The organism is Sphingobacterium sp. KH_072, from assembly GCF_057837975.1.
This window is the reverse complement of record NZ_CM174457.1, coordinates 346030-403700: the sequence shown is the minus strand read 5'-3', so window position 1 is coordinate 403700 and position 57671 is coordinate 346030. Positions and strand designations below refer to the sequence as shown.

56 protein-coding genes (2 of these 56 only partly in view) are annotated in these 57671 nt (G+C 43.7%); 23 read left to right on the top strand and 33 right to left on the bottom strand.

Going from position 1 to position 57671, the window contains the following annotated elements; translation table 11 throughout:
* The 8 genes from AC3IRT_RS01855 to AC3IRT_RS01820 all read right to left on the bottom strand — a co-directional run.
* On the bottom strand, positions 1-885 hold the 5' portion of the coding sequence (locus AC3IRT_RS01855; RefSeq protein WP_489394847.1) for a RagB/SusD family nutrient uptake outer membrane protein. 633 nt of this gene lie to the left of the window's left edge; the window shows 885 of its 1518 coding nt (coding positions 1-885); the start codon lies at positions 883-885; its stop codon lies beyond the left edge, outside the window.
* A 21-nt stretch (positions 886-906) separates the two neighbouring features.
* Positions 907-3879, bottom strand: coding sequence for a SusC/RagA family TonB-linked outer membrane protein (locus AC3IRT_RS01850; RefSeq protein WP_489394846.1), 2973 nt, complete (start codon positions 3877-3879; stop codon positions 907-909).
* A gap of 215 nt (positions 3880-4094) precedes the next feature.
* Positions 4095-5699 carry a SusR family glycan utilization regulator gene (susR, locus tag AC3IRT_RS01845; RefSeq protein WP_489394845.1) on the bottom strand — a complete coding sequence of 535 codons (1605 nt, stop codon included), beginning with the start codon at positions 5697-5699 and terminating at the stop codon, positions 4095-4097.
* A gap of 26 nt (positions 5700-5725) precedes the next feature.
* Positions 5726-7105, bottom strand: coding sequence for an MBL fold metallo-hydrolase (locus AC3IRT_RS01840; protein ID WP_489394844.1), 1380 nt, complete (start codon positions 7103-7105; stop codon positions 5726-5728).
* 15 nt (positions 7106-7120) lie between these two features.
* Positions 7121-7918, bottom strand: coding sequence for a sulfite exporter TauE/SafE family protein (locus AC3IRT_RS01835; protein ID WP_489394843.1), 798 nt, complete (start codon positions 7916-7918; stop codon positions 7121-7123).
* Between the two features lie 91 nt (positions 7919-8009).
* Positions 8010-8867, bottom strand: a complete 858-nt coding sequence (locus AC3IRT_RS01830) for an alpha/beta hydrolase family protein (protein WP_489394842.1) — start codon at positions 8865-8867, stop codon at positions 8010-8012.
* A gap of 180 nt (positions 8868-9047) precedes the next feature.
* On the bottom strand, positions 9048-9806 hold the full coding sequence (locus tag AC3IRT_RS01825; RefSeq protein WP_489394841.1) for a GLPGLI family protein: 759 nt from the start codon (positions 9804-9806) through the stop codon (positions 9048-9050).
* Between the two features lie 36 nt (positions 9807-9842).
* Positions 9843-10991 carry a hypothetical protein gene (locus tag AC3IRT_RS01820; RefSeq protein WP_489394840.1) on the bottom strand — a complete coding sequence of 383 codons (1149 nt, stop codon included), beginning with the start codon at positions 10989-10991 and terminating at the stop codon, positions 9843-9845.
* An 89-nt stretch (positions 10992-11080) separates the two neighbouring features.
* Between AC3IRT_RS01820 and AC3IRT_RS01815 the strand changes: the two genes are divergently transcribed.
* Complete coding sequence (locus tag AC3IRT_RS01815; protein ID WP_489393147.1) at positions 11081-11359, top strand: transposase; 279 nt, start codon at positions 11081-11083, stop codon at positions 11357-11359.
* Positions 11356-12207 carry an IS3 family transposase gene (locus AC3IRT_RS01810; RefSeq protein ID WP_489393126.1) on the top strand — a complete coding sequence of 284 codons (852 nt, stop codon included), beginning with the start codon at positions 11356-11358 and terminating at the stop codon, positions 12205-12207. The genes AC3IRT_RS01815 and AC3IRT_RS01810 overlap by 4 nt, the downstream gene beginning before the upstream one ends.
* A 44-nt stretch (positions 12208-12251) precedes the next feature.
* Here the strand turns inward: AC3IRT_RS01810 and AC3IRT_RS01805 are convergent, their stop codons facing one another.
* Both AC3IRT_RS01805 and AC3IRT_RS01800 read right to left on the bottom strand, forming a co-directional pair.
* Positions 12252-13661, bottom strand: a complete 1410-nt coding sequence (locus AC3IRT_RS01805; RefSeq protein ID WP_489394839.1) for a carboxypeptidase-like regulatory domain-containing protein — start codon at positions 13659-13661, stop codon at positions 12252-12254.
* A 390-nt stretch (positions 13662-14051) separates the two neighbouring features.
* Entirely contained in the window at positions 14052-14462 is a 411-nt protein-coding gene (locus AC3IRT_RS01800) for an RNA-binding S4 domain-containing protein (RefSeq protein ID WP_489394838.1), read from the bottom strand.
* 186 nt (positions 14463-14648) lie between these two features.
* On the opposite strand from AC3IRT_RS01800, the gene AC3IRT_RS01795 reads away from it, so the two are divergent.
* The 4 genes from AC3IRT_RS01795 to folP are packed head-to-tail and all read left to right on the top strand — an operon-like array spanning position 14649 to position 17412.
* Positions 14649-15467 (top strand): 2,3,4,5-tetrahydropyridine-2,6-dicarboxylate N-succinyltransferase, encoded by an 819-nt coding sequence (locus tag AC3IRT_RS01795; protein WP_489394837.1) that lies wholly within the window; start codon positions 14649-14651, stop codon positions 15465-15467.
* 7 nt (positions 15468-15474) lie between these two features.
* Positions 15475-16062, top strand: coding sequence for an L-threonylcarbamoyladenylate synthase (locus tag AC3IRT_RS01790; RefSeq protein ID WP_489394836.1), 588 nt, complete (start codon positions 15475-15477; stop codon positions 16060-16062).
* Between the two features lie 21 nt (positions 16063-16083).
* Entirely contained in the window at positions 16084-16566 is a 483-nt protein-coding gene (locus AC3IRT_RS01785; protein WP_489394835.1) for a DUF4920 domain-containing protein, read from the top strand.
* Between the two features lie 3 nt (positions 16567-16569).
* Positions 16570-17412 (top strand): dihydropteroate synthase, encoded by an 843-nt coding sequence (gene folP / locus AC3IRT_RS01780; RefSeq protein ID WP_489394834.1) that lies wholly within the window; start codon positions 16570-16572, stop codon positions 17410-17412.
* 202 nt (positions 17413-17614) lie between these two features.
* Here folP and AC3IRT_RS01775 read toward each other — a convergent pair whose 3' ends face one another.
* The 3 genes from AC3IRT_RS01775 to AC3IRT_RS01765 all read right to left on the bottom strand — a co-directional run bounded on the left by AC3IRT_RS01775 (position 17615) and on the right by AC3IRT_RS01765 (position 20088).
* Positions 17615-18727: a toxic anion resistance protein gene (locus tag AC3IRT_RS01775; protein ID WP_489394833.1), complete on the bottom strand. Its 1113-nt coding sequence runs from the start codon at positions 18725-18727 to the stop codon at positions 17615-17617.
* A 12-nt stretch (positions 18728-18739) separates the two neighbouring features.
* Positions 18740-19522 carry a hypothetical protein gene (locus AC3IRT_RS01770; protein ID WP_489394832.1) on the bottom strand — a complete coding sequence of 261 codons (783 nt, stop codon included), beginning with the start codon at positions 19520-19522 and terminating at the stop codon, positions 18740-18742.
* Between the two features lie 191 nt (positions 19523-19713).
* Positions 19714-20088, bottom strand: a complete 375-nt coding sequence (locus AC3IRT_RS01765; RefSeq protein ID WP_489394831.1) for a DUF3127 domain-containing protein — start codon at positions 20086-20088, stop codon at positions 19714-19716.
* A gap of 70 nt (positions 20089-20158) precedes the next feature.
* Here AC3IRT_RS01765 and AC3IRT_RS01760 point away from each other — a divergent pair, with 70 nt between their 5' ends.
* From AC3IRT_RS01760 to AC3IRT_RS01725, 8 genes are all read left to right on the top strand, one after another.
* Positions 20159-21316: a THUMP domain-containing class I SAM-dependent RNA methyltransferase gene (locus AC3IRT_RS01760; protein ID WP_489396091.1), complete on the top strand. Its 1158-nt coding sequence runs from the start codon at positions 20159-20161 to the stop codon at positions 21314-21316.
* An 18-nt stretch (positions 21317-21334) separates the two neighbouring features.
* Positions 21335-21979 carry an HD domain-containing protein gene (locus AC3IRT_RS01755; RefSeq protein WP_489394830.1) on the top strand — a complete coding sequence of 215 codons (645 nt, stop codon included), beginning with the start codon at positions 21335-21337 and terminating at the stop codon, positions 21977-21979.
* A gap of 89 nt (positions 21980-22068) precedes the next feature.
* Entirely contained in the window at positions 22069-22827 is a 759-nt protein-coding gene (locus AC3IRT_RS01750) for a glycerophosphodiester phosphodiesterase (RefSeq protein ID WP_489394829.1), read from the top strand.
* Positions 22828-23035: 208 nt separating this feature from the next.
* Entirely contained in the window at positions 23036-24289 is a 1254-nt protein-coding gene (gene pepT / locus AC3IRT_RS01745; RefSeq protein WP_489394828.1) for a peptidase T, read from the top strand.
* 40 nt (positions 24290-24329) lie between these two features.
* The gene (locus AC3IRT_RS01740) at positions 24330-24902 is read left to right on the top strand and encodes a nitroreductase family protein (RefSeq protein WP_489394827.1); all 573 of its coding nucleotides are present in this window, start codon (positions 24330-24332) and stop codon (positions 24900-24902) included.
* Between the two features lie 204 nt (positions 24903-25106).
* The gene (locus AC3IRT_RS01735) at positions 25107-25448 is read left to right on the top strand and encodes a type II toxin-antitoxin system HigB family toxin (RefSeq protein WP_489394826.1); all 342 of its coding nucleotides are present in this window, start codon (positions 25107-25109) and stop codon (positions 25446-25448) included.
* Complete coding sequence (locus AC3IRT_RS01730; protein ID WP_489394825.1) at positions 25448-26008, top strand: hypothetical protein; 561 nt, start codon at positions 25448-25450, stop codon at positions 26006-26008. Before AC3IRT_RS01735 ends, AC3IRT_RS01730 begins: the two co-directional genes overlap by 1 nt.
* A gap of 148 nt (positions 26009-26156) precedes the next feature.
* On the top strand, positions 26157-27053 hold the full coding sequence (locus AC3IRT_RS01725) for a YDG/SRA domain-containing protein (protein WP_489394824.1): 897 nt from the start codon (positions 26157-26159) through the stop codon (positions 27051-27053).
* A 39-nt stretch (positions 27054-27092) separates the two neighbouring features.
* On the opposite strand, the gene AC3IRT_RS01720 is transcribed toward AC3IRT_RS01725, so the two are convergent.
* A complete protein-coding gene (locus tag AC3IRT_RS01720) occupies positions 27093-27341 on the bottom strand; it encodes a helix-turn-helix domain-containing protein (RefSeq protein ID WP_489394823.1) in 249 nt (82 codons plus the stop codon).
* 30 nt (positions 27342-27371) lie between these two features.
* On the opposite strand from AC3IRT_RS01720, the gene AC3IRT_RS01715 reads away from it, so the two are divergent.
* The 6 genes from AC3IRT_RS01715 to AC3IRT_RS01690 all read left to right on the top strand — a co-directional run bounded on the left by AC3IRT_RS01715 (position 27372) and on the right by AC3IRT_RS01690 (position 35928).
* On the top strand, positions 27372-27554 hold the full coding sequence (locus AC3IRT_RS01715; RefSeq protein ID WP_489394822.1) for a SymE family type I addiction module toxin: 183 nt from the start codon (positions 27372-27374) through the stop codon (positions 27552-27554).
* Between the two features lie 159 nt (positions 27555-27713).
* Positions 27714-28910: a FecR family protein gene (locus AC3IRT_RS01710; protein WP_489394821.1), complete on the top strand. Its 1197-nt coding sequence runs from the start codon at positions 27714-27716 to the stop codon at positions 28908-28910.
* Between the two features lie 184 nt (positions 28911-29094).
* Complete coding sequence (locus tag AC3IRT_RS01705) at positions 29095-32580, top strand: TonB-dependent receptor (RefSeq protein ID WP_489394820.1); 3486 nt, start codon at positions 29095-29097, stop codon at positions 32578-32580.
* Positions 32581-32588: 8 nt separating this feature from the next.
* The gene (locus AC3IRT_RS01700; RefSeq protein ID WP_489394819.1) at positions 32589-34280 is read left to right on the top strand and encodes a RagB/SusD family nutrient uptake outer membrane protein; all 1692 of its coding nucleotides are present in this window, start codon (positions 32589-32591) and stop codon (positions 34278-34280) included.
* Between the two features lie 19 nt (positions 34281-34299).
* On the top strand, positions 34300-35130 hold the full coding sequence (locus tag AC3IRT_RS01695) for a hypothetical protein (RefSeq protein WP_489394818.1): 831 nt from the start codon (positions 34300-34302) through the stop codon (positions 35128-35130).
* Between the two features lie 108 nt (positions 35131-35238).
* A complete protein-coding gene (locus tag AC3IRT_RS01690) occupies positions 35239-35928 on the top strand; it encodes an RNA polymerase sigma factor (protein WP_489394817.1) in 690 nt (229 codons plus the stop codon).
* Between the two features lie 81 nt (positions 35929-36009).
* On the opposite strand, the gene AC3IRT_RS01685 is transcribed toward AC3IRT_RS01690, so the two are convergent.
* From AC3IRT_RS01685 to metG, 7 genes are all read right to left on the bottom strand, one after another.
* Positions 36010-36996, bottom strand: a complete 987-nt coding sequence (locus AC3IRT_RS01685) for a hypothetical protein (RefSeq protein WP_489394816.1) — start codon at positions 36994-36996, stop codon at positions 36010-36012.
* Positions 36997-37093: 97 nt separating this feature from the next.
* A complete protein-coding gene (locus AC3IRT_RS01680) occupies positions 37094-38224 on the bottom strand; it encodes an NAD(P)-binding domain-containing protein (RefSeq protein WP_489394815.1) in 1131 nt (376 codons plus the stop codon).
* A gap of 17 nt (positions 38225-38241) precedes the next feature.
* On the bottom strand, positions 38242-39204 hold the full coding sequence (locus AC3IRT_RS01675; protein ID WP_489394814.1) for a hypothetical protein: 963 nt from the start codon (positions 39202-39204) through the stop codon (positions 38242-38244).
* A gap of 11 nt (positions 39205-39215) precedes the next feature.
* Positions 39216-39860 carry a hypothetical protein gene (locus AC3IRT_RS01670; RefSeq protein WP_489394813.1) on the bottom strand — a complete coding sequence of 215 codons (645 nt, stop codon included), beginning with the start codon at positions 39858-39860 and terminating at the stop codon, positions 39216-39218.
* Complete coding sequence (locus AC3IRT_RS01665) at positions 39860-40396, bottom strand: RNA polymerase sigma factor (protein ID WP_489394812.1); 537 nt, start codon at positions 40394-40396, stop codon at positions 39860-39862. The genes AC3IRT_RS01670 and AC3IRT_RS01665 overlap by 1 nt, the downstream gene beginning before the upstream one ends.
* Before the next feature lie 140 nt (positions 40397-40536).
* Positions 40537-43095 (bottom strand): TonB-dependent receptor, encoded by a 2559-nt coding sequence (locus tag AC3IRT_RS01660; protein ID WP_489394811.1) that lies wholly within the window; start codon positions 43093-43095, stop codon positions 40537-40539.
* 358 nt (positions 43096-43453) lie between these two features.
* Positions 43454-45523 carry a methionine--tRNA ligase gene (gene metG / locus AC3IRT_RS01655; RefSeq protein ID WP_489396090.1) on the bottom strand — a complete coding sequence of 690 codons (2070 nt, stop codon included), beginning with the start codon at positions 45521-45523 and terminating at the stop codon, positions 43454-43456.
* Between the two features lie 128 nt (positions 45524-45651).
* On the opposite strand from metG, the gene AC3IRT_RS01650 reads away from it, so the two are divergent.
* Genes AC3IRT_RS01650 through AC3IRT_RS01640 form a run of 3 tightly spaced genes read left to right on the top strand, consistent with a single transcriptional unit; the run spans position 45652 to position 46954 of the window.
* Complete coding sequence (locus tag AC3IRT_RS01650; RefSeq protein WP_489394810.1) at positions 45652-46554, top strand: S66 peptidase family protein; 903 nt, start codon at positions 45652-45654, stop codon at positions 46552-46554.
* 1 nt (position 46555) lies between these two features.
* A complete protein-coding gene (locus AC3IRT_RS01645; RefSeq protein ID WP_489394809.1) occupies positions 46556-46750 on the top strand; it encodes a DoxX family membrane protein in 195 nt (64 codons plus the stop codon).
* A 21-nt stretch (positions 46751-46771) separates the two neighbouring features.
* Complete coding sequence (locus tag AC3IRT_RS01640) at positions 46772-46954, top strand: DoxX family protein (RefSeq protein ID WP_489394808.1); 183 nt, start codon at positions 46772-46774, stop codon at positions 46952-46954.
* Between the two features lie 19 nt (positions 46955-46973).
* Here the strand turns inward: AC3IRT_RS01640 and AC3IRT_RS01635 are convergent, their stop codons facing one another.
* From AC3IRT_RS01635 to AC3IRT_RS01580, 12 genes are all read right to left on the bottom strand, one after another.
* Positions 46974-48296 carry a gluconate:H+ symporter gene (locus tag AC3IRT_RS01635; protein ID WP_489394807.1) on the bottom strand — a complete coding sequence of 441 codons (1323 nt, stop codon included), beginning with the start codon at positions 48294-48296 and terminating at the stop codon, positions 46974-46976.
* Between the two features lie 20 nt (positions 48297-48316).
* Positions 48317-49810 carry a gluconokinase gene (locus tag AC3IRT_RS01630; protein WP_489394806.1) on the bottom strand — a complete coding sequence of 498 codons (1494 nt, stop codon included), beginning with the start codon at positions 49808-49810 and terminating at the stop codon, positions 48317-48319.
* Between the two features lie 131 nt (positions 49811-49941).
* Positions 49942-51417 (bottom strand): S10 family peptidase, encoded by a 1476-nt coding sequence (locus AC3IRT_RS01625; protein ID WP_489394805.1) that lies wholly within the window; start codon positions 51415-51417, stop codon positions 49942-49944.
* Between the two features lie 75 nt (positions 51418-51492).
* The gene (locus tag AC3IRT_RS01620; RefSeq protein WP_489394804.1) at positions 51493-51954 is read right to left on the bottom strand and encodes an ABC transporter ATPase; all 462 of its coding nucleotides are present in this window, start codon (positions 51952-51954) and stop codon (positions 51493-51495) included.
* A gap of 78 nt (positions 51955-52032) precedes the next feature.
* Complete coding sequence (locus AC3IRT_RS01615) at positions 52033-52575, bottom strand: DUF420 domain-containing protein (protein WP_489394803.1); 543 nt, start codon at positions 52573-52575, stop codon at positions 52033-52035.
* Between the two features lie 6 nt (positions 52576-52581).
* Complete coding sequence (locus tag AC3IRT_RS01610) at positions 52582-53304, bottom strand: SCO family protein (RefSeq protein WP_489394802.1); 723 nt, start codon at positions 53302-53304, stop codon at positions 52582-52584.
* A 17-nt stretch (positions 53305-53321) separates the two neighbouring features.
* Positions 53322-53696: a cytochrome C oxidase subunit IV family protein gene (locus tag AC3IRT_RS01605; protein WP_489394801.1), complete on the bottom strand. Its 375-nt coding sequence runs from the start codon at positions 53694-53696 to the stop codon at positions 53322-53324.
* Positions 53697-53732: 36 nt separating this feature from the next.
* On the bottom strand, positions 53733-54473 hold the full coding sequence (locus AC3IRT_RS01600; protein ID WP_489394800.1) for a cytochrome c oxidase subunit 3: 741 nt from the start codon (positions 54471-54473) through the stop codon (positions 53733-53735).
* A gap of 9 nt (positions 54474-54482) precedes the next feature.
* Positions 54483-55058: a cytochrome c oxidase subunit 3 gene (locus AC3IRT_RS01595; protein ID WP_489394799.1), complete on the bottom strand. Its 576-nt coding sequence runs from the start codon at positions 55056-55058 to the stop codon at positions 54483-54485.
* Between the two features lie 15 nt (positions 55059-55073).
* Positions 55074-55982 (bottom strand): heme o synthase, encoded by a 909-nt coding sequence (cyoE, locus tag AC3IRT_RS01590; RefSeq protein ID WP_489394798.1) that lies wholly within the window; start codon positions 55980-55982, stop codon positions 55074-55076.
* Between the two features lie 56 nt (positions 55983-56038).
* On the bottom strand, positions 56039-57082 hold the full coding sequence (locus tag AC3IRT_RS01585) for a COX15/CtaA family protein (protein ID WP_489394797.1): 1044 nt from the start codon (positions 57080-57082) through the stop codon (positions 56039-56041).
* Positions 57083-57147: 65 nt separating this feature from the next.
* Positions 57148-57671 carry the 3' end of a cytochrome c oxidase subunit I gene (locus AC3IRT_RS01580; RefSeq protein ID WP_489394796.1) on the bottom strand. The gene runs 1363 nt beyond the window's last position, so the window shows 524 of its 1887 coding nt (coding positions 1364-1887); its start codon lies off the right edge, out of view; it ends in the stop codon at positions 57148-57150.

Here is a 57671-nt window from a genome sequence, read left to right as displayed (position 1 = left end):
GAATTGTGCTTCTAAGATCGATTCGCGCGTGTTGCGCATCTTGGCATCGGTGTTATTGCCATTCATGCCAAATAGGTTTGTAAAATCTTCTTCTAAACCAAATCCATCTGCGGCAAGCTGATCGGCATATTGCACTACTTTGGCATAATCGCGCAATGGTTTTTCGGCGTATACCTTTGCTAATAATGCTTTGGCAACGGATTTGGTAAACAGCGTTTTGTTAGCTGGATTATTTGCGGGAGCATACTCCAAAGCTTCCAATAGGTCTTTTTCAATTTGCTGATAGACTTCTTCGGTCGTATTCTGATCAGGAAAGTAATCATTGTACACATCCGTGACATTTTCGGAGGTAATGTCGCGACCTTCGATTGTGACTACCGGTACATTGCCCCAAATACGCACCATATCAAAATACACCATCGCACGGAAGATCTGTGCTTCGGCTTTGTATCTTCTGCGCTCCGCGCTAGTTAGTGACGCGTCGGTTACCGAGTCGATATTCACGATCAATCGGTTGGCTCTCGCCACATCGACCATGTAGCGATCCCAATCTCTTCCCAATACCGAGTTGGCGCCATCAATGGCATTGTTCTCAAATGGCAATACCTCGGCGCCTGTCGTACCGGCATACGCATTATCCGAATGACCTTCGGCGATTAGCAATAGATCCAAATACCAATGCTCTTGTCGGTCGCGCATTTGTTGGTAGATGGTTTGCAAATGACTCACCACCGCCGCTTTGTCTCTAAAAACGACCTCGTTTCCTTTTTCGTCGACACCTTCGGTCACATCGGAATAACTATCCAATGGATCAAGCCCTAAAGAGCAGCTGCTGGTTACCAACACACCTGCCAAAAGGATTATCGTATATATTTTCTGTATCATCAGATTTATGTTTTGTAGCAATTAAAAATCAATGTTTACACCAAGCACGTAGGATTTTGTCTGCGGATACGTTCCCCAGTCAATGCCTTGTACGGCACCACTATTTCCCCACTGATTTACTTCCGGATCCATACCGGTATAGTTGGTCCAAGTCAGCAAGTTGGTCGCTGAAATAAAAGGCTGTAAGCGTGTGATCCCCATTCGTTTCAATTTATCTGCTTGAATATTATAAGAGAAGGACAGATTTTTCAGACGAAGGAAACTACCGTTTTCGATAAAGTAGGTCGAGTTGCGCATGGTGTAATTAGCGCGTGGCACATCCGTAATTTGGCCTGGCACCTGCCATCTGTCTAAGACACGTGTCGACTGGTTCTTCCCATCGTACATACCTTCCATCTCCATACGTGAGGCGTTGAAAATATCATTGCCATACGATCCTTGTAAGAATACCGATAGGTTGAAACCTTTGTAGCTGAAGTTGTTGGTTAAGCCAAAGGTAAACTTCGGATTCGGATCGCCAATAAACGTACGGTCACTCGGTGAGATTCTGCCATCTCCGTTTAGATCACGGTAGATCATATCGCCCGTTTCGGGATCTACACCATCTGCGATGTAACCAAAAAAGCTCCCAAGTGGACGTCCCGGTGTATTACGTACAACAGGTTCATTCACTACATCGGAGGTATTTGCCGTATTGTAGATCTGCTGCAACTCCAGTTTCTCTAAGCGATTTCTGTTGAACGAGATATTGAAATCCGTCGTCCACATAAAATTTTGCACGAGGTTGCGGCTGCTCACATTGAACTCCATACCACGGTTCAGCATCTCGCCTTCGTTTCTCACTAAGGAGTTCGCTACCGAAGCTCCGGCAGGCAAGGTTACGTACATCAACATATCACGCGTGTACTTGTGGTACAAGTCAAAGTTCACCGTCAATCGGTTATTAAATCCGGTAAAATCAATACCTAGGTTAGTTTGTGTCGTCGTTTCCCAAGTCAAATCTCTTGTTCTAAGATTCGCCTGATTGATAAGCGGCAGTGCATTCTGTTGCCCCGTCTCAAACCACGGCTGGCGCTGAATATTGTAGAGTTGCAAGTACGCATAATCTCCTACGCCCGATTGGTTACCGGTTTGTCCCCAGCCACCACGGATTTTCAAATCATTCAACCAAGACACATCCGCTAGAAAATCTTCTGCAGATAACCTCCAAGCAGCCGACATGGATGGGAATACGCCCCAACGATAATCTGGGTGTAGCTTAGAAGAACCATCCGCACGGATATTTCCGGTCACGATATATTTACCATCGTAATTATAGGTAGCCCGAGCAAAGTAAGACATAATGCCCCATTGCGAAGCGCCAGTACCGGTATTGTCCCAGGCGATTCTGTTCGCTGCATTCAATGTCTGGATGTAATCGTTGATATAATGAGAACCATTGATCCAGCTATTTTGGTATTGCGAGCTTGTCCATGAACTTCCGGCCATCGCTTCGATCTGGTGTTTGTCGAAACGCTTGTTGTAGTTCAACACATTGTCGAACGTAAGCACGGTGTTCATATTACGTGCATCAGAAGCCGTACCAAATTGGCTACGCCCCCAATCGGTCATGATCGGATCCAAGAATGTCGTTGTCAATCCATTTCTGCGGTCGATCGCAAAGAGTGATTTAAACGTCAGATCCGGCGTAAACAAAATAGTGGCACTACCCGATCCTACTAAGCGATTTTCGCGACTCTTGTTGTTGCGTGTGCGCTCCATATTCTCCAGCGGATGCGTAATATTGCCTACACCGTAAAAGTTATTGTAGTATTGGTTTGGAAAATCTGGATTCCAGATTGGCGCATACGTCGGCGTATTGATGACCGATAAAATAACACCGCCCCGATTAGCTCCTGTACCGCTGACAATACCATTGTCGGTATTGTCTGAATAACTCACATTGGCATTAATCTTTAACCAGTCGCGTACATTGTTTTCAATGTTTGCGCGGAAATTATAGCGTTTGAAGAAAGCGTTGTTCAGCACGCCATCTTCGCCCAAGTAACCTCCAGAAAGGTGGTAACGCAGCTTTTCCGTACCATCGGAGATGGAAACTTGATAGTTTTGTGTCAAGCCATTTTTGTAGGTTTCGTTGAACCAATCGGTCTGATCTGTGAGGCCAGATGGCACATTGACCACGCCGATCTCTTGTTGCAAATCGCGGTATTGCGCCGTGTTGAGCACATCGATTCGGCTCGTGACTTGATTGATCGTACCTAGCGTATTGAACGCGATCTTCGCTTGACCGGCACGGCCTTGTTTGGTCGTAATTAAGATTACACCATTCGCTGCGCGAGAACCATAGATAGCGGCCGAAGAAGCGTCTTTCAGCACTTGCATATCGACAATATCGGTGGGCGCCAGAAAACTGATATTATCTACCGGCACATTATCTACAACGTACAATGGATCATTGCTTCCGTTGAAAGAAGTAGCTCCACGAATACGAATAGATGTTTGACCACCGGGCGCACCGCTAGTTTGTACGACCGATACACCGGCTGCTCTGCCTTGAAGAGCTTGTGTCGCAGATACGATCGGGCGCTCTTCCACATCTTCTAGCGATACGGAAGAAATCGCAGTGGTCACGTCTTTACGTTTGACGGAGCCATAGCCGATCACGACGATATCTTCTAATGCCGTCTCGCCGACCGCCAGCGTGATCGTCATCATATTGCCGGAAATTGGCAATTCTACTGATTGGAATCCCATGGCCGTGACGGATACGCGTGCAGAACTTCCGGGACTGGTAAAACGGAAATTACCCGTTTCGTCTGTGCTAGTTGCTCTCCCGCCAGGCAACAGAGAAACGGTGGCACCAGAAATGCCACTGCCATCTGCCGCGGAAACGACCCGCCCTTCCAATGCCGGACGATCCTGCGCCTGCACGGATAGGAAGATCCATATCCCAATAAAGGTAAGAATAAGTCGTGTTACTTTGAACGATAACATAAGTATGAATTAAATGGTATTGTAGTTTATAATGTGAAAAGCTCGTGTTGCCACTTCCCTTTTCTGGTTATGACAAAGGTATCCACAAAAGGAGGCAGATATTACGTCTTGGGAAAGGCTGCAACACAAAAAGTAACCAAAAGTGAATTTAAAACAGCTGTATATCAGTTATTTACCGAATTATGATTAGACAAAAAAGTAACGTGATTTTGGTATTATGAACCGATATTCGAGTCTTCATTACCGATATTCATCAGTAGTTTTTCGAAATTATCTTTGTCGCCAGCCACCTTGTTTCTGGTCTTCACCCGGTAGTTGTATACGGTGCGCAGCGAGTACCGAAGGAAGCCCGCAATCTTCGCATTATCGGTAATGCCGAGGCGGATCAGCGCGTAGATGCGCAATTCCGAGTTGAGATGTTCGTTGTCTTTCAGCACAATCTGCTCTTGCGGCAATAGCAATTTGTTGAATTCGGCCACGAAAGTGGGATATAAATTGATGAATATAATGTCAAAGTTGGTGTACAGATCTTCCAACTCGGCCTTGAGATAATCGCTGGATTGCAATTCTTTTTTCAGATCTCGCGTATCTTGTTGCACAACCTTTTTCAAAATCTCTTTGCGCATTACATCCATCTTGTGGATGTAGGTGGAGCAGATATCGAAAAACTGCGCAATGTAAGCTTCCTTAATGTGATCGGACTCCTGCAATCGGGTGTTGGACGATAGGAGTTGGAGATTGAGCTCCCGCAATTGGTCATTGGTTTGATCCAATGCTTTTCGAACTCGCCGCAGGCGAATCATTTGTCGGTAAATAAATAGCACACCGCCCAGCAGCACGACAGACAGTAAACTGATGGCGATCAATAGATGGAGCAGCTGCTGTTGTTGCTCTTTCTCTTTGTCGATAAATGCAGCGTGGATAATGGGATAAAATGTGGAACTTTCTATGGTGCGGAATCGCACATTGCTGAATACCGCATCATTGATAGCGCGTTCGATATACAAGCGCGCCCGATCTACATCGCCTTGCTCATAATAGCTCAGCGCAAGACTTTGCATAGAGGCATTATCTCGGATCACATTTTTGATATCGGCAATGCCCGACATGGCAAAATAAGCCGTTTGCGCTTTCATATCACCGGTTTCGCGGTAAATTAGTCCTAACAAATAGGTAATCAAAGCGCGATCTTGATGCGCATCATCCAAGCTGTCGCACAAGCGACGTAATACCGGCTTGGCCGCAGCATAATCTTTAGCATACACCGTTTTGGTGACCCAAGCGACCTGATACGGAAGTGATTGCGAATCCATAACAGAAAGCATAGAATCGCGGTAACGCTCACTTTCCTGAAAGTATGCGCGATTGTTGCTGCTCAATCCATAGTTGCTGTAAAAAGTAAGCATAGCGTGATAATAGCGCTCGGCTAAATTTTCGGGAACACCGCGCAGGGATAATTCGTCTAGCAGCTTTTTGGCTTCGACAAACTTACCACCGGCAGATAACAGCGTAGACATGGCAATTTGCGATTCCTGCTGTTTAAATTCGTCGCCTAATTTTTCGGCGATGGCTACATTCTGCTTCATGTACAGCGCCGCAGAATCGATCTGATATTTTCGATACGCTTCGTACAGTCGTGTATGGTAATCGTAACGTTTGGACAAATCATTGCCCGCACGCGATAGATCTTGCTGAATAGCTTGAATATGTTTCTTCTTGATGCCTTCATAATGATCGGCACGCAGCATCACCTCATCTAAAGCCGCCTGTACAGAGTCGAGGTTTTGACTTTTTGCCTGTCCGGCAAAAAGCATTATCATAAAAATAATCCCCCACCCTTTCATGGCTATTCCGCTGTTTTTGTCCAGTCGTTCATTCCTCCAAAATACACTTTCAGGTTCGTAAATCCCTTTGCTTGCAAGAAGGAAGAAGCAATCGCTGCCCGATCGCCACTTTGGCAATATAGCGCAATAGGCCGTTCTTTTGAGATCTGTATCAATTGCTTAGACATCGTGCCCACAAATACATGTTGTGCACCGTCAATATGCCCTTTTTTAAATTCATCGGCATTGCGCACATCCAGCAATTGTAAATTCGGTTCGGAATCAATCAACTGCTTCAGCTGCACTTTATCGACTACTTCTGTCGTTGCCGTGGCTAATGATGCTACCTCAGATGGTTCGATAAATCCTACGACATAATCCATACCGATACGCATCAATTTACGAAGCGCATCTTGAAGCTGGCTTTCTGTGATGATTAACACAATTGGTTGCTCATAATTCAGCATCCAGCCACACCAAGTAGCAAAGGAATTATTAAGCTGTATGTTCCACGTCTTCGGCACATGAGCTTCTGCAAATTCATGCTTATTGCGCACATCCACTATTTGCGCATCTTGCTTTTGATACGTTTCGAATTCTTCTAGAGAAAGTTTGGATATTGCCGGCACTTGTAACAGCAAAGGGCGTTCGCCTTTGTTGCGCATCTTCATTTCTTTGAAATAAGTCGGCGCTGCAGGTTGTCCGTCCAATAATTTTTTGACGAAATCTTCTTCATTGGATTCTTCCAAAGCCCAATTTCGCAATTTCTCATAACCGACGGTGCTGTTAGGAACGGCGCCTAACGCTTTCCCGCAAGACGAACCAGCACCGTGGCCTGGCCATACCTGCACAAAATCTGGCAGGTTGACAAAACGTTGTAAGGAAGCATACATCTGGGCTGCGCCCCGTTCTTTCGTTCCGGCGATTCCAGCGGCCACCTCCAATAAATCTGGGCGTCCCACATCACCCACAAACACAAAATCTCCGGTGAAGATCATCACTGGATGATCAGTAGCCGGATGATCAGTAAGCAATAAGCTGATGCTTTCTGGTGTATGACCGGGCGTATGAAGTATTTCAAACGTCAGGTTGCCCAACGTGATAACATCACCATGCTTCAAGCCGTGATGTGGAAATTGGTATTGCCAATCGGCTCCGCCTTCATCAGAAAGAAACATCGTAGCGCCAGTAATAGCAGCCAACTCCCGCGTTCCGCTCAGGAAATCAGCATGAATATGTGTCTCTACTAATTTGGTAATTCGGAGGTTATTTTGCTTCGCAATCTCCACATAGGTGTCCACATCGCGCTTAGCATCGATCACAATCGCCTCGCCATTGACTTGACAACCTATTATATAACTGGCCTGCGCCAGACTCTTATCATAAACCTGCTGAAAAAACATACCAGATCCCCCTAATTATAAAACCATTTCTCTAACAAAGATATAGATGCCCATGCATAGTACAAACCATCCAAAGCCGACTTTTAACTTTTGACCGTCAATTTCCTTCGCGATCCGTGCCCCGATAAAAATACCCAAGATAGATAGGAAAGAAAACAGCAGTAACAATGGCCAATTGATCGGATGATCGTCGATCTCCCAATAACCCAAAAATCCTATTAAGGAATTAAAAGCAACAATAAACAACGAAGTGCCAATCGCACGTTTCATCTCCATCCGAGCGGATACCACTAACGTAGGAATGATTAAAAATCCGCCACCAGCGCCAACCATTCCGGTCACCAAGCCTAAGACAATGCCTTTGAAGAATACCGTAACGTAATTGAATTGTTGATGTTGTACGAAATCCTCTTGCGGCCGATTGCGAATCATGGAAAACGATGCCAGCAGCATCACCAATGAAAACAACACCATCACAAAAGTTTCTTTGGGTAACGCGCAAAGCGTATCTGCAAATAAGACGTCTGGAATATTGGGCATGATGAATGTGCGCGTCGCTAACACCATGAAGATGGAGGGAATACCAAAGTACACGACGGTCTTATAATCGACCATGCCTTCGATTGCTTTACGTAATCCACCCACCAAAGCACTTGCACCTACAATAAATAGGGAATACGCCGTGGCTGTAAGCGGATCAATTCCAAGGAAATAGACTAAAATCGGTATAGTTAATATTGATCCTCCGCTACCAATAAGTCCCAACGAGACCCCGATTAAAATAGCTAGAGCATAGGCAAAAAACTCCATCATCGAAGGCGAAGTTATTTCTTTTTTACACAATCAACTAATTAACTATCAAATATTTAAAATGATAAACTATATAGATTTTGTGGGGTAAAATTTAGACGTCTGAAATAGCTTCCTCTATTTCACTTAAAAATAAATCCCAAATAGGCGTTTTGTATTTGCTCCTAAAAAAACCGAAATGACCGATGCTTTTTAATCCTAATTCTGCTGGAATCAGGTGTTTTCTTTGAATTGTAGCGTTCGAATATTTATCGGTAAGCCAATCCACAGTTGTTTTGGGTGCAAAATCATCATCCTCAGCACTAAAAGAAATTATTGGACAATGGATAGACTCATACTTTTGTTTAGCATGAGGATAGTGGTCAAATAAATAGTTCTTACTACGGCACCATTTTCTCCATTCTAATGCCATATTCTTAGGCAAGTCTTCTGACAAACCTAATCTTTTCCCTGGAAAATATCCAAATAATGCGGTGAGTGTCGGAATAAGAAAATGCCAAATGGCATACATTTTAATCATATTAAAACCTTTCCAAAATTTCCAGTATCCAGTTTGCGCAGCTAGTAATATGATGGCATCAGCAAGTTGACTAGATGGAGCTAGACCAATTAATTGTCCGCCGATGCTATGCCCTATTAGAATCAACTTGGTATCACTATGAATTCCTTTAACATACTTAATTGTAGCTTCTAAATCATTCATTGCCCATGAGGAAGCAGAAGTGTAGATTTTCTTAATTGATCCTTGTCTGGAACCACCGATACCTGCATAGTCAAACGTGTATACGTTAAAGTTTTCTACTCTTAAAAACTCAGCAAATTTCTGGTAATACTCTTTCTTCACACCGGTAGCAGAAGCTATCAAAATTGAGGCTTTTGCAGGCGCTGAACAAACAAATTCCGAAACTGATATTGGGTGATCTTCTGCCGTATTTATTGATATTTTATTCATGAATTGTATTCTATAGCCTTAAGAATAGCACTAGTGATTGCCTCAGTGTTTAAAGGTTCAAAAACAGCAGAAATAACAACTTATTATTACTGCTTAAACCAAACTCAGATTAATAAAGTATGGGATTTACTTGAAAAGTATGGACTTATTTACTATTGACGAATCGTGTTAATCCAAAAATTACTTCGCAGATTTAACTTGATTTATTAACATTGTCGCCATATTGTTTTTAGACTCGAATACTTTACTGAGCGCTAGTTTCTTATTTTTTTCTGCTTCCGATTTGGCATTTTCAAAGGCCGATTCAAATTCTGAATGGCTATCCACAAATTTCAAGCTTCGTAGAGCCGTTTGATCGAAGACGCTTTCTACTTGAAGGACAAGCCCTGGTAATCCGCTAAATATCTCTGGTCCCGACATGACAGGTATTTCTGTCGTAAACCAGACAGCATACTCTCTCAAGTTTTTAAAAATGGCTTTGGTGCATTCATAGTTTCCAATTTTACGCGTCTCGCTCGTTATCTCCCAATTTAGCTCTTTGGCGTTTCCTTCAAAATAATGCACATTCTGAACAAAGTTTTCCTTACCAAGTATAGAACCATCTGATTCACGGATAACAAACTCAATATTCCCTGCCGCATTAACATCCTTAACCTTATTCAGAGAATCTAATTTATATATAGATTGGTTGGTCTTGGTATCATGTATCAACTGGAAATAATAACTATGATTACTTAGCTGGTTCATTATTTCATTGTATTGATCCTTGTCCGGCACTTTTTTTTTCAGCGTTTCCACAATTATTGGCGAAATTGGGTTAGTCACATACTCTGCTATTAGATACCGTTTTTCTTGAGCACTAACGTATTGAGTAAATAGGCTAATAATAAATAATACAACAACAACTAGTGTACAATGGTATTTTGCTTTGTTTTTCATCTCTTAAGTTTTTAGATTTTTTTATTATTAATGGAGTTAATTGATCCGATATTTTAAAAACAGCAACATATATCTGATGGCTTGATTATTCGTGACCACCGTATTGATACCTTGGTTAATGGTGATGTAATTGTTAAAAGCGGCATTGTTGAAAACAGGCACTAAAGCGTCGATATTCCTACCCTTTATACCAAAACTGTATTTCTGTTTGCGATACTCCAGATGTACTCCAACATTCTTGCGGTCAAATCGATTACCGTATAGATTGTCTATCCAATACAAAAAATCGACTCTCCCTTCAAAGCTTCCTTTTCTGGTGATTAATTCCAGGGAAGATTTAACAGATTGCGCATCAAAAACTTGATCCAATGAGGAAACGGAGAACAGGTTACCATTGCTCCGAAGAGCAAAGTTAAGCCAGCCAGGACTTAAAGATTCCAATTTCACACCCAGTTTAGGACCACGTTGCGTCATAGTAAACTCTTGCTCTCCATTAAAGGCTGTATTGCGAGTGTGTTGATAACCCAAATCTCCAGACAAAGTCGTCGGATAGGTACTGGACAAAACTCGTCGCCCTAAATTAACACTAGCTGTTGCCGATTGCACGCGCGGAATGATCCGAGTTTCAAAATATCGGATACCAGCTTCATCCACTTCCGAGAAATTCTGTCCTACATTGTTTTGAAAATTATCGTAACTCATGACAGCCCCCCAACTACGTCCGGCAAATAAGTTAGTCCGAGAATACCCTAGTCTATAATTGTCTTGAAAGTTAACACCATTCATTAAGGCACTATTTCCCAGCGTAACGTCCATATAATTTTCGATGCGATCTACGGCGAATGCTATATCATTGACTTGATATTGTCTCTTGGCACTAGTGTACCATCTATCCAGTCTCTTATCATAGCTAATAATAACGTTATATGGAACCACCAATTGAGATTCATTTTTGATGGAATAGGTATTTAATCCTAATGATGCTTCATACTTCACATACTTATATATCTCTTGACCAGAAACCCCCACATTAAACTGTTGTGTGATCAAATCCCGTTGGTATATGAAATCATCTTGTCTCTGAGTAGCCTTTTGATCCGAAATCTTTAAATTATAATCGACCCAAGGCATTATGGTGATCCGTCGTTTGTGCTGTAATTTAGAAGAAACTGTAAAATCAGACATTGCGAATTTTGGTTGCCTGCGCAATAGCGGTTTATAATACTCCCCAAATATTGGACAGCTGATTAAATTCGATAATTTAACAGTTGAAAATGAAAAAAGAGCGTAGAAAATTCAGTCCGGTTTTCAAGACCAAAGTAGTCTTAGAAGCCCTTAAAGAAGTTAGTACCATGCAGGAACTTGCTTCCAAATACAGCCTTCATCCCACACAGATCACCGCTTGGAAACGGGAATTTCTGGAGAAAGCTGACACGGTGTTCGGTTCAGAGAAACCTACACAGAAAGAAGAGTCTAAAGAGAAAGAACTTTATTCCAAGATTGGTGAACTTCAGATCCAAGTTGATTTCTTAAAAAAGGTATTGGGGAAATGAGCATGATTGAAAGGCGCGGACTTGTTTCCCCAGGATATAAACCGCTAAGTATTGTGGGGCAGTGTAAGCTGCTGAATCTTCAGCGTAGCTTCTATTATTTCAAGCCTAAAGGTGAATCCTTGTTGAATCAGTCCATCATGAAGCTAATTGACCGCAAGTTTCTGGACTGTCCATTTTACGGTGTGGAACGGATGACTGCGTATCTCAACAAAGATCTAGGGTATCGTATAAATGCCAAGCGCGTACGGCGTTTATATCGGCTAATGAGCCTTCGGACCATTTACCCAAAGAAGAACCTAAGTAAAGCAAATGCAACACATTACAAATACCCGTACTTACTCAAAGGCTTAAAGATAGAGCGGCCAAGCCAAGTTTGGCAGGCCGACATCACTTATATTCCTATGTTTAGAGGCTTCATGTATATGTTCGCCATTATAGATGTGTATAGTCGAAAGATTGTGGGGTGGAGTATCTCTAATACCATGACGGTGGAATGGTGCAGGGATGTGCTGTTGGAAACAATAGCAGAGCACGGCACTCCTGAAGTATTCAATACCGATCAGGGTTCACAATTTACCAGTCCGATCTTTACCAAAGTCCTCAAGGATAATCGTGTGAGTATATCAATGGATGGAAAAGGAAGAGCGCTGGACAACGTGTTTATCGAAAGGTTCTGGAGGTCATTGAAGCAGGAATACATTTATTTGAACCCACCTAACGGTGGCATGGAGTTATTCCAAGGTGTGAAACGGTATGTCGAATTTTACAATACGGAAAGAAGACATCAGTCTATGGACCATTTTACCCCAAATCAGGTATTCTATCAAAATAATAAAAAAGTGTCGTAAATAAACTTAAGTTTGAACTATTGCTGTCCAGCAAAAAGGGAGTACTATAGTTCGCTTGCCTGCAAAACTTCTCGATCGTCACTGGTACGTACATACTCAAACCCCACCTTATTCTCCTGGAGTAAGCTTTTCCCATATCTTTGCTTGTGATACATTTCTTGAAAAACCCGCACATTATCTGTGCTTCCGATCGAGTTAATCGGATTAGAAATGACTGCTCCGTTGTCATACAAATTCGTCAAACTACTACGGTTATCCCGCTTCCAGATCGCATTCACATTGATATTAAATCCAAGTATTAGATTTTGATTAACCCGCCAATCTATTGCACTTTTATTTAAGATAGCGTTGAAATTATCTCTATTTCTATTTTCCTGCGACAACAGAAGATTGCCGTCTGGAGTAATATTATCAACATTTTGTGTCGCCCCTCGATTGTTAGACAAATAGTAAGTGACTGAATGAACACGATAGTTTTCTTTCTGATGTCTTATGGTCGCAGTGGATGTAGATCTAAAATCGGTAAACCGTGCTATATTGCCATCAAAAAGACTGCTCACTAGATTCTTCTCGACTGTAGAAAAAGAACCATTGCTATTAAACATCTGATTAATTTCGTTGAGTTCAAGATTTTGACTACCGAAATTGTTTGTGCTATGCGTAAAAAACGTATTAACAGGTCTAGAAAAATACAATAAGCGTCCTCTCGCCTCGTATTTATCCGACAGACCGTACGCTCCCTCGCCTTCTCCCAGCACTATATTCTTCATATTTTCCTTCGTATTAATGTTCAATAAGGTTTCCCTTCTATCCTCGAAACTAAGCGTAAATTGATCTTGAAAATTATTGCGCACACTGACATCTTCAATCATTCGTTTCTCGAGTGATTCTAGGGCAATTTTATTCTGATTTATGAAGGCCGGCGTATTATTAATATTGATCTTATCTATATTCTTCCCTTTGTATAAGATAGCTCCATCTTCACCAACCGAGAACGCTGGATGTTTGGATAATATTTCTTGCAATGTACTGTTTTCGTGTAAGCCAAGGTTCTCTATTTCAATAGCTACAGAATCGGGCTCTACATCGGATCGTTGAACTATCACTTCTTCCATAACTCTAACATCTGTTTCAAGAACAAAGTATTTTACCATCTCTTTATCATCAGGTTTAGTAAAAACATACTCCTGATTTAAGTATCCAATCGAGCGCACTGAAAGCGTAAATTTGCCCTTTTCTTTAAATGGGATAGCATAAGCGCCATTTGAATCACTGGATGCGAAGGCTACTATTTTCTTATTTTCGTCTGAAAGAATAATAGTTGCACCACTAATGTACTTTCCATTGACGTCACTAATTTTACCCTGAATATTTTCGATGCTTTGTGCGCCTGCAAATTTCAGAATGAATAGAAAGATGAGCAGCAACAAAAACTTATTAACTAGCCAAGGCATTATCATTAACCATAATAGCAATTACAAACAACACTCTTATTTAACTAAAAATATAAATACAATAAAAATAAGTTAAACAAAATTCATTTCAAGACTATTGTTTTAAGTATTAACTATAACCTTAAGCAGCTCCATCTTACTAAACCCCTAATCGGCGAATCCATTAGTAACCTGTATAGTTATTTTAGGACAAGACATACAACTATCATTCAGATCTAGTAAAAACTAACGATTTAGTGCTGTTTAGAAACCTAACAAGAGAAGATGAATTATTAACGATTTAGCATTTGAGAAGCTCTGGCATGAGGCACATGCTAAAGTACCGTTGGAACATGGCAAAATGAGATTCAGGTAAAAAATTATAAAATAGCAGATTTGAAACAGCAATTTTTACTCCGCTGAATCGCCTTCTTTCCAATCATCCTGCAAATCATCGATTTCCCGACGATCTTTCTTGGTTGGGCGGCCAGTTCCACGATCTCGTTTCAACACCGGCGCGTGGAAAGCCGATTTGTACGCGAACGTTTGTTCCTCTGGCGTCTGATCTTCGTAATTTTGCTGTGCGGTAGTGGCATCGGCGCGTCGCTCCAGTAATCCGGTCACGAGGATGACCTTACGTTCGATTCCTTTTTGGACAGAAAACGTTTCTCCTACTTTCACTACATACGAAGGTTTCACATTCTGTCCTTTCAGCTTCACGCGCCCAGCCTTACAAGCCTCTGTCGCCAAACTTCTGGTTTTGAAAATGCGAATCGCCCACAGGTATTTATCAATACGTAATTTTTCGGATGCTTCTGCCATATGCAAACTTACTTATCCTATGATTTAAATGCAAGCCAGCCATTATATGATCCCCAGCATGACTAAACAGTCTTACAATGAGAGGATCGTTTAACCTATTTTGACAGATAGCTTAGTACAATTTTTCGGTAAAATTTGACATCTTTGTAGTACAAGTAAATAGATAGTTTTAGAATACGACAATCCATGTTAGAGAATTACAAAAAATTAGTTGAGGAGGCTTGGGAAAACAGACAGCTTCTGGAGTATAAAGAATATTTTGAGGCCATTCACAGCGTGATTCAGCGTTTGGATTTGGGTGAATTGCGCGTGGCAGAACCAATCGGTACACGTTGGCACGTGAATGACTGGATCAAGAAAGCCGTGATCTTGTACTTCCCGATTCGCGAAATGAGTGTGATCGAAAATACCCCATTTATCTACCACGATAAAATGGCGTTGAAAACGAATTATAAAGAACTAGGCGTTCGCGTCGTACCTGGAGCTTCAGCACGTTATGGTGCTTACTTGGCAAAAGGTGTGATCATGATGCCTTCTTACGTAAACATTGGTGCTTATGTAGATGAAGGTACAATGGTTGATACTTGGGCAACCGTAGGTTCTTGTGCTCAAATTGGTAAAAACGTGCATTTATCGGGTGGTGTTGGTATTGGTGGCGTATTAGAGCCGGTACAAGCTGCTCCAGTTGTGATTGAAGACAACGTATTTGTTGGATCTCGCGCCATCGTAGTAGAAGGTATTCGCGTAGAAACGGAAGCCGTATTAGGCGCTAATGTGGTATTGACCGCATCGACCAAAATCATTGATGTATCTGGCGATGAGCCGGTAGAATACAAAGGATTCGTTCCGGCGCGTTCAGTTGTGATTCCAGGATCTTACACCAAGAAATTCCCAGCAGGAGAATATCAAGTACCTTGTGCGTTGATTATCGGTCAGCGTAAGGAATCTACAGACAAGAAAACTTCGTTGAACGATGCTTTGCGCGATCACAACGTAGCGGTATAAGCATAGCATGCGACAAAATAATACATATGTAGATCGGGATGATGTCTCCAAAGCATTGGAAACTTTGCAGGCTGGCGGCATCATCTTGTATCCTACAGACACCATTTGGGGAATCGGTTGCGATGCGACCAATCCAGAAGCGGTAGAAAAGGTTTTTGCGCTGAAAGGACGCGATCAGGCCAAAAGCATGATCCTATTATTGCACAATGACAACCAACTGGCTAGTTATGTCAATGATATTCCGGATGTGGCGTATCAACTGATCGAAGTGACGGATCGTCCGCTCACGATCATCTATTCCTTGGCCAAAAACTTACCCGCTAATGTGTTGGCAACAGACGGCTCGGTCGGTATTCGCGTGGTAGATCATCCATTTTGCCAACAATTATTACAGCGCTTTCGCAAACCCATTATTTCCACCTCAGCCAACTTGAGCGGACAGCCTTCTCCCCGTAATTTCATGGATATATCTCCCGAAATTACCGAAGGAGCAGATTATGTGGTGCAGTTTGGCCAGCAGGATATGGAGGTGCGTGAGCCTTCCATGATTATTAAACTGGATCCAAGTGGTAAAATTGAGTTTATTCGTAAATAGTACTTCTTAACATCACGAAATATGAAAAAGTTATTCACCTTATTATTCAGCGTTGTGGCATTCGCCACGATCGGATCTGCGCAACAAGCCGATATTCCGGCTGCACATGCAGGAGTACAGTATGGCAAGAAAGTAGAAGCGCAAGGTGCGATCTCGGTAAAAGCCTTAGAAACGGCGCTGGCGAAATCCAACGATTTCAGCGGAAAAGTACAAGGCGAAGTAGTACAGGTGTGCAAGAAAAAAGGTTGTTTTATCACGTTGAAGCGTGAAGGAACTGCTGAACCAATCATGGTGCGTTTCACGGATTACGGATACTTTATGCCGCAGGATATCGTCGGCAAGACCGTCGTATTGGAAGGCAAAGGCAAAGTAAAAGAAACTACCGTAGCGAAGCTACAGCACGATGCGAAAGATTTAGGAAAAAGTGACAAAGAAATCGCTGCCATCAAAAAACCAAAACGCGACATCACATTTATCGCAGATGGCGTTGTGGTGGTCAAATAAACGATGAAGCATTTCTCCACGCATCCCGCACCGAGCATTCGTTTGGGAGGTAAACTGATGAGTTTTGAACTTCCCAAAATTATGGGGATTCTCAATCTCACGGCTGATTCCTTCTACGATGGCGGACAAAACACGACCATAGACGCGGCATTGCGCCACGCGGAAAAGCTGTTAAAAGATGGTGCTGATATCCTCGATATTGGTGGACAATCCACGCGCCCCGGCGCAGCGCTCTCACTCGAAGAGGAAGAAGTGAATCGCGTCGTCCCAGTGGTTTCCGCGATTCGCCAAGCATTTCCAGAAGCAATTATGTCGGTAGATACTTATCGTGCGCGCTTGGCCGAAGAAGCGATCGACGCAGGTGCGCATATTATCAATGACGTATCCGGCGGACAATTGGATTCGCAGATGTTTGCTACGGTAGCCAAATTGCAAGTGCCTTATATATTAATGCATATGCGTGGCACGCCAGATACCATGCAGCAGCACACCGATTATACAGATATCGTGAATGATGTGGCTGTCGAGTTGGGACATGCTATCGCATCCTTGCGCGCTTTGGGCGTGCGCGACATTATTCTTGATCCGGGTTTTGGCTTCGCCAAAACATCTGCTCAGAACTATGAATTGCTATTGCGCGTGGCCGAATTACATTATCATGGATTACCGATCTTGGGTGGTATTTCTCGAAAATCGATGATCTATCGCAAATTAGATCTTTCACCGGCAGAAGCACTCACGGGCACCATTGCACTCAACACCTTACTACTGGAGCGTGGCGTACAATTGCTACGCGTACACGATGTGCAGGAAGCCAAACAATTAGTCGACCTGCTGTATTCTTAAAAAGAATAGATTATCTAAATACTGAAGTCGGCACGTCCTTGCGAACCTGAGGAACGAGGGTGCGGCAATCTTTATAACCATCTCATTATTTTTCGTACCATATCTAGTATCTAAGTACGGTAGATTGGTTTTTTGTGGAGCACCAATCCATAACAAAACAAGAAAGCTCCCGATCAGGGAGCTTTCTTGTTTTGTTATGAGCTTAATTAATCAACCGATTCTCGTCGGATGATTTTAAGATATGTGATTTCAAGTCGTTTTCGGCCTGTACCAATTCGCCTTCGGCGACTTTTCGTTTCTCGCGGCCTTCGCGCTGAATGCGCAATACCTCGTCGATCGTAGCGATAATATCCTGATTTGCTTTCTTAATCGTATCGATATCTACGATGCCACGCTCCGTTTCGCGCGCGATCTGAATCGTCGATTCTTTCAACATCTCACTATTGCGGCGCAGCAAGTCATTGGTCGCATCGGTCACGGCCTTTTGCGCCTCCAAAGCGCGCTGCGAATGCGCAATACCTAGCGTTAACACCATTTGATTCTTCCACAGTGGCAAAGTATTGACCAAACTAGACTGAATTTTTTCCATCAAAGCGCTACTATTGCTCTGAATCATGCGGATCTGCGGTGCATTTTGCAACACCACCATGCGCGTCAGTTTCAGATCGTGCACTTTGCGTTCGAAGCGCACGATATGCTGCTCCATATCCTTATATTCTTGGATCTTGTGCTGATCGTTGCTGCTTTCTGCTTCTTGGCGCAACTTCGGCAAGATCACTTCATGCGCTTCCTGCAATTTCTCCGTACCAGCCTGAATATGCAAGGATAGATCTTTGAAAAACAGCTGATTTTGTGTGAATAGCTTATCAAAGATCACGACATCTTTGGCGACATTCTTATAATGTCCTTCCAGTTTTAGTTCGATCTGATGAATATTCTTCTCCACCGACGCATACTCCGTTTTGATACGCGTGATACGCTTTTTCAAGTTGTCTAGAAAAGGAATCAACGGCTTCTTGCGCGTTCCCTCATCAAATGAACGAATATCCGACCGCAGGTTGATCAAAATATCTTCTGCACCGCCCATATCTTTAGTGCGCACTTGTTTCAGTATTTCGCTAGAGAAGTTACCCACTTGCGACTGACTACCTACACCAAACTGGATGATATCCATGGTGGATGTCAGGTTAATTTTATCCTTATACTGCGCGATCTTGGTGCGTTCTTCGTCCGAAAAGTTCACCGACATATCCATCGACGTGTCCTTCGGTTTTTCGCTGTCACCGCCGTACTGTGCTAAATCCAATTCTGCCATAATTATACTTTTTTAATCTTTTAATAGATTTCTGCTTTTCAATGTTTGTAGATACACATCCGTCTCGGCGGATATTTCCAGCATGCCCATTCGGAACTGCTCCGTTACCTCCTGCTCTATCGCCACCGCGGCCTGCCGCACTACATGTACCAGTTTCTCTTTTGATTTATCCGTTACTGCGTTGCGCAAGTTCGAATTTTCCAGTTCATCGTATTGGATCAATACATTAACCACCGTCGAGTGCCTTACCAGAAATTTTTCCGCTTCGCGAATGTCTTTCTTTTCCATCAGGTAAAATAGACGGATGATCTTATCAATATCCTGATGCAGCACGCGATTATTAATTTGCTTGCGCCAATGCAATAATCGTTCGATGAACAATTGCGGTGTATCGAGCACCGGAGTTTTCAACTCGCGGCGTTTTTGCCCGTTCGGGCTACTGATCCATTTTAATGGGCGCACTTCACCCAGCTCCAACCGTTGTAGAAAAGGCTTTGCCTGATTCAGCAGTATGCCATTCCCTACAATATAAGAAACAGAAGATCCCGCGATCGTGAGCAACATGGCTCGGCTAAACGTACCGAAGAAATAAATGAATGAACCAAATAGCGCCACTTCGACCGCTAAAAGTACCCAAGCCATTACATACCAAAGACGTACCTTGCTTTTGGAGGCTTGGCTCATCATCACAAACGGATGGATGTGTAAGAACGGCACAAACATCAGGATAGATAGGAAGGTCAACGTCAATTGCCTTAGCTCCCATCCCCTACTTTTTTTTGTCGCCCATCCCATAGTATTTGCTGTTATTTTATATAAATATACTGGGTAAATATCCAAGTCTAAAATTTATGTTGATGCAAGATAGCTCGGATTGCTATCTTATGAGGAAGCTTAATCGGTCACGCGGCAAAAAAGATCGGTGAAGCCCCCAAAAAAAAAGGCGAATATCGTGGGATATTCGCCTTTTTATCAATCTGCATTCCTTAGAATGGCAAATCATCATCATCCGCACCGGAAGAAGAAATGTCTACTGGAGGCATATCACCCACATTGTGCTGAGGTGCAGCTGCTGCTGTTCCTGCCAATTTGGTTACGCGCCATGCGACCAAGGAGTTAAAGTAGGTTGTTACGCCTTCTTTATTTGTCCAAGGACGTCCACGTAGATTAAATGAGATCTCAATATCCTCTCCCACTGTCAGGTTATCAAAGATGTTTACCCGATCTTGTGTTGCCTCAAAACGGATGTACTCCACAAACTGTGGATTTTCCGCATGCGCAACGATCAGATCTCTCTTCTTAAACGACTCCGTTACTTGCTGAATGCCACCAATTTCGTGAACTTTTCCTCTTATTTCCATAGTCAAAATTATTAAACCCTAAAATTACACATTTTTTACGTCTTAGAATCCCTAACTTTGCACAAATATGATGGAAGTTTTCAACACACCGGCCAAGATAATCATTACCTGCAATAGAAGATTATCGCCTTATTTGCAAGAAGAAGTAGAAGAATTGGGCTTCAAAGTAGTACGCCCTTTCAACACCGGCGTGGAGATTAGAGCCTCTATCAATGAATGCATTAAACTCAATCTAAACTTGCGCGCAGCCAGCCAAGTGCTGTACGAATTGCGCTCGTTCAAAGCAAACGATCCCAAGGAATTGTACGATGAGTTGGTTAAGATCGCCTGGGAAGATATCTTACCGTTTGATGGCTATTTTTCGGTCACGTCTCACGTACACAACGAAACCGTTACCACGCCTTTATATGCCAATGTAAAGGTAAAAGACGCGATCGTCGATCGTATCAAAGATAAAAAAGGTATGCGCCCCAATTCTGGCCCATCCTACGACAAAGCAGTGATTCACCTGCATTGGATGGAGGAGCGCGCAGAGATCTTTATAGATACTTCTGGCGAGACCTTGGCCAAACATGCTTATCGTAAAATTCCCGGAAAAGCACCGATGTTGGAGGCCTTGGCTTATTCGACGATAGCCGCCACCAAATGGGATGGCAAATCTCCTTTCATCAATCCGATGTGTGGATCAGGCACCTTAGCCATTGAAGCAGCACTGATCGCCCAAAACCGTAGACCGGGATTGTTGCGCATGAATTATGGTTTTATGCATTTGATTGGCTATGACGAAGAAGTATTTTTTCAAGAGCGTCGCGTGCTGAAAGAGCAATCGGACAGAGCGATCATGCCGGTGATTGTTGCTTCCGATATCTCCGAAGATGCCGTGGAAATTTCCCGTCAAAATGCGCGTACCGCTGGTGTGGAGCACTTAATTCAGTTCGAAACAGGTGATTTTGAAAAAACAACTATCCCTGCGGAAGCGGGCGTGATCATGTTCAACCCGGAATATGGCGAACGCTTGGGCACGCATTTCAAACTAGAAGCGACCTACAAACGTGTTGGTGATTTCTTGAAACAATCTTGCAAAGGATACCGCGGTTATATATTTACTGGAAACCCAGATCTAGCTAAAAAGATTGGCCTAAAGGCTTCCCGCAGATTCGAGTTCTTCAACGGGAAGTTGGATTGCCGCCTGTTGCAATACGAATTGTACGACGGGTCTAAAGATTAACGTTAAATCCGGAGCTATATGGATATCATCGAAAAGACAGTTGCCTTCGTGCAACACACCTTATCGGGTGCAGAATCTGGACACGATTGGTGGCATATATTACGCGTGTGGAACAATACCAAATTGATTCTACAAACGGAGCACGCCGATCCGCTGATCTGCGAATTGGCGGCGTTGCTACATGATATTGCTGATAGCAAATTTCATAACGGCGATGAAAGCATTGGCCCGCGCATCGCTGGCGAATTCCTCAATAAAGAAGGAGTAGATACCGCGATTATCGAACATGTGCAGCAGATCATTCTAAATATGTCATTCAAAGCTTCTTTAGGAGAGATCAATTTTGATTCTCCAGAGCTGCGTGTGGTACGCGATGCGGATCGCCTAGATGCGATCGGAGCCATTGGCATCGCGCGTGCGTTTAATTATGGTGGCTTTAAGAATCGGGAAATCTATAATCCCACGATTCCGGTAGAGCAAAACATGAGTAAAGAGGCGTACAAAAACACGACGGCGCCGACGATCAATCACTTCTACGAGAAATTGCTCCTGCTGCAAGATAAGATGCATACGGAAACCGCCAAACGCATTGCCGCCCAACGGCATCAGTATATGGAAGGTTTTTTGAAACAATTTTATGCAGAATGGGACGGTTTGGCATAAGTGCCGCTTGATTTAATATGCTTTTAATATGGGATTGTTATCTTAGCAAGCATCAGGATGCCAAATCCTGATCCATAAAACACAATCACATGAGAAAACACTTTTTATCCTTATTGGTCATGACGGTAATAGGATTATCAGCGATCGCGCAAACGAAAGTAATTGCCCATCGCGGAGCTTGGAAACAAGATAATTTGCCTCAAAACTCCATTGCTTCTCTGCAAAAAGCAGCAGCGCTGAAAGTTTGGGGAAGTGAATTTGATGTACACCTAACCAAAGATGATGTATTGGTGGTAAACCACGATGCCGACTTCTACGACATGGACATCGCCGAGGTCACGCACGCCGAATTGCGCACAAAAACACATCCGAATGGCGAATACATTCCTACGCTAGAAGAATACCTAAAAGCGGGATTGAAATTAAAAGGTTTAAAACTTATCTTGGAACTAAAAGCGAGTAGCTTGGGCAAAGCTCGTACACAAGATGCTGTGCCGATGGTATTAGCGGTGATCAAAAAATTGAAAGCGCAAGATCGTATCGAGATTATCTCTTTCGACTATGAAGCATGTCTAAAATTTCGTGAACTAAATACGACGATTCCGGTGCATTATCTGACTGGCGACAAATCTCCACAGCAAATCAAAGACGCAAAATTGACGGGTGTAGATTATCACTACAGCTTATTCCAAAAGAATCCAACTTGGATTCAGGAGTTTAAAGCGTTGGGACTGAAAACCAATGCATGGACGGCTAATAAGGAAGAAGATATCCAATTCTTGATCGATCAAAAAATCGATTTCATCACCACTGATGAGCCAGAATTGGCGTTGAAATTGGTAAAGTAAACGAATATACATTAACGGGAAGGCTGCCAGAGGAAAAGACTCCGGCGGCCTTTTTCATTTCACGGCAGATGACCTGTTTTCCGTTATAAAATCTTAATTTTGAAAGCAGCGCGCTTCTCCTGCCGGTAGCTATTATCGGTGGCAAAACAGGGATTGACAAAACGGCATTTTGCATTCGCTGAAAGCGCTAATCATACAACAAAAACACATGACAATAAACGACATTACCACCTATGAAGTTGCGGATCGCTTCACGCGATACGTACAGATAGATACCCAATCAGATCCGTATGCGACCAGCTTTCCTTCTACGGAAAAGCAAAAAGATTTGAGTAGAATATTAGTGCAAGAACTGTTGGATCTCGGTATTAGCGATGCGCATTTGGACGAGTTTGGTTATGTTTATGCGACCATACCAAGCAATACAGACAAGCAAGTGCCGGTGATTTGTTTTTGCTCACACGTAGATACGTCGCCAGATAGTTCGGGCACGCATGTAAAACCGCTAATTCATCGCAATTATCAAGGCACGGACTTGGTATTGCCGGATGATTCGAGCGTAGTAATTCGCTTAGCGGATCATCCGGATTTGGCGAATCAGATTGGTAACGATGTGATTACGGCCAGCGGCAAAACGTTGTTGGGCGCCGATGATAAAGCCGGCGTAGCCGAAATCATGGATGCCGCGCGCTTGCTGATGCAAAACCCCGAAATCAAACACGGCACGATCAAAATCTTATTCACGCCCGACGAAGAGATTGGCCGCGGTGTCAACCACGTAGATATGGCCAAGCTCGGTGCAGACTTTGGTTATACGATGGATGGCGAACGTGCCGGAACAATCGAAGATGAGACATTTAGCGCCAATGCGCTGACGGTTACAATTCAAGGCGTATCGGTACATCCTGGCTTCGCTAAAGGAAAGATGCAAAGTGCGGTGAAGATCGCGACGGATATTATTGCGGCGTTGCCGAATGATCGCTTGTCGCCGGAAACGACGCGCGGAAAAGAAGGCTTTGTACACCCGAACAGAATCAGTGGAACGGTGGAAGAAGCGACGATTGAGTTTATCATTCGCGATCATAATACGGCCTTGTTAGACAGTCACCAGAAAGAGGTGGAAGATATCGTAAAATCGGTGATCGCCAACTATCCAAAATCCACCTACCAAATCGACGTACAGGAACAATACCGCAACATGAAGGAAGTGCTCGATCAGCATCCACAAATTATGGAAATCGGCATCGAAGCGATTCGCCGTGCCGGCATGGAGCCCGAGCGCCGTAGCATTCGTGGTGGCACGGATGGCTCACGCCTTTCGTTTATGGGATTGCCGTGCCCAAATGTTTTCGCTGGCGGACATGCTTTTCATGGCAAACAGGAATGGGTATCGCGCCAAGATATGGAGCAGGCCGTGAAAACGATTTTACATATTGTCGTGCTGTGGGAAGAGCGTGCATAATACATAACACTATTTTTAAACATACATACAACAACATACGATGAGTAAAACCAATGAGGTGTTGCAGGCGATCCAGAATAGAAGATCCTTGATGCAACCTAGTTTTTTAGATAAAGAAGTAAGCCGCGAAGATATCGAGCTATTGCTCGAAGCTGCGAATGCAGCTCCGACGCACAAGAGAACGCAACCTTGGCGCTTTGTAGTATTCAAAGGTGCAGGCTTGGAGCGTTTGGGTACAGAGCTAGCGCGCGTGTACAAGCAGGTTACTCCTGCGGAGAAATATGCAGAGCAAACGGAAGTAAACATGGCCAAAAAAGCGACCACTGCTCAGGTGGCGATCGCGATCGTGGTGAACTATACCGGCGAATTACCAGAGTGGGAAGAATTAGCTGCGACGGCTTGTGCGGTGCAAAACCTGTGGTTGGCTGGTCATTCGATCGGCATCGGCGGTTACTGGGCTTCTCCAGGTTTGATCAACCACATGGGCGATTTTCTACAACTAGAAGAAAAACAAAAATGTATTGGTTTATTCTACCTTGGCTACGCAGATACGGCACACGAACGTGAGCCAGTACGCTCTCCTATCGCAGAAAAAGTTCGCTGGGAAGAGTAAGGATATATATTGGCTTCGGCTGATTTGTGGATATTAGAAAAAGAGATGCTGAAAGGTGTCTCTTTTTTTGTTTGTTGGTTGGAATGATTTAACGAAACCGCATCATCAGAGATAATTTTGTGTTATATTAGTTAACACATATCAAACTAATACCAATAAGTTCGGTTTATATCAGAACTTTAACTATCTTTGCACTATTACTTCATGAGAATAATCGGAAGGAAGATCCTAATTAAGATTAAGAAAAAGAACATCGGCAATTCAAAGCTATGTTATGAAATTGATCGACTAATTAGTGATTTAGAGAATTTCAATCCGAACATCGTAAGTATTGACAGCATTCGTAACGATGCGGATAAAGTGCATGCAGATGGGTTTTATTTCTTTGATATAAACATTCACCGCACATTAATACTGATTGAGTTTGATGAGGATGGTGAGGCCACAATTGTAGGGGCAGGAACGCATCAGGAATATGAAGCGACATTTAAAAACAACAAATCTACTATCGAAAAGTGGTTGCGTAAATACGGTTACATAGGATAATGAAGACACATTTTGACATAGAAAAAATAGTGGAAAACGGCGTAATCAACAATGAGTTAGATTACGATAGAGCGCTTATTGCCGATCGAAAACTGCGTTTGCTTTCTAAAGAAAATCCTCCGCTTCAAAACTTGAGGATGCGATTGCGTGAAATCATTGCCACCTATGAAAATCTGGAATGGAGCGACCTCAACAAGATCGATGACAACAAGCTAGCAGAAAGTGAGAAGTCAGAAGCGGTAGCTGAGCAGGAAAGAGTGTTTCTAGAGAAGCGAAAAAAGGCCATACGACAAAAACTCAAACAACTGGATTTAACGCAAGAGAATTTGGGTTCGATCTTAGGACATAAAAGCAAAACGCATATGTCTGAGTTGATGAATGGCATCAAACCTTTTACCCTTAAAGATCTTATTGTAATTCACAAGCTACTTAGAATAGACATTGTCCTTCTGATTCCTGTATTTCTATCCGTGGAAGATCAAAACAAGGTGACTGCCGCTGTTTCAAAACTCAACAAACCAAATGTGAAGTTAGCGACTGTGGATTTGGCACATGAGTAATTGGTACTTGGAAATGATGATCTGTCAATAAATCCGCAGCATCTTTTCTATAATATATCGAACAATACTAAACGTAATTCACGCCATTCGGAATATTTGACTTATTTCAGTATTTTTATTGCATAAAATCTACCAGCAATAATTTACTATGAGCAAGCGTCGAGTTTTCGGAGAAATAGAAAACATCTATGAGGGGGATTCCTTTCTATCTCGGGTTTTATCGAGGTCTCACGTTCACAAACATATACAAGCTGGCATAAGCGGCTCTGAGTTGGGTGGTGCTGATTCAATCGTCATATCAGGAGGATACGAAGATGATGAAGATCATGGTGATACCATAATATATACAGGTCATGGAGGGAGAAGTAACGAATCTAAACATCAAGTAACAGACCAAACACTAACCAGAGGTAATAAGGCATTAGCCCTATCTTGTGAAAACAGGCTACCAGTTCGAGTTATAAGAGGCGCTCATAAAGAATCTAAATTCGCTCCAGAAATAGGCTATAGATATGATGGCTTATTTTACGTAACAGAATATTGGTCGGATAAAGGCAAGAATAATTATATAATATGGCGATTCCGACTCGAAAAAATTGAAAAACTTCACAAGGAATATCTCGATCATGATGCAGACATAGGTCTTAATTACGAACCAGTTACCATCTTTAGTGAAACCACTCGAAAGGAATATAAAATAAACCGCATAGTTCGTGAAACCAAAACAGCTGCTTATGTTAAGCTTCTTTACAAAAACACTTGTCAAATTTGTAGAATTCAAATTGTTACTCCTGTTGGCTTTTACTCAGAGGCAGCACACATAAAAGCTTTAGGAAAACCGCACAACGGACCAGACGTAAAGGAAAACATATTATGCTTATGTCCGAATCATCATACAATGTTAGATCTCGGCATTATCAGCATCGATGATAGTTTTTCAGTGAGCGGTTTTGATAATGGCAAGTTACATGTCGATCCATGTCACAACCTAGATATGAGTTACATTAAATACCATAGAGAACATCATTTTAAAGAAAAAACTTAAAGGAGCTTATTAGCGGTCAATTAATGATCAGCTTAACCACTACCCCTCCACCAACTCCGAAACCGAAATTTCCAGAGCTGTAGCGATCTTCATCAATGTGCTTAGGCGAGGATTGGTTTTGCCATTTTCGATCATGTGCAGTTGGGTTCTGCCGATCTCACAATAGAAGGCAAAAGATTTTTGATCGAGTCCCTTCTCTTCCCTCAATTCTTTAATTCTTAGCCCTATACTTTTGAAGTATTTATCTTCTATCGTGTTCACTATAACGAATATCCATATATAATTCATATCTTATGTTCGTAATAACGAACACACTAAATGAAGCCCACACGAAAATTAAAAATACATAGTAAATTTCGTAAGAGGCGCTGGGACAATATCTCCATTCCAGAAATTAGACTAGAAGGGAAATGGTTGGAAGAAGCGGGGTTCAAGCAAGGTGAATATGTGAAGATCCAAGTAGAGCAGAACAAATTGACCATCAGTCTCGACAAAACCTAAATAAGCGCTGAGAAGACAAACATAGCATCAGAAAGCAATCCTCTCTACTTTATCTACCTTGATTCATCAGCCTGAAATTAGGTTTTCGAATAAAAAATAAAAAATCTACTAAGGTTTCCAGCGTGAGGTCGTAATAGTCATGTTAACCACTATAAACCTATGAATGCTACGGAAAGAATAGCCGAGCTAATAAAACGATATATCGAGGGCAAGCTGACGACGGAAGAATCAGAAACCTTAACGCGTTGGCGCAAGCTAGATGATACCAATGAAGCCTTTTTCCAGCAGATCACGCAGGGCGAAGAGGTTTTTGCGGATGCGTTACGATGGATCGATATGGAGGATGAGCACGAGGAGCAGCAACTTGAACAGATCAAGCAGTTAACCTTCGACAAGCTTCATCCAGCATCCCCTATTTCATTACGTCGGCGCTGGATTTCCCGTTCTATGTACAAAAGAGCGGCAGCAGCCCTATTAATTTGTGCTTCCGTATTTGCTTACTTCCAACTACGTGAGCAAGCCACATCATCCGAAAACATCGAAGCAGCCAGCATCCTTCCGGGAGGAAATAAAGCCGAGTTAGTCTTATCTGATGGTCAAAAGATCAACCTACGTAGCGACAAAGACGGTATCGTGCTCGATCAAGAATTGAGCTACTCTGATGGCACGCCACTGCTTGCTATTGACAGAGAAAAGCTGGCACAAACTACCGCGAGCATCACCGTTCCGGTAGGTGGCAAATACCGCGTAACACTAAGCGATGGCACACATGTGCACCTCAATGCGCAGTCGAAATTAACCTATCCTTTGTTGTTCAATAGCGAAAAGCGGCAGGTGAGCATAGAAGGCGAAGCTTATTTCGAAGTGGCACAACAATATGCGAATAACCGTAGGGTACCTTTTGAGGTGAATAGCAAAGATCAGATCATCCGAGTCATGGGCACGAGCTTCAATGTCTCTGCCTACGGCGACGATCCGCAAACACTGACCACATTGATAGAGGGTTCTGTAGAAATCGAAACGACCAAAGGTCGGCTATCGTTACGCCCTAATGAGCAAGCCGTAGTACAGCACGATCGAATCAATAAAAAGCAAGTGGATGTAGCGTCCTATGTTGCTTGGAAAGACAACAACTTCTTGTTTTTTGAAACCGAGCTTCGCGAACTTATGAAACAGATCAGTCGATGGTACGCTGTAGAAGTCAGCTATCCAAAGGCGATCCCTCCCACCTATTTTTACGGCGAGATTACGCGCGAAAAAAATCTTTCTGAAGTACTTCGCATCTTGGAAAAGGCAGGGGTAAAATTTGAACTAAGCAAAGCGGGCGGCAAAGTGCGCCTACAAGTAAACCAGTAATAAACAAAATCTACACACTATGAAAACATTTACCAAAAGCTATCCAACGTAAGCCACTGGGCAAGAACAAAAAAACCGAACCGGATTCTCACACCCCAGTTCGGCTAAGCTGTTCACATGCCAAGATAAGCGCTACCGACCACAATAAACCCTTATTCATCAACACATGTAATTGTACAAAAATATGATTTTTATACAACAGGTCGATTATGCCCCGAATGTGGCTAGATCTAAAATTAAACGTTGGGTAATCATTATGAAATTAACCATCTTATTTACCGTTTTAAGTATCTTAAAACTCACCGCCAGTGGCTTCGCGCAGCCGATCTCCATCAAGGCGGTCAACACGCCACTGGTCAACATTATGCAATCGGTGCAAAAGCAGAGCGGCATGCCATTCTTACTCAATGGCAAAGACCTTGCGGCAGCAAAACTCACCGCCGACATCAAGGATGTACAGCTGGAAAAAGCCCTCAACTTGTTGTTCGTAGGACAACCGATTGCATGGGAAATCTCCGAAGGCACAATTATCCTACGTCGGCAAGCAGCCGCTACCGCAACAAACGCTGTAGCGCCAGCCACGCAGCAAGAGCGCAGGATCAGCGGAACAGTGACCGACGAGCGCGGTGTGCCGATCCAAGGCGCTTCCGTACAAGTTGTAGGAAGCAATGTAGGTACGAATACCGACGATCAAGGAAACTTTCAATTGGTGTTGCTTAGCGGAAACAGGTCTGTACTGCGTGTTAGTTATATTGGCTTTTTGAGTACCGATATTAATGTCGGGGATCAACGGACACTGAATATTACGCTAAAAGCTAGTTTGGGCGATCTTGACGAGGTAGTCGTTGTAGGTTATGGTACACAAAAGAAAAAATTGGTTACCGGCGCCACGGTAGAAATTAAGGGCGAGGATCTAGAAAGATTAAGCACACCCAACATTTTGGAAGCGATGCAAAGTCAATCTCCCGGGGTACAGATCACCCAAAATTCAGGTATGCCTGGCGAAAGTTTTAAAGTCACAATTCGTGGTTTAGGAACGATCAACAATTCATCACCACTCTACGTGATCGACGGAATTCCGGGAGGCGACATCAACGCCTTAAACCCCTCGGATATCGAGCGTATCGACGTACTGAAGGACGCTGCTTCGGCCGCTATCTATGGTTCGCGTGCCGCTAACGGGGTTGTGCTCGTAACCACCAAGCAAGGCCGTGAAGGAAAGCTTGCACTGCACCTAGATAGTTATGCGGGCTTCCAAAATGTGTACAAAATGCCTTCGCTGCTTACCGCAAAAGAATACATGACCATTCAAGATGAGCGCCGCTTTAACGAAGGCGCAGCACCATTCAACTGGGAACAGCTTATTCCAAAACAGTATGAACAAATTATGAATGGCAGTTGGAATGGTACCAACTGGATGAAAGAAATCCAAAACGAAAATGCCCTATTGCAGAATACTTCCCTGAATATGATGGGTGGAAATGAGCAGTCGCGCTTCTCCATGGGATATTCGCACACGAATCGCGACGGTATCTTAGGCGCTCCTGTTCAACCTGATTTTCAAAGGCAAACTGCTCGTCTAAACTCTGAGCACATTCTATTGAAGAATGATGAATTTGATATCATCAAATTTGGTGAAAACCTCAACTACGCGTACACGAAGCGTTCGGGAATCGGTATCGGCAATATTTATTGGAATGATATCCACAATATGTTGGTAGGAAACCCACTACTTCCTATTCGCAATGCGAATGGCGGTTATTACGATCTAGCCAGCAAAGTAGCCGATGGATGGGCACTAGATGGTGCTACAGCCAACCCAGCGGCCGAAATGGATTATCGCCGTGGACAGAATCTGAGCAAGAACCACGCACTTTCGATCAATGCGTATCTGGAAGTACAGCCTATTAAAGACTTGGTATTCCGCTCTAGCTTTGGTTATCGGCTAACTGCCTCTTCTTATCGGCAGTACACGCCAGCGTACGAGCTATCAACTACCACGATAAACGCCATAGATGACATCTCTCAAAATCAAGGCCTTGGCTACAAGTTTCTTTGGGAAAATACGTTGAGCTACAGACTGCATCCCTTTACCGATCATCAGCTTGACATGGTCGTAGGCCAATCCCTTGAAAAGAATGGACTAGGCGAAGATGTAGGAGCAGCAACAGCGAACTCTTCTTTCCCGGGACAATGGGACAAAGCTTGGCTGAGTAATGGACAGGGTTATGACGGGTTTGTGCCAACGGTGAACGGTGCGCATTGGCCGCAATTTAATATCGCTTCCTACTTCGGGCGCTTGAATTACAATATCAAGGAAACCTATCTGGCATCCTTTGTATTACGTGCCGATGGCTCATCTAACTTTGCTCCTGGCAATCGCTGGGGCTACTTCCCCTCCGCTTCTGCAGGCTGGGTTGCTACTAATGAGGCATTCCTACAAGATCAATCTTGGTTGAATTTCTTGAAATTTCGCGGAAGCTGGGGCCAGAATGGAAATGCAGACATTCTTCCTTTCCAATATTTGGCTACGGTAGCTATCGACACCCGAAATGGCTACTACTTTGGAAACAGCAAGAGTACGCTCTTGCGCGGAGCTTATCCTGAAATTCTACCTAACCCTGATGTGAGCTGGGAGACTTCCGAGCAGCTGAACATTGGTTTTGATTCACGCTTTGCGAATAATAGATTAGCCGTTGTTTTCGACTGGTACCGCAAATCTACGATCAACTGGCTGGTGCAAGCACCTATCCTAGCCATATATGGCACGCAAGCTCCTTTCATCAACGGTGGTGACATCGTCAATAAAGGTTTTGAATTGGGCTTTAACTGGAATGACACGAAAGGTGAATTTCGCTATGGCATTGGCATTAACGGTGCGTACAACAAAAATGAAGTAACCCGCATTGCCAACAGCGAGGGCATCATCCATGGTAATCCCGATGTATTGAGCCAAGGTACGAAAGAAATGTACCGCGCACAGGAAGGCTATCCAATTGGCTATTTCTACGGCTTCAAAACCGACGGCATATTTCAAACGCAGGAACAGATTAATGCCGTTCGTGCATCAGGCCATGGCGTACTTTCGGGCGCACAGCCTGGCGATGTCTTCTTTCGCGATACGAATGGCGATGGCGCTATCACCGACGACGACCGCATGATGATTGGTAATCCGCATCCTGCGTTTAGCGGTGGATTAAACCTAACATTTGGCTACAAAGGTATTGACCTAGCGGTAACGGCAATTGGTTCTTTCGGCCATCAAATCGCCAAATCATACCGCTCTTTTGCCGATAGTCCTTTACAGAACTACACGACGGAGGTCTTCGGGCGCTGGCACGGTGAAGGCACATCCAATCGTTTGCCTCGCTTAACCAGCGGAAGCCATACGAACAATCAGTATATCTCCGACATTTACATCGAAAACGGTGATTTCGTCAAGATTCAGAACGTTACGTTGGGTTATGACTTAAAACAGATTTGGAAAAAGGCACCATTTAGCCAAACGCGCATATACGCCACCGTACAAAATCTATTCACCTTCACCAACTATAGCGGCATGGATCCCGAGATCGGTTACGGTTACGATCAGCCTTGGGTAAATGGTATTGACTTGGGCTTCTACCCACAACCACGCACCATAATGTTTGGAATGAACCTTAAATTCTAATGAAAGACATGAAAAAGATCTTATTTATCTTATTCGCTGCGGGGCTATTGACCTCTTGCGATAAGTTTCTAGATACGGAAAGCTACGATAAAAAGAACACCGGAAACTTTCCTGCCACAGTGGCTGATGCCAATAGCATGCTTGTGGGCATCTACTCTAGCTTAAATGCGGCTATCTCTAACGTACAGAACTCCCATTTTTACATGGCCGAACTGGCCTCTGACGACCGCTTTGGCGGTGGTGGTGAAAATGACCGCGACATGCAAGCGCTCGATCATTTGATGAATACGCAGCCCGATCGCTTTCTGACGTTCTGGACAGCACGTTACCAAGGCATTTTCCGCGCAAACACCGCGCTGGAAACTTTGGATCAAGTAGAAGGATGGAATAATGACACGCAGAAAAATCAGGCTTTGGGAGAAGTTTACTTTCTTCGCGCACTTTATTACTTTGAGCTATCTCAGCTTTTTGGAGAAGTGCCTTTGGTAACCAGCACATCGGTATCCAACATACCTAAAGCCACGGCTGAAGAAACTTATGCACTCATTGCTGATGATTTGCAAAACGCCATCAATCTGATGCCAGCTAATCCTTACACCAGCGTAGCCTCGGGCCACGCTACAAAATGGGCTGCCCAAGCACTTCTAGCACGCGTTTACCTATTCTACACAGGCTATTACAATAAAGGCGAGCTCCCACTAGCTTCGGGCGGAAGCATTAGCAAAGCCCAAGTGCAGCAAGGCTTGGAAGAATGTATCGCCAATAGCGGTCATGATCTGGTCGCCGATTTTCGCAACCTGTGGCCTTATTCTAATGAGTTTACGAAGAAGGATTATTCGTACGCAAAAGACAACAACCTAAGCTATGCCGGCGATGGCAACAGAGAAACGGTTTTTGCCGTCAAGTTTGGCACGTTGGTCGACTGGGGCGATCAGTATATGTTAGGATATTCTAATCAACTCAATCTGCATTTTAGTTTACGCTCCAATAATGGACAAGCAGGAACGTTTCCGTTCGGGCAAGGCTGGGGTGCTGGCCCGGTAAACAGTAGCTTATGGAACGAATGGCGACAAGCCGAGCCGACCGATGTTCGTCGGGTGGGATCTATTATCAATGTCGATACCGATGTGGATAGTTACATCTACGGTGCCGATAATCAAATGGAAGAAACTGGCTTTTGGCAAAAGAAATACATTGCCATAACGGCCTATGATGACGGCAGGCTAATCCCTTCATATGCTATCTTGGCCGATGCAGCAGCAGCTGAGTACCAATTGGCGCATACGCAAGATTTAGTGCTTATCCGCTTCGCGGATGTACTCTTGATGCATGCTGAGCTTTCTGAAACCAATACGAGCCTCAATCGCGTACGTGCTCGCGCCAATCTTAATCCAATAGGCTATTCACTAGCAGCCCTAAAACGGGAACGCCGATGGGAATTAGCATTTGAAGGATTACGCTATTTTGATTTGATGCGTTGGCAGGAAGCAAGTACAGCGCTCGGCCGTCAAGAAGGTGTATCTATTCGCAACAAAGGAATTGATACGCAGATGCGCGCCTTTGGCGGTGGTTATACAGCACGGTACGAAGCTACGGGTGGCTTTTGGCCTATTCCGATCTCACAAATTGCGCTATCCAACGGTGTATTGACACAAAACAAAGGTTGGGGCGAGTCTACTCATGAATTTCCAGGTTGGTAATCTTCTAGCAAAATAAATTATGAAAAAATTCTGGTATATACTCTGTATTGGTCTTACCCTACTATCCGTAGGTTGTGAGGCTATCGAAGACAGAATGGAATTGGGTTCGGCCATTAGTGCCGAGCAACTGCAGCTTACCGCAACACCGGTGATCGTTGACGGTAAGAAAAGTAACAAAGTCGTATTAGACAATAAAAGTCCAGTACTCTCCTCTTGGGATTATGGTGTAGGATTGACGCAGCGCAAGACCGACACGGTATTGCTGGTATCTACGGGCGACAATGAAATTATTTTCACGGGCTTAAACCCTGATGGAAGCAAAATCACTAAAACCCTACAGGTTACAGTGGATGAACTGACTTTTGCAGTTCCGTTGGAATGGGGATTCTTGACTGGTGGCGCCGAAAAAACGTGGGTTTGGGATACTACGAAGCCAGCAGTTTGGGGTAATGGTGGCTATATGGGCAATTCCGCTCCAGCATGGTGGACTTTACAAGAAGCCGACATCAATGGCCAAGCGGCCGGCGAAGGAGTCGGTGCCAAGATGGAGTTTGCACTGCGTGGCGCGCGGCTTTCTAAAATCAAATCAAACGGACAAACCGAAGATGGCTCCTTTTCATTTGATATGACTAAGAAGGTTACATTGGACGATGGCACCGTTTGGGCCACAGGAAAATTGACCACAAAGGGCGTTACCGTACTGTGCGGCATATCGCCGAATGAAAGCAATGCGCCCGTCTATGAATATGATATCTTAATCATAAATGATACAGAAATGGTTCTTTCTTACCCTGAACCTGGAGTAGGCGCATGGGGAACAGCGTGGTTCTGGGTGTTTCGCGCTGAATAAAATACGATTTGCAATTTAGTACCTGAACGCCTGATCTTTCGATCAGGCGTTTTTCTTTGGCATTAGCTTCATCAGCATCTCAGCGATTAAATTTCCCATTGCAAATAAATGAACGCTAGTACTTTTAATTCTATATTATTTACAGTAGATTTGGATATCAACCTAGATAGTACAACCTACTATAAACCTGCTACCTATATGGATAAGTTTGACAAACAGATTTCTGATTTGCAACAGGGCAAAGAGACGGCATTATGTTTCTTCATGGATCAGTATGCCAACGCACTCCAATTCTTTGCGTTTAAACTCACCAAAGACAAGGAAGCTAGCGCCGAGATTGTTTCAGATGCCTTTGTGAAACTATGGGATCGAAGACTAAATTTCCAAGCGGCAGACGGACTAAAATCTTTTTTATATCTGGTAACCCGAAATGCCTGTCTGGATCACCTCAAGCAGAGCAGAAATAAATATGCACACGATGAAGCATTGCTGCTCGATATAGCGGCAGCTGACAATGATATCCTAAAAAAAATCATTTACAATGAACTGGTGGAATTGATTGTTCTTGAAATCAAAAAACTTCCAAAACAGCAAGCTCAGGTATTTCAGATGGCTATTATGGAAGGTCGCAATACGCAGGAGATCTGCGATGAATTGCATACCAGCGCCAGTACGGTGTATTTCGCTCGCTCAAAAGCTATCGCCGCTCTAAGAAAGGTTTTTGAACAGAAAAAAATCTCTGTGCATTACATTTCTTTATTGCCTCTGGCCGCAGCCGGCGGTTCTTTTATTATCTAAAATCTACAGAGATTAAGGCTATTAGAGAATTTGTAGAAGGTTCTCATATGTAGAAGAAATTAATAGACAATGAATCCACGATTATTCCGCATAGGTATAGAAATAGATACGCCGTAAATTTCCGCCGTGAGATACATTATAATCTTTAATGCTGTCCCTGTTTCTAATCTGCTCTTCCATGTACTGACAAGCATCTAAATCACCCTGATGATAACGTACGGATGCTATTTCTCCGTGATCGTTCAACATGGATATCATATTGACCCCATCACGTGGTGTGAACATATTATCTGCCACAAAAATGTTTTTATGGTACAAATTATGTGCAAACTCTTCTATCATGGGACTCTCATGAACGTCGGAATCCCAATGCATAGCATACAAATGCGAAATCCTTTCGGGCAAAGCCAGCGAAATACGCACACGTATGCTGCGGCCATTATTGGAGCTGGGCATCCATGGTATTTCAGTCTTCAAAAAGTTAGATAAGATAGGATTATACACATTGCTTTCGTTTGTGACAATGTTACCATCAAAATCTAGATCGAAGCTGTACCAACTTATTTTGCCCATCGTTATATATTTCGTCGTGGTATCCACAGGCATCACCTTTTGAACATAAGTAGCCCACCTTTTCCTAAAGGTACCTGTACCTCCTAGCGCTTCAATTCGTCGTTTATTATAGTCGCCAAACATGCGAACTCTGGTATATTCATTTGCCCAATCACTAAAGAATAACTCGTCTGTATATCCATCAACTACGTAAGAAGCACTTAAGTGCAAACTATCTTGATCAATGTACAAGGATGCTGGTACACGACTTGACAGTGATGTCATCGCGACATCTTTTGTGGCATAATCGCGTTTATTAGTAATCAGCAATCCGTTTGAATCACCTTTCATATATTTAAATTCAATCCTACCCCATCTTGCTTTCAGATCAGGTTTATAAGTCTTGATCTCTTTCTCTATCCAATAGGTCAAACTATCCCAATCATTGGGACGCTCCTGAGCACTCACAGATAATATTGACCATAGCATTATGAGTATAAAAAAGGCTTTTCTCATAAGGATTTATTCAGGTTTAGCTTTTTTACTAACGGCAGCTACTTACTCTCGATCGTTCAGCAGCAGTATCGCACTGATCGCATCACATTATGCCTAGCTATAAACCGAGCGATTCGATTAGTTCTTTGGCTACGATACGCCCCGCTCTATTTGCTCCGATAGTAGAGGCGGAAGGGCCATACCCTGCGAGATGAATTCGAGGATCCTTGGCGACCTGAGTCGCTAATTTTCCAGACATCACAATACCACCGTCTTCATTCGTAAGTTGTAAAGGTGCCAGATGATCCAAAGAATGGTGAAACCCCGTGTTCCAAAAGATCACATCTGCATCTAACGTGGTACCATCTGCCCATCGAATGCCGGTTTCGGTGATTTCGTCGAACATGGGTTTTCTATCCAGAATACCTTTCTGCATCATACCACGAATCGCGGGCGTCGTCGGCAAACCCGTGACGGACACCACAGATCTGGGCGGCAAACCATCTCTCACGCGTGCCTCTACCATCGCTACCGCTTCGCGCCCAAGATCGGGATTGAAATCAAAATCTTTAAATTCAGGCGGTCTGCGCGTGACCCAACTCGTTTGCGTCACTTTCGAGATTTCATCTAATAGTTGAATGGCCGAAATACCCGCTCCGACAACGATCACATGTTTTCCTTTAAATGCTGCTGCGTTTATATAATCTGCGGTATGCAATTGCTGGCCTTTAAATTTTTCTGAGCCCGGATAGGTTGGAATTCGAGGTGTTTTCCACGTGCCTGTCGCATTGACAATGCCTCGCGCCTTGAACTGAACGCCATCCGTATGGATAAGAAAGTGATCTATTTTCTCAGTAACGCGCTGTACTTTCAGTGGACGAATGACGGGAAGTTCAAACGTTTTTTCGTACACACCATAATACTGAGGCAATGCCACACTAGCCTTCAATGTTTTATCTTTCGTGTTTACCGTTTCGTCGAAAGCTAATCCCGGCAAATCGTTGATACCATTCACATTATCTAAGGTCAATGAATTCCAACGGTGCTGCCAAGCTCCGCCGGGGCCAGATTCATCATCAATGATTACAAACCCTTTTCCCGGTTTAATACCAGCCCTTTTCAAGTAATAAGCAGCCGACAAACCGGCTTGCCCAGCACCTATCACCACAATATCCACATGGTAAAAAGTTTCCAAATTCGCACCGCTTGTCGGCGAAGAGTCTCTATGATCGCTTTCTTCAGATATCATTTGTTTTTTAGGATAGTTTATTCTTCTAAATAACGATAGAATTCTACGCGACGATATATAGTGCTTTCCGTATAACATCCGAAGTGCTCGCTGCCTTTCACTAGTTCTTCCATCTGTTTGCAATCGGCCACATTCCCGCAATGATACGCGAAAGCATCCGGTTTTCCATTGTTATCTACAAAGGATATCGAGTTGTAGGGACTTTTCCACTGACGACTTCCATCATAATACATGATTTTCTCATCTTCGAGCCCTAGCACATACTCTTCTAAATAGAGTTCCGAATTATAATAGAAGGGATTTTGTTCATCGTCTTTTTTTGGTTCTATTTTAACGATTAGCGAAGCCTTAGTTTTGAACGGTCGCCCACAACGAATTCCTGGTTTCCATTTCCTATCCTGCATCAGAAAAGGATTCAAATACTTGGCGATAGGTGTAGAATCTAATGCCGTAACATGTCCATTTTTCTCGACATCAAAGCGAAAAGAATGACCTTCCACCTGCTGCTGTATCGAATCAGGTAATTGCAAAAGATAATCATTCAATCTTTTTAAAAATTGCGTCGTACCGCCAGGAACTTCTGGATGTACAGAATAAGTAACAAAGGCCTTATTCATTTTGTCCATCGACTTCAATGGAGATAAAAATAACTTGTCGGTCAGATCATCAAACCTAAAACCTGCTGTCAGATCTATAGCCGGAGAGTTTGTAGAAACCAATAAATCCTTAAGGGCCAAAGATGCGTGTTGAATAAACTCCTGATCCAAAATACGTTGTGGAGAAGTCTCAATCACAACAGCATTATCGCTATCGGGTGTATATTTTATAGTGATCCGTCCGCCCATATATCGGTATGGAAGATTAGCTTCCGCAAAATACTGTCTGAGCCAAGCATCCAAATTCAGTGGTTCTTGTGCACTAGCTTGATGTGCTAGCAGAAAACCCAATACGATGGTGAATAAGACCTGTAGTCGCTTCATAACTTCCTTATTTACTCCGCACCGATATGCAGACGGAAACGTGCTTTTTCACCTTCCCAAAGTAGTTCTTGTTGAATCGTCTCTTTGATCTTCTCGACAAAATGACTATCGTTTGTCCCGCTGATACGGATTTCGTCTGCATGCCCATTGACGATATCAAATTGGACATCGACGGAGATCGCACTCGTATACGAGGACAGGTTTTTGTGGAGCTTTTGCGAAAACCGATCCCAACCTTTTAGTGGTCGTGCATCCGAATTTTCTTCTGGTACCACTTGCACACGAAGCGCAGGCGTGATAATCGTGATGCCTTCCACTTGTGTGGAGCTAACAGGTTTTTGATGCAAATGACGAAACACCAACAGCGAACACACGACCACAAACATGACAGCAGCCACCAACCCAACGGTGAGCCTTTGCCAGCCGAAGAATCGTCTGTTGCGCTCCAAACTTCTTTGCTCTATGCGGGCAGCTAGGCGCTTTTGCAACAAACTCAGAGGGGCGGTTTCTACACCATTCTGCAGCTTATAACCATCAATCGCATCTTGCAAAAAAGGATCGTTGATGGCTTCGCGTTCCAAGGCATGCATATCCTCTCGGCTCATGAGCCCGGCCACATAATTGTGAATTCGAGATAACTGATAATTATTGTCCATTATATTTTTTCCATGCACAGCTTCAGATTTCGTTTCCCATTCTGAATATAGCTTTTCACTTTATTCATCTCGAAACCCGTCATCGCTGCAATTTCTTTATAACATTTCTTCTCCAGGTAAAATAGGCGTACACACTGCTCTTGTTCCGGTATCAATCCGACCAAGCACACCTCCAGTTTTTCAAAATCCTGCTCTAGCCATACGACCTCGTCCGGCACAGATAATTGCGCTTCGACCTCCGTCAGGTGTTGATCAATCGGGATTCGGTTTTGGCGCTTATCTTTTCGCAATTGCATAAGGCAATAGTTGCGAGCATACACGTAGAGCCAACTTTTAAAATTATCTACCTCGTGTGTTCGCAACTTAATGACGAGTTCTTCAAAGATTTGCATCACCGCATCCTGACTCTGATCCTGATCTTGCAGGTACTTGTAGCACACACCGTAAAGCAAAGACATATAAGGAGTATATAATTCTCCCAGATCTTGCAGATTTCCGGTCTGTCTATAGCGTATGAGCAATGTGCGTTCGTCCATTTAAAGTATTTTACTTCGCTATCATAATGATGCCGGAAGATACCAATTTCCATAAAATCTATTCGAAAAAAAATAGCCCGCTACTCCTTATTGGGGAGTAAGCGGGCGTTGCTTGGTTTGTTAGTTTGTATTCTTCTATTTTATCTCCAGGCGTAGCGCAGCGTAATGCCATACGTCCGTGGATCTCCGAGCACACCGGCATAATGGCCGGCATTCCCAGCACCAGGAAGTAATTGTTCAAAGTAGTTTTTATCAAAGATATTGCGCGCCCACACAGTGACTGAAACACCATCTTGTGAGCGAAAACCAATGCGTGGGTTGACTAAGGTATAGCCGGGCACGACTAGATAGGCGGATGGCGTAGGATTAGACGAAAACGTAGAACGGTAAAATCCATCGGCCGCGAAGAAATATTCACCGCGCTGCCCGAGGAAGCGTGCTGATTTCGATTTTACTTCTGCCCCGAAAGAAGTTGCCCATTCTGAAATACCCGGCAATCGGCCACCAGACACATCAACAAAATTCGGTCCACCCGTGCCTTCCAATGGCGGCGGCGCATTGGTAAATGAAATATATTTACCATCGGTATACGCTAGAGATCCATATACACTAAGCCAATCTTGCACGCGCGCATTGGCATCTAATTCTATACCACGTACGCGTACTTTTTCTGCATTGGCGAGATAGCCGCGGTTGACTGCCAGATCTGCCGCTTGTACCTGCGTTTGATAATCGCGTACATCGGTATTATACGCTGTCAAGTTTAGCTGTGTACTTGGCGTTGGATTAGTTTTGATGCCGACTTCATAATGCGTGACACGTTCTGGCCGGATCACGGCGAGCTCCAGCATCGGTTGTCCATTTTCATTTGGCAATCCGCCCAAGTTCAAACCTACTGGTTTAAAACCGGTAGAAAAGGTGGCAAATGTGTTGATTTTCTCATTGGCTTTGTAAGCGAGCGTAATTTGTCCGGACAGATTGGTATCATCTACACTAGCCTCAAATGCCTGATTGGAGTACAGCCCGTTTTGTAAGGCGATCAATGCTGGATCATCCGTCTGCAAGCCACCAAATACTTCTCGTCTAAAGTTGACGGATTTATCATCGTAGTTGAGTCGCAAGCCAGGCAATAAGCGCAGATTAGGCAAAATAGCCCAGTCGAATTGGGTAAATAATGCTCCGCTAAACGACCGCATACTTGGATAAGAACGAATACCCAACCCATCGAACAATCCCGGCGTTTGCCACAGTGGGCTGGTTGAACTTTGCGCGAAGCGCCATTGATCTACTCCGGCCTGCTCGGTATGTGCTGGATCGGCATCCAATTTTTGTCCAAACACATACACCCCAAATACAGCGCTCAATGTCGACGAAAAATCGCCTGCCCAACGTACCTCTTGCGACCATTGATCGTGGCGCGATGGCGCCTGCGAAAGCGCTAAAGCTTGCAAACCGGTAAAATCACGGTCGTTGGAAGGATCCCAATTCCAGAAACGCCAAGCCGTAGTCGAAGTCAGTGTACCGCCGCCTAATTTGACATCTACATTGGCGGATAAACCGCCCAAATCCTGACCGGAACGCCAAGGCGTATCGTGATCTATAATACGATCAAATGGGTTTCTGGACGGAAGGTCATAGTTGAGATCAGCGATGATGTTTTCAAACTGCCGATAATCAGCACGTAAAGTTGGTGCTACACCGGCAAAAACTTGTGCATAGCCATCTGGCCGTTGCCGCGTAAGATCTCCCGCGAATAGTACATCGACTTTGTCGGATGGTTGGTACAACACCTGTCCACGCAAACCCAAATTATTGAGCTCATTGGTATATTTTTGTGTTGCTACATTGTAGATCAAGCCATCTCTTTGTGTACCGCTAAATGATAGTCTTGCTGCAATTTTATTGGTAATGGGTCCGCTGATCGATCCTTTTGCTTGGACAAAACCATAGTTCCCGTATGATACTTCGGCATCCGCCGTACTATAAAATGTAGGTTTACGTGTGGTGATATTAAAAGCACCAGCCACGGTATTCTTACCAAATAAAGTTCCTTGAGGCCCACGTAACACTTCGATCTGCTCCACATCGATAAAATCCAATGTGGTCACCGCATTTCGCGCATAATATACCCCATCTACATAGAAACCTACACCGGGGTCAATACCATCATTCGTTAAACCGAAGGTGGTGCCCAGACCACGAATACTAATCCCCGTATTACGTGGGTTGGATGAGTAAAGTTGTACTGACGGCACAATCTCTTTGATACGATTAACGTTGAAAGCGCCCGATTCTTCGACAAACTTGCCACTCACGACCGAGATGGGAATTGGCACATCTTGCAATTGTTCTTGTCGACGACGTGAGGTTACAATCACCTCCTGGACTTGATTTTCGGCTTCTAATCGCAATGTAACCCCATCTTCGAAAGATTTATTTTCGAACAATAGCTCCGTCGTACGGTAGCCGATCGAAGCGGCTCGGATTCGAAATGGCGGCGCTTCGGTTGGTATCACCGAAAACTTCCCCTCTGCATCGGCCGAAAAACGTTGATTCGTTTCGCGAATGGTGATGGTAGCGAAAGGCACTGGTTGATTCTCATGGTCAACAACTTGACCGCGTAAAGTAGCCTTCTGCTGTCCGAAGACGGCGAAGGAGGCCAATAAAAAGACTGTTGTAATTAGTATGATCTTATGCATGAAATTGGGAATAGCGTGTGATAAATAGTGTGTTTAATATTTCCTGGCGGAAGCATTGGACATGCACATGGGATCTACGAGATGGCGAGGTCTAACAAAATCTATAAATGGGGGATGATACACCGTAAAATTCTTTTTTATTATAAACATCTCTCTCTTGATAAAAAGCTGATCGACTGATAATCGACAGACAAAAACAAAGATATAATAATATTCATAAAGACTATAGATTTAATAGACTTTTTGTGTTTATTGTAGCACTTTAGCTATATATGAAATGTAAAAAGCCTCAATAATCATCCTATCACATTGATTGACAGGATGATTATTGAGGCTTAGCGCAAAGATCTATTATGATCTACCGAATGATACTACCAACTTGGATCTGACTTCCCGGTTGGACGAAGTCCAAACGACCATCAGCATCTTCGGCCATCAAGATCATTCCTTGCGACATAATCCCTTTGATCTCTCTCGGTTCTAAATTGACTAAGATGGAGACTTGTTTGCCAAGGATATCTTCCGGTTTAAAGAACTCGGCAATACCCGAAACAACGGTACGTTGATCAATACCGGTATCAATTTTTAGCTTTAATAGCTTTTTTGTCTTCGCCACCTTCTCTGCTTCGAGAATAGTTCCGACGCGCACATCCAGTTTCACAAAATCATCAAAGCTGATATTCGCTTTTGCCGGCGCAGCCGGAATGACTTTCTTGGCGTTGTTAGCCTTCGCTTCTACGAGCTTCTGCAATTGCAATTCCACCTGCTCATCGGTAATTTTCTCGAACAATAAGGCCGATTCATTCAACTGATGTCCAGAGGTGATCAAAGATGCTTGGCCAGCATGCTCCCAAGGTTGTGCCGTCAGATTGAGCATATCAAACAATTTGTCGGCAGTTTTTGGTAAGAATGGCTGTGCCATGATCGCCAAATTGGCCACGATCTGCGAAGCCACAAATAGCACCGTTTTCACGCGTTCTTCATCGGTTTTCACGACTTTCCAAGGCTCTTCGTCCGCTAAGTACTTGTTTCCTAAGCGTGCGGCATTCATAAATTGCGCCATCGCCTCGCGGAAGCGATATTGCGCAATAGATTGCTGAATCAGTGTTGGATATTTCGCCAGTTCCTCAAAGACGCCATTATCTTCTGGCGTCAATTTCGTGCCCAAGCTCACCGTGCCGTCAAAATATTTGTGTGAAAGCACCATGACACGGTTCACAAAGTTACCTAAGATGGCTACCAACTCATTGTTCACACGAGCTTGAAAATCTTTCCACGTAAATTCACTGTCGGAAGTTTCAGGCAATATTGAGGTCAAGACATAGCGTAGCTCATCCTGTTTCTCTGGAAATTCCTGCAAATACTCATGCAACCACACCGCATGGTTACGTGAAGTTGATAGCTTCTCCCCTTCTAGGTTCAAAAACTCATTGGCAGGCACATTTTCCGGCAGGATATAATCGCCATGCGCATGCAAGATCGCCGGAAAGATAATACAGTGAAATACGATATTGTCTTTACCGATGAAGTGAATCAACGTGGATTCATCTTCCTTATTTTCTTTGGCTTTCCAGTAATCTTCCCAGTTTTTGCCGTGATCCAAGGCCCATTGTTTCGTAGCGGAGATGTATCCAATCGGTGCATCTAACCACACATATAGTTTTTTGCCTTCGGCTTCTTCTAATGGAACATCTACACCCCAATCCAAATCGCGCGTCATAGACCGGGGCTGTAAGCCCGATTTCAACCAAGATTGACATTGTCCGAATACGTTTGATTTTAGGACATCTTTCTTGCCTTCGATCAGCCATTGCTCCAACCAAGCTTGGTATTTATCCAATGGCAAATACCAGTGTTTGGTTTCTTTTAATACCGGAGGTTTGCCACTGAGCGTTGATTTGGGATTGATCAAATCGGTCGGACTAAGCGACGTGCCGCATTTCTCACACTGATCGCCATATGCGCCTTCGTTTTGGCAATGCGGACAGGTACCAGTAATATAGCGGTCGGCCAGAAATTGTTGAAACTCTTCGTCGAAATATTGCGCCGAGAACCGCTCAATAAACTCGCCTTTATTGTATAGATTCAGGAAAAAATCCTGCGATAATTCGTGATGAATCTTTTCGGATGTACGGTGATAAATATCGAATGAAATGCCAAACTCCTCAAAGCTTTCTTTGATTTGCTTGTTGTATTGATCAATGATTTCTTTGGGTGTTACCCCTTCTTTTTTGGCTTTGATGGTGATTGCTGCACCATGCTCATCCGAGCCACATACATACACCACATCTTTACCCTGCAACCGCAAAAAACGAACAAATATGTCGGCTGGAATATAGGCTCCCGCTAGATGCCCAATATGCAACGGTCCGTTGGCGTAAGGTAAAGCGGAAGTTATTGTATAACGTTTTTTACTTAAAATATCCAATGTATCTCGAAAATAAATGTTAATATTAAACAGCAATTGATGAATGGCTGTGTAAAAGCAAAGATAACTCAAATTGCGCGATTTCATAATTGGTTTGCGGACTATATTTATATAACAAGGGATTTGTGATGAAAACACCTCCTTACCTTAAAAAAGGGGATACTGTGGCTATCGTGTGTACGGCTAGCGCCGTGAAAGGCGGCATAGCAGATGGCATTAGAATATTGAAAAGCTGGGGATTACAAGTACTAGTGGCCCCGTCGGTGTCTGCCACGTGGCATACTTTTGCTGGTAGCGATGCGCTACGGCAAGAAGATTTGCAACAGGCACTGGATGATGTAGCCCTGAAAGCTGTATTTGCGGCGCGAGGTGGTTATGGCACGGTACGCATTATCGATGCTATCGACTTCAGGTCATTCGCACAAAGCCCTAAATGGTTGATTGGTTTCAGCGACATCACGGTGTTGCATAGCCATATTCAACGACAAACCGGCGTAGCATCTATTCACGGACAGATGCCCAAAAGCTTTGAAAAAGGAACGACATCCTCTTTGGAATCGCTCCGCAAAGCCTTATTTGGCGAAGACGCAACGATAGAATATACAAGCGCGAATGCTGCACATCGGGATGGCGAAACCGATGGTGTGCTGATTGGTGGTAACTTGGCTATTCTGCAAAGTATTTTGGGTTCGGCGTCGGATCCCATATATGACGATAAGATTCTGTTTATTGAAGATGTGGGTGAAGCTTTGTACAATACCGATCGCATGCTGCGCACATTGAAAAGAGCGGGCAAACTAGCAAAACTTCGGGGACTGATCGTGGGCGGATTTACCGCCATTCGAGAGAGCGATCCGCCGTTTGGGCAGGATATACCCCAGATCGTGCTAGAAATCGTTGCAGAATACGCGTACCCGGTGGCTTTTGATTTTCCGGCAGGACATATCAAGGATAATCATGCGCTTGTATTTGGCGCAAATACGCGTCTTTCGGTCGCGAATAATAGGATAAAACTTACTTACCTTACATAATATGAGAACTACAAAAGCAAAAGATATTGGCTTACTCATTATTCGATTGGCAGTTGGGGCCAGCATGCTTATTTTTCATGGAATCCCCAAAATTAGTGGTGGAGTTGAAAAGCTAGAAAGTATCGGAAATTCGATGAAACACGTTGGCATTACATTTATGCCGATAATTTGGGGCGGCGCAGCCGCTGGAGCATAGGTGCTAGGCTCACTGTTATTCATGCTTGGTCTTTGGACGCGACCCGTAAGTGCTGTGATGGCTGGAACGATGTTGGTGGCCAGTATCTATCATTTAGGAGAAGGACATGGTTGGGCTAAATCATCGCATACGATCGAGTTGTTTTTTGTATTTGTTGCCTTTGCGTTGATGGGCGCTGGCAAGTATAGCGTGGATAAGAAATAAGGAGTTTAAGTTGCTTGCTTTAGCCGACAAACCAATTTAACGCCATCACGCCAAACAATCCGATCAAGGAAACCAAGGTTTCCATCACTGACCAAGAACGGAAGGTATCGCGCATGCTTAATCCAAAGTAGGATTTGAACATCCAAAACCCGGGGTCGTTCACGTGAGAAAACATCAAACTTCCTGCACCTGTAGCCAATACCATCAGCTCAGGGCTCGTTCCTGTTGCTTGCATTACAGGCAACACAATGCCTGCGGCAGTCAATCCGGCCACCGTGGCAGAGCCAATAGCTAAGCGGATCACAGCTGCAATGGACCAAGCCAACACCAAAGGCGACAAAGCTAAGTCGGCCGTACTTTCGGCAATATAAACCGCTACGCCACTATCGACGAGCACTTGCTTGAATACCCCTGAAGCGCCGATGATAAATAAGATCATCGTAATGCCTCGAATCGCATCTTCAATACCTTCGGATTGTTGCTTTAAGCTTCTTCCCTGTCGTATTCCCATCGTATACATCGCCAACAATGCCGCAACCATCAGCGCCATTACGGGATCGCCTAAAAAGCGAACCGTAGCCAAAGCTGTCGATCCTTCTGGCAAGAATAAATGTGCAAATGAGCCAATGGCAATCAGTAAAACGGGGAATAATCCGGTAAACAAACTGATGGCAAAACTAGGCATTGGTCGACCTTCGGTAGACGTGGGCACGGTAAATAACTCTGGCGGTGGATTGGTGGCAATACCTTTCAACGTACGCCCGAAGAATGGGCCACTTATAATGATCGCAGGAATAGCGACGATAATGCCGTAAACCATCGTCAGACCAATATCTGCCTGATAGGTGATGGCAATAGCGGTAGCGCCCGGATGCGGTGGCAAATAACCATGCGTGACTGATAGCGCTGCCAATAAAGGAATGGCTACATATAGCAGTGGTAATCGGTTGGATGCGCAGACCATGAATACAAAAGGCACGAGCACAATAAATCCAACATTATAAAACAGAGGAATACCGACCAAAAAACCGGTGAGCACCATCGCCCAAGGTAGATTGCGCACGCCAAAAACATCGGTCAGTACGCGTGTGATACGTTCGGCTGCGCCGCCATCGGCCATGAGCTTCCCTAATATTGAACCAAAAGCGAGCAGCAAAGCGAGTTGCCCCATGGTGCTGCTTACGCCTGCTTCTACAGATCGTACAATATCCATACTATCCATACCCATGGCAAAGCCAACGGCGATAGATGTGATCAACAGGGAAATAATGGTATTGAGTTTTACGACAGTTACTAAAAGTAAAAGCAGTAAAACGCCACAAAATACTATGACTAAAGGCATGCGTTTTTGAGTTATATTGGTTAAAATTCGTCTTTCAACTTGTCGTACAAGCGTTCGAATTGCTGAAAGTTTTTCATATAGATCAGGTGATGTTCTTTGTTGGGCTCATAGGAATCGTCTTCGTTTTCTGAAGCGGGATGATTTTCTGCGTTGCCCTTTATTTCTAAAGCTTCCAAACCAATCAGTACAGCGCCCCAAGCAGAACTTTCTACCGTTTCTTTCACAAAAACCGGTTTGTTAAATATATCTGCCAAAATTTGCACCCAGACTGGAGAACGTGCTAATCCGCCGCTTGCATAAATGGTATGAATCGGGCCAGTGGTTTCCTCCAACGCGAGCCCCACGCTATACAGCGCGAACAACATGCCTTCGATCATGGCACGGCCAAAATGGCCTTTGGTATGTTGCAATTGTATACCAAAGTAAACACCTTTGGCATTGGCATTCCAATGGGGTGCACGTTCGCCGGTGAGATAAGGTAAAAACACCAAACCATCCGAACCCGGATTTACCGAATTGATAACTTCATCAAATAAGCGCGAGGTATTGATATCTTCTGGCAAATTTGCCAACTCGGTCATGAAGGTATCGCGAAACCAATTGCGCAGTACACCGCCATTGTTCACCGCGCCGCCAACGACAAATTGCTGCGGATGCAGTAAGTAGCTAAACACTCGCTGTTTTTGATCTGCACTGGCACGATTGCTGATCACGCGCACGGCCCCGCTCGTGCCGACGGTCACGGATGCAATACCGGGATGCGTAGCGCCGACGCCCAAATTGGCCAAACAGCCATCGCTGGCTCCAATCACGAATGGCGTGCCGACAGGAATACCAAACTCGGTTGCTCTTTCGGCATCTTGCAAATGAATGGTGTGCAGAATGGATACCGGCTCAGAAAGATGACTGGCTTGGATGCCTGCGGCCGATAGTGCAGGCTCGTACCAATTTAAATGCTCAATATCGAACAAGCCCGTGGTAGATGCGATGGAATGATCAATCACATAGCTTCCAAAAAGTCGAAAGAATAGGTATTCCTTAATACCGATAAATTTATGCGCACGCTCAAAGGTGTCTTTGGCGTGTTGCTTCATCCACCTGATTTTGCAGAGTACCGACATCGGGTGGATCGGCGTGCCCGTTTTCAGATAAAGATCCAACCCTTCTGGTGTTTCTTTAAACGCAGTGGCAATAGCTTCACTTCGTTGATCTGCCCAAATAATACTATTGGTAATGGCATTTCCTTCTTCATCCATCGCAATCAGTGCGTGCATCGCACTGCTCAAGGAAATGCCTTGAAGCGTTTCGTCTGGATATTTCTCACGCAGCACCTTCATCACCTCCCTTACCGAGCTGATACAAGCAGCATAGATTTCGTTGGGATCTTGCTCAAAATAACCAGCCTGTGGTATTAGGATCGGATACGCAATGCCATGTTGTGCAAGTACTTCGCCGTGAAGGTCAAAAGCGACCGCCTTAGTAGATGAGGTACCAATATCTAAACCAATAATCATAGTATTATAATTGTTCAGGCTATCATTCGCTTATGTTAGCTACCTGAATAACGCCTTGTCGAAAAAGCAAGATACTGATTTTCTCCTACAATCGTCAGCGTATGGCCTTACAATCTAAGATGCTTTCTGCATTAATATTTTGCGGGTGTGCCCGCTGCCGGAATGCTGTTTTTGATAAAGCTGCGGATATCTGCATTTCCTTGTTCCAGATCTGGTTTGCGCAAGTACATCATGTGCCCACTGCGATATCCTTTGAAAGACATGCGGTCTTGCAGACGACCCGATGGATCCATCTGCCACATGGTATATTTCGCGTTGAAATAATCACATGCTCCATCGTAATAGCCCGATTGCACCATCAGGTGCAGAAAAGGATTTTGCGCCATAGCTTGTCGCAGGTTTTCGCCGGTGCGATCATTGCTGCGATCCCAAGGATATACGGATCCAAACATATTGTACTTTACATCGGTGACATAGTTCAAATCATTGCGCATATAATGGTTGATGGCCGGCGTAAAAGCATGCAACCATGCGGTGAGCTCGGCATTGAAATCGGGGCGTTCGCCACCATCTTTACGGTCTATTCCGCGATAGCGAGAATCTAAACGACCTACAGTGTAGCCGCTGTCGCGTAATAATTCTTTCCAAAAAAGATTGGTGCTTACATCGAGGTTATTTTGCAGAATCACCTGTTCTGAAAGACCCGAATAGCGCGCCATTTTGGTAGCTGCAGCTTGCCGCTGATCGGCGGTCAACAAACCACCTTTTGCCAAGGTCGGCAACAATTCATTCATGGCGAAAGCTTCTACTTCTGGCAACAATTCTTCCAAATCCCGACGCTGTAAATCGGCTGGTAATTTTTGATGATACCATGCAGTAGCCGCATAGTAAGGCAATCGCAAAGCCATATCCACAGGGCCACCACGCTCAATGCCAAGCGTGGTTGGTGATACGAGTACGACACCGTTCAAATACATCCAATGAGAACTTTGCAACTCCAGAGCCAAACCAGAAACACGCGTGGTGCCGTAGCTTTCGCCGATCAGATATTTTGGAGAATTCCAACGATTACGGCGTGTCACGAAGGTATTGATCCACGAAGCTAAATATTTGACATCAGCATTCACACCAAAAAATGTATTGGTATTCACATCTTTGTCTAAGATGCGTGAATAGCCTGTATTGACGGGATTGATAAAGACGATATCGGCAATATCGAGAATAGAATAGGGATTTTTACCGATGCCATACGGCTGAACCGGATAACCTTCGTCATCGATATTTAATAAGGCCGGCCCAGTATACGCGATCTCCATCCATACCGAAGCAGAACCTGGTCCGCCATTAAATGAAATCACTAAAGGGCGGTTTTCTTTGGCTACGCCATCGCGTTCGTAATAGGTATAATCGAGTGTTGCGATCGCATCACCTTTCTCGTTCCACACCGGCTGTGTGCCTTTATGGGAGGTGTACTTGATGGCTTGCCCAAGAATGGTGGTGCTATGCTTGGTGGTAATGATTGAATCCGCCGGAATGGCTACTTGCGCCAAGGAGGAAAATACCACAAAACAGGACAGGAATAGCGTAGCGGAAAGGTATCGTTTCATAAGATTGTGTTAATCGGGATTGTCGTTAATAATCCCAATTTACTAAAATCCTATCTTGTTGCGGTTATGTTGTAATTATATTACAAAAGCTTTGGCATGCCAGCTTTCTTGAAAGGGCAATTCCCATTGGTTAGGAAACTCTTCGCCAGAAGCTAAAAGATTATTGAATACAATGGTATTTGTCGTCACCTGACCTGATTTAACAAGTTGCGCAAACTCATTGCGTGAAACCAATTGTACCGCGCCTGCTGCATCGCGGTAAGCGACCATCAATCGATCAAACAAGCCAATATTCAGCTCTTGCTCCAGCTTTTTCAATAAATGTACCGATTTATCAACCGAGCAACCGGTAGTACTGGCGACAGATTCGTCGACTTCTAATACGATAAAAAGATGGTGATAAATGTGCGCTTTGCCTGCTAGCTGATCGCCGTGCGCTGTCCAGCTTTGCACGAATTGTTGTAAAACAGACAAGGCTTTTGCTTCTTCGGCTTCGGTGAAGAACCGATTAGCCTGATAAATCCATACTTTTTTCATCACCTAAATTTTCAATGTGTACAACAATACGACAGGATAGCTTTTCGCAACAATTGCTTTTAAGCTGCCGCCGTGAGTTTAGTGCGTGTAGTACGGCGAGATCATCAAATACACGATCACACCCGTAACGGCTACATACAACCACATGGGATACGTAATTCTAGCCAAACGCTTATGACGCTCGTACGCACCAGCGATCCCTCGCACAAAGGTAAACAGTACAAATGGAATGATGATAATAGATAGTAGAATATGACTAATTAGGATAAAAAAGTACACTATACGGATAAAACCTTCGCCACCATACGGTGTAGAAATGGACGTCATGTGATAAGCTACATACATCACTAAGAATAGGGACGAACATAGCATACAAACCTTGATTAGGTTTTCATGCAATTTGGCATTTCCTCTTTTAATAGCCGATACTGCCCAGACCAATAAAACGGCCGTTAGGCCGTTGATGCTCGCGTAAATCGGTGGCAGAAAGCTCAAGGGTTCTACATCGTAGCCCAGCTTTTGTAAATTCACACCAAATAAAACAGCTACCGCAATGGGTATCACGATAGATAAGGTCCAGATAATGCCCTTATATTTCTTCTCTTCCGCAGTCATTCCCATAATAACCTAATTTCTTTCTACCCGCATAGGGTGATCTCTTATTTCTTCTACTAATTGCAGTTTGATCTCATCTTCTAACCTTTTCAGCTCTGTGTGCTGACTTAGCGGATAGAAGCCGCGAATGCGGTGCTTACCATCGATCAAGATAATCTGATCATCGATCATATATTTGGTCGAATCTTGCGCATCCCGACTGGCGTTGAGCAGCATTTGCTCGCGCGCGTAAGTCAACATGTCTACTGAAGGATTACCGACAATGTGCCACTTGCGACGATCTAAATCCCCAAAGCGATTGGCCATCTTCGCCAGTACTTCGACCTTGTCATTGGGATCTACTGTGATGGAGAACAAGTGAACACTGGCTTTACTAGCAAACTTGGTAGCTAGGTGATCCATATAATCCAACGCAATGTCTGAGAAAGCAGAGTCCGAACTGTAAATCAGATGTGCTACGCTGATGATAGAATCACTGCCCATCCACGAAACAGGCCGACCATCCCAATTGGTCAATGGCAGCGGTGCTAATTGATGGTAAATCGTATCAGGCCGTTCTCTGCCCATAACACGACGCATTTCGCCAGACAAAGATTTCTCTCCATAAATGGGCAACTTCACGTACTCATGGCGACCTAAATTCTCCATCAATAAATACAAAAATCCTGGCACAAAGAGTACAATGGCCAGGATTATGATTTTTGAAAACTTCATTGGACGAATGACTGGATTCATCTATGTTTATGGTTCAATTAATTGTTCGGATAAACCGGGTGTGATTGCAGCGCTCCATGTAGGAAGCTACCTTCTACCAGCATCAGCACAATAAAATAGGCAATGAAAATAAATACTATAGAGCTACACACAATGAAACTTGATTTCTCAAACTTCAAGTGCATAAAAAATGCGACGATATAGAATGCTTTGACCAAGGTAAGTAGGATGTAGATAACATTAACAACCATTCCCTTCTCTAAAATCTGCCAGTGGTGTACAAAACCAAGGGCTATTAAAAACTCTAGTGCCGTCAGTGCCAGCAAGACAAAGAATACGGACCAGATTTGCTTAGCACCCATTGTTTCATGGTGCTCATCGTGTGCTACTGCTGTATGATCGTGATTAGACATCGTATATGTTGTATTACAGGATAATTATTAAATAAATCAAATAAGGTAGAAGAACGTAAATACGAATACCCATACCAAATCCACAAAGTGCCAGTATAAACCTACTTTTTCTACCATTAGGTATGTACCGCGACGCTCAAACGTATTGTTCAATGTCATACAAAGAATGATGATATTAAGCAAGATACCTATGGATACGTGGAAACCGTGGAAACCCGTTATGGTAAAGAACAAGTTTGAGAACTGCAATGCTGCTGTATAAGAAATATCTCCCGTGAAATATGGTCTAAGCGCGTCTACAATAGCGGTCTCCCCTTCTAAGCCCGTAGCAGGATTGCGACCGAACCAGAAACCTTCATGGTGTAAGTGAGTCCACTCAATAGCCTGACAACCTACGAACATCAAACCGCCTAAGATCGTCCACAACATCCATTTGATAACAGCATTACGATCGTTGCGGTGACCCGCATCTACCGCTAATACCATCGTAACCGAAGACATAATCAAAATGAAGGTCATGATACCGACGAATACCAATGGCTGACCAGTCTCGGCGATACCTGGAATAGATTGAAACACTTTATCAGGATCAATCCAAGTCGCATTAGCGAACTTCTGAGCGCCATAATAAATTAAGAACGCAGAAAAGGTGAACGCATCAGATACTAAGAAAAACCACATCATGATCTTTCCGTATTCCAAGTTCCACGGTGATTTACCACCACTCCAAGGTCCGTCTTTAACCTTATCCAATTGCGATACAGTCGTTGTACTCATTGTTTAGTTTTATTGATTCAAAAGTAAGAAAACATAAATATAAATCCATAATAGATCTAGAAAATGCCAGAAAATAGTGGCTATTTCCATTCTATATTGGTTTTTATCCAAGGGAATACGTTTTACCGCCCCGATATAACATCTTAGCAAAACAATCACGCCAGCAATGATGTGCATCAAGTGTAACCACGTGAACACATAGATAAAGGATTGCGAAGCATTAGGGTTTTGAAAATAGATTCCCCAATCTATCAAGGTTGACCAGGCATTTAATTGTGACACAAAAAACACGATGCCTAAGGCAATCGTAACAAGTAGCAGCATTTTTTGGCGACCTACCTGTCCTGCCTTAGCGGCCGCGTATGCAAAGTGCATAGTCGCACTACTCAACACAATCGCTACGGTACTGTAAATAAATGCGTAGGGTAATATCGTTTTAATCCCTTTATCGATACCGCTAGCGGTGTACACGATGAATCCGCTTGAAAGTGCCGCAAACATCATGAACATGCCAATCATGCCTAGCCAAAGATTAAACTTTTTGGCTTTGCGAGACTGTATTAATTGCTCATTGCTATCCATCATCCTATCCATTCTTCCTTAAAAGGGTCTAAAATCCAATAATAATGCGATCTGTAAGATCGGTAAGTACGCGAAAGAGGTAAACATAATCTTACGCGCAGTACTATCTTGTGGTGATTGTATGTGTTGGTAACCGTACCAAGTAAACAACAAGCCACCCAATAAAGCGATGATGGTAAATATCCATCCGCTAAACCCATAATACAACGGTAAAAATCCCACCGGAATCATGGCGATGCAAGATAAGAACAACAGCCAAGCGGAGGTTTTATCTTTGCGTGTGGTTGGCAATAATCTAAATCCAGCACGCTTATAATCCTCATCAGTTACCCAAGCAATCGCCCAAAAATGTGGAAACTGCCACGCAAACTGAATAACAAAAAGAACTACTGGTGTGATAACAACTGCTGCTTCACTCACTGCACTGTATGCCAAACCAAAACCTGATGCTTCAAATGCCGCGTAATAACCAATCAGCGGCGGCAAAGCTCCCGGAAAAGCTCCCACAAAAACCGCGATTGGCGACTTTTGTTTGAGCGGCGTATACACAAATGCGTATAAGAAGATCGAGAACACAGAGAGTAAACCCGCTATGAAATTGAGCTCTACCAACACCAGCGTACCGGTAATACCCATGAATACGCTTAACACTAGGGCCTGACCATTGGTCATCCTACCTGATGGCAACGGACGATCTTTCGTACGCTCCATTAGCTTATCCAAATCCTTCTCAATGATTTCATTGAAGCCATTTGCTGCACCAGTAACCAAAAAGCCACCTAAAGTCAGCAAGAGCCAATTCGTCCAAATGATGTCTCCTCCCTGTTGAACAGCACCAATCAAAAACGATATTGAGGCCGAAAACACAACGGTTAACGTTAACCTCAACTTGACAAGCTTATTAAAATCCGAAATAAACGTCCCCATGGATCATCATCAAATTAATTCGCCGCAAAAATACTTTAATGCTTGTAATGCGCACGTCATACTTTTGCTTTCGTCATTAACAACATCAGGTAGTACTGAGCTCCGAAAAATAAGCTCGCTACGACCAAATGTGTTGTTTGCACATACGGCGGTAATGCAAAACGAGCAAGGATAATCCCTGAGCCCATCTGTATCACAGCCAATATTATTATGATCAAAGCAAACTTGCTTTGAATACTTTCTTTGTTAAATCTCTTTTTGACCATCCAACAAACTACCAAAGTCAATCCAAAAGTAATATACCCTAGGATTCGATGATAGTCATACGCGGTACCAATAGCATCTATCCAAGCACTACGGGCTATTCCTTGTCCTCGCAACACATCGACAAGCTCTCGTACTTCTGTTCCCATGATTATCTGTACAAATAGGATGAGCAGAGCGAACAGTGAAAGCCATTTTATGCCAGCAGATCGTTGATTCACCAGCAAAGATGGATTGCGCTTGGTCGTAGCCAGATAGAAGGTGTAAATAGCGATAGCCAAAATCACCAAAGCCAACACCATGTGAATGGTAATGATCCAAGGCATGAGGTTGGTAGATACCACAATAGAACCTAGCCAAGCCTGAATAACGACAACAAAAAGATTAAGAACACTCCATATGGTAATGGATGGTATGACTTTTCTGTACTGCCACGAAAAGTAAGCGGTAGCTAACAGGCAAAAACCGACAAGAACACCGACTAATCGGTTAATGTACTCTGTCCAAGTTTTCGCAGCATTGAACTCTTCATGTACTAAGATCGATGGATCAGTACGGATTTGTTCTGCTTCTTTTTGAAAGCCAAAACGTTGTACTATTTTGGCAAAACGCTCATTTTTCTTTTGTCTTCCTTCAATATATTGTTGCTCATACCCTTCAGGTAATTGCGATACATCGGTTGGAGGGATGACACGATTAAAGCATTTTGGCCAATCGGGACAACCCATTCCTGACCCCGTACTTCTTACAATACCACCTGCCGCAATGACCAAAAACAAAAAGATTATTGTAACCCTATTGGCAATAACAAATCGTTTTTCGGTAGCAGGATACATGGGTAGATACAATCAAAAGAACTAGTTTAGCCTGAAGACAAACACGCCTTCAGGCTAAACAAATATTAATGAAATGTTACGTCTTCGCGCTCATTTTCTTTATTCCAGGCTTTCTGGATGCGAATCGCTTCTTCGTCTCCCTCAAAGTCATGCAAATGATTTGAGCTCATCGTTTGTGAGTAAGGAATATGCTGAGGAATGAAATCCTCATCGTGACCCGGTTTAGAATAATCGTATGGCCAACGGTGTACCTCAGGAATTTCTCCTGGCCAGTTACCGTGGAAATGCTCTACTGGTGTAGTCCATTCTAAGGTATTCGAATTCCAAGGATTCTGAGGAGCACGTTTGCCCAACCAGATCGATGCAAAGAAGTTCCACAAGAAAGCTACTTGTGCCAATGCAGAGATGATCGCTGCCCAAGTAATTAATATGTTTACAGACACCCATTTTTCCATGAATGGAAAATCAGTGAAAGAGTAATAACGACGTGGAACGCCATCTATACCCATAAAGTGCATCGGGAAGAATACTAAGTATGCGCCGATAAACGTCAACCAGAAGTGCAAGTAACCCAAACGCTCGTCCATCA

Excerpts from the sequence above, each read along its gene's own strand:
- susR (WP_489394845.1), bottom strand. The coding sequence starts at position 5,699 with ATGATAATGCTTTTTGCCGGACAGGCAAAAAGTCAAAACCTCGACTCT.
- AC3IRT_RS01775 (WP_489394833.1), bottom strand. The coding sequence starts at position 18,727 with ATGGCAGAATTGGATTTAGCACAGTACGGCGGTGACAGCGAAAAACCG.
- AC3IRT_RS01605 (WP_489394801.1), bottom strand. The coding sequence starts at position 53,696 with ATGTCTAATCACGATCATACAGCAGTAGCACACGATGAGCACCATGAA.
- AC3IRT_RS01850 (WP_489394846.1), bottom strand. The coding sequence starts at position 3,879 with ATGTTATCGTTCAAAGTAACACGACTTATTCTTACCTTTATTGGGATA.
- AC3IRT_RS01680 (WP_489394815.1), bottom strand. The coding sequence starts at position 38,224 with ATGATATCTGAAGAAAGCGATCATAGAGACTCTTCGCCGACAAGCGGT.
- AC3IRT_RS01800 (WP_489394838.1), bottom strand. The coding sequence starts at position 14,462 with ATGGCAGAAGCATCCGAAAAATTACGTATTGATAAATACCTGTGGGCG.
- folP (WP_489394834.1), top strand. The coding sequence starts at position 16,570 with ATGAAGCATTTCTCCACGCATCCCGCACCGAGCATTCGTTTGGGAGGT.
- AC3IRT_RS01795 (WP_489394837.1), top strand. The coding sequence starts at position 14,649 with ATGTTAGAGAATTACAAAAAATTAGTTGAGGAGGCTTGGGAAAACAGA.
- AC3IRT_RS01755 (WP_489394830.1), top strand. The coding sequence starts at position 21,335 with ATGGATATCATCGAAAAGACAGTTGCCTTCGTGCAACACACCTTATCG.
- AC3IRT_RS01765 (WP_489394831.1), bottom strand. The coding sequence starts at position 20,088 with ATGGAAATAAGAGGAAAAGTTCACGAAATTGGTGGCATTCAGCAAGTA.
- cyoE (WP_489394798.1), bottom strand. The coding sequence starts at position 55,982 with ATGGGGACGTTTATTTCGGATTTTAATAAGCTTGTCAAGTTGAGGTTA.
- AC3IRT_RS01700 (WP_489394819.1), top strand. The coding sequence starts at position 32,589 with ATGAAAAAGATCTTATTTATCTTATTCGCTGCGGGGCTATTGACCTCT.
- AC3IRT_RS01585 (WP_489394797.1), bottom strand. The coding sequence starts at position 57,082 with ATGTATCCTGCTACCGAAAAACGATTTGTTATTGCCAATAGGGTTACA.
- AC3IRT_RS01705 (WP_489394820.1), top strand. The coding sequence starts at position 29,095 with ATGATTTTTATACAACAGGTCGATTATGCCCCGAATGTGGCTAGATCT.
- AC3IRT_RS01750 (WP_489394829.1), top strand. The coding sequence starts at position 22,069 with ATGAGAAAACACTTTTTATCCTTATTGGTCATGACGGTAATAGGATTA.
- AC3IRT_RS01715 (WP_489394822.1), top strand. The coding sequence starts at position 27,372 with ATGAAGCCCACACGAAAATTAAAAATACATAGTAAATTTCGTAAGAGG.
- AC3IRT_RS01730 (WP_489394825.1), top strand. The coding sequence starts at position 25,448 with ATGAAGACACATTTTGACATAGAAAAAATAGTGGAAAACGGCGTAATC.
- AC3IRT_RS01720 (WP_489394823.1), bottom strand. The coding sequence starts at position 27,341 with ATGAATTATATATGGATATTCGTTATAGTGAACACGATAGAAGATAAA.
- AC3IRT_RS01785 (WP_489394835.1), top strand. The coding sequence starts at position 16,084 with ATGAAAAAGTTATTCACCTTATTATTCAGCGTTGTGGCATTCGCCACG.
- AC3IRT_RS01725 (WP_489394824.1), top strand. The coding sequence starts at position 26,157 with ATGAGCAAGCGTCGAGTTTTCGGAGAAATAGAAAACATCTATGAGGGG.
- AC3IRT_RS01840 (WP_489394844.1), bottom strand. The coding sequence starts at position 7,105 with ATGTTTTTTCAGCAGGTTTATGATAAGAGTCTGGCGCAGGCCAGTTAT.
- AC3IRT_RS01670 (WP_489394813.1), bottom strand. The coding sequence starts at position 39,860 with ATGGACAATAATTATCAGTTATCTCGAATTCACAATTATGTGGCCGGG.
- AC3IRT_RS01625 (WP_489394805.1), bottom strand. The coding sequence starts at position 51,417 with ATGAAACGATACCTTTCCGCTACGCTATTCCTGTCCTGTTTTGTGGTA.
- AC3IRT_RS01830 (WP_489394842.1), bottom strand. The coding sequence starts at position 8,867 with ATGAATAAAATATCAATAAATACGGCAGAAGATCACCCAATATCAGTT.
- AC3IRT_RS01630 (WP_489394806.1), bottom strand. The coding sequence starts at position 49,810 with ATGATTATTGGTTTAGATATTGGTACCTCATCTACTAAGGCGGTCGCT.
- AC3IRT_RS01620 (WP_489394804.1), bottom strand. The coding sequence starts at position 51,954 with ATGAAAAAAGTATGGATTTATCAGGCTAATCGGTTCTTCACCGAAGCC.
- AC3IRT_RS01695 (WP_489394818.1), top strand. The coding sequence starts at position 34,300 with ATGAAAAAATTCTGGTATATACTCTGTATTGGTCTTACCCTACTATCC.
- AC3IRT_RS01675 (WP_489394814.1), bottom strand. The coding sequence starts at position 39,204 with ATGAAGCGACTACAGGTCTTATTCACCATCGTATTGGGTTTTCTGCTA.
- AC3IRT_RS01645 (WP_489394809.1), top strand. The coding sequence starts at position 46,556 with ATGAGAACTACAAAAGCAAAAGATATTGGCTTACTCATTATTCGATTG.
- AC3IRT_RS01810 (WP_489393126.1), top strand. The coding sequence starts at position 11,356 with ATGAGCATGATTGAAAGGCGCGGACTTGTTTCCCCAGGATATAAACCG.
- AC3IRT_RS01770 (WP_489394832.1), bottom strand. The coding sequence starts at position 19,522 with ATGGGATGGGCGACAAAAAAAAGTAGGGGATGGGAGCTAAGGCAATTG.
- AC3IRT_RS01600 (WP_489394800.1), bottom strand. The coding sequence starts at position 54,473 with ATGAGTACAACGACTGTATCGCAATTGGATAAGGTTAAAGACGGACCT.
- AC3IRT_RS01760 (WP_489396091.1), top strand. The coding sequence starts at position 20,159 with ATGGAAGTTTTCAACACACCGGCCAAGATAATCATTACCTGCAATAGA.
- AC3IRT_RS01595 (WP_489394799.1), bottom strand. The coding sequence starts at position 55,058 with ATGATGGATAGCAATGAGCAATTAATACAGTCTCGCAAAGCCAAAAAG.
- AC3IRT_RS01640 (WP_489394808.1), top strand. The coding sequence starts at position 46,772 with ATGCTTGGTCTTTGGACGCGACCCGTAAGTGCTGTGATGGCTGGAACG.
- AC3IRT_RS01825 (WP_489394841.1), bottom strand. The coding sequence starts at position 9,806 with ATGAAAAACAAAGCAAAATACCATTGTACACTAGTTGTTGTTGTATTA.
- AC3IRT_RS01690 (WP_489394817.1), top strand. The coding sequence starts at position 35,239 with ATGAACGCTAGTACTTTTAATTCTATATTATTTACAGTAGATTTGGAT.
- AC3IRT_RS01685 (WP_489394816.1), bottom strand. The coding sequence starts at position 36,996 with ATGAGAAAAGCCTTTTTTATACTCATAATGCTATGGTCAATATTATCT.
- pepT (WP_489394828.1), top strand. The coding sequence starts at position 23,036 with ATGACAATAAACGACATTACCACCTATGAAGTTGCGGATCGCTTCACG.
- AC3IRT_RS01660 (WP_489394811.1), bottom strand. The coding sequence starts at position 43,095 with ATGCATAAGATCATACTAATTACAACAGTCTTTTTATTGGCCTCCTTC.
- AC3IRT_RS01710 (WP_489394821.1), top strand. The coding sequence starts at position 27,714 with ATGAATGCTACGGAAAGAATAGCCGAGCTAATAAAACGATATATCGAG.
- AC3IRT_RS01740 (WP_489394827.1), top strand. The coding sequence starts at position 24,330 with ATGAGTAAAACCAATGAGGTGTTGCAGGCGATCCAGAATAGAAGATCC.
- AC3IRT_RS01835 (WP_489394843.1), bottom strand. The coding sequence starts at position 7,918 with ATGATGGAGTTTTTTGCCTATGCTCTAGCTATTTTAATCGGGGTCTCG.
- AC3IRT_RS01805 (WP_489394839.1), bottom strand. The coding sequence starts at position 13,661 with ATGCCTTGGCTAGTTAATAAGTTTTTGTTGCTGCTCATCTTTCTATTC.
- AC3IRT_RS01650 (WP_489394810.1), top strand. The coding sequence starts at position 45,652 with ATGAAAACACCTCCTTACCTTAAAAAAGGGGATACTGTGGCTATCGTG.
- AC3IRT_RS01610 (WP_489394802.1), bottom strand. The coding sequence starts at position 53,304 with ATGAATCCAGTCATTCGTCCAATGAAGTTTTCAAAAATCATAATCCTG.
- AC3IRT_RS01735 (WP_489394826.1), top strand. The coding sequence starts at position 25,107 with ATGAGAATAATCGGAAGGAAGATCCTAATTAAGATTAAGAAAAAGAAC.
- AC3IRT_RS01820 (WP_489394840.1), bottom strand. The coding sequence starts at position 10,991 with ATGTCTGATTTTACAGTTTCTTCTAAATTACAGCACAAACGACGGATC.
- AC3IRT_RS01615 (WP_489394803.1), bottom strand. The coding sequence starts at position 52,575 with ATGGGAATGACTGCGGAAGAGAAGAAATATAAGGGCATTATCTGGACC.
- AC3IRT_RS01790 (WP_489394836.1), top strand. The coding sequence starts at position 15,475 with ATGCGACAAAATAATACATATGTAGATCGGGATGATGTCTCCAAAGCA.
- AC3IRT_RS01635 (WP_489394807.1), bottom strand. The coding sequence starts at position 48,296 with ATGCCTTTAGTCATAGTATTTTGTGGCGTTTTACTGCTTTTACTTTTA.
- AC3IRT_RS01665 (WP_489394812.1), bottom strand. The coding sequence starts at position 40,396 with ATGGACGAACGCACATTGCTCATACGCTATAGACAGACCGGAAATCTG.
- AC3IRT_RS01815 (WP_489393147.1), top strand. The coding sequence starts at position 11,081 with ATGAAAAAAGAGCGTAGAAAATTCAGTCCGGTTTTCAAGACCAAAGTA.